Origin of the sequence: Candidatus Symbiobacter mobilis CR, from assembly GCF_000477435.1 — a bacterium.
Classification (GTDB): domain Bacteria; phylum Pseudomonadota; class Gammaproteobacteria; order Burkholderiales; family Burkholderiaceae_C; genus Rhodoferax; species Rhodoferax mobilis.
This window is the reverse complement of the sequence record NC_022576.1, coordinates 2,590,759-2,648,429: the sequence shown is the minus strand read 5'-3', so window position 1 is coordinate 2,648,429 and position 57,671 is coordinate 2,590,759. Positions and strand designations below refer to the sequence as shown.

General features: G+C 59.5%; 45 protein-coding genes and 3 pseudogenes (2 of these 48 only partly in view). 35 read left to right on the top strand and 13 right to left on the bottom strand.

Annotated features, from left to right (window positions below; genetic code table 11):
- The 11 genes from CENROD_RS12700 to CENROD_RS10730 form a co-directional block, all read left to right on the top strand.
- Positions 1 to 1,888, top strand: the 3' portion of a protein-coding gene (locus CENROD_RS12700; RefSeq protein WP_022776191.1) for a putative bifunctional diguanylate cyclase/phosphodiesterase. The gene continues 989 nt to the left of window position 1, outside the view; only the last 1,888 of its 2,877 coding nucleotides appear in the window; its start codon lies beyond the left edge, outside the window; the stop codon is at positions 1,886 to 1,888.
- A gap of 141 nt (positions 1,889 to 2,029) precedes the next feature.
- Positions 2,030 to 3,514 (top strand): bacteriohemerythrin, encoded by a 1,485-nt coding sequence (locus CENROD_RS10775; RefSeq protein WP_202961154.1) that lies wholly within the window; start codon positions 2,030 to 2,032, stop codon positions 3,512 to 3,514.
- Between the two features lie 120 nt (positions 3,515 to 3,634).
- Entirely contained in the window at positions 3,635 to 4,303 is a 669-nt protein-coding gene (locus CENROD_RS10770) for a site-2 protease family protein (RefSeq protein ID WP_022776183.1), read from the top strand.
- Between the two features lie 27 nt (positions 4,304 to 4,330).
- Positions 4,331 to 5,680, top strand: a complete 1,350-nt coding sequence (locus CENROD_RS10765; RefSeq protein ID WP_022776181.1) for a tryptophan--tRNA ligase — start codon at positions 4,331 to 4,333, stop codon at positions 5,678 to 5,680.
- Positions 5,681 to 5,721: 41 nt separating this feature from the next.
- Positions 5,722 to 7,956 carry a CHASE2 domain-containing protein gene (locus CENROD_RS10760; protein ID WP_022776178.1) on the top strand — a complete coding sequence of 745 codons (2,235 nt, stop codon included), beginning with the start codon at positions 5,722 to 5,724 and terminating at the stop codon, positions 7,954 to 7,956.
- Between the two features lie 18 nt (positions 7,957 to 7,974).
- On the top strand, positions 7,975 to 9,627 hold the full coding sequence (locus CENROD_RS10755; RefSeq protein WP_022776174.1) for an HD family phosphohydrolase: 1,653 nt from the start codon (positions 7,975 to 7,977) through the stop codon (positions 9,625 to 9,627).
- A gap of 26 nt (positions 9,628 to 9,653) precedes the next feature.
- Positions 9,654 to 10,298: a hypothetical protein gene (locus tag CENROD_RS10750; protein ID WP_022776170.1), complete on the top strand. Its 645-nt coding sequence runs from the start codon at positions 9,654 to 9,656 to the stop codon at positions 10,296 to 10,298.
- Positions 10,299 to 10,301: 3 nt separating this feature from the next.
- Positions 10,302 to 11,390 carry a class I SAM-dependent methyltransferase gene (locus CENROD_RS13985; protein ID WP_022776166.1) on the top strand — a complete coding sequence of 363 codons (1,089 nt, stop codon included), beginning with the start codon at positions 10,302 to 10,304 and terminating at the stop codon, positions 11,388 to 11,390.
- A gap of 43 nt (positions 11,391 to 11,433) precedes the next feature.
- Complete coding sequence (locus CENROD_RS10740; RefSeq protein ID WP_022776162.1) at positions 11,434 to 13,422, top strand: glycosyltransferase; 1,989 nt, start codon at positions 11,434 to 11,436, stop codon at positions 13,420 to 13,422.
- Positions 13,423 to 13,583: 161 nt separating this feature from the next.
- A complete protein-coding gene (locus tag CENROD_RS10735) occupies positions 13,584 to 16,256 on the top strand; it encodes a glycosyltransferase (RefSeq protein WP_151194624.1) in 2,673 nt (890 codons plus the stop codon).
- A gap of 177 nt (positions 16,257 to 16,433) precedes the next feature.
- The gene (locus tag CENROD_RS10730; protein ID WP_022776158.1) at positions 16,434 to 17,120 is read left to right on the top strand and encodes a glycosyltransferase family 32 protein; all 687 of its coding nucleotides are present in this window, start codon (positions 16,434 to 16,436) and stop codon (positions 17,118 to 17,120) included.
- A gap of 144 nt (positions 17,121 to 17,264) precedes the next feature.
- Here CENROD_RS10730 and CENROD_RS10725 read toward each other — a convergent pair whose 3' ends face one another.
- Together CENROD_RS10725 and CENROD_RS13980 are read right to left on the bottom strand one after the other, a co-directional pair.
- On the bottom strand, positions 17,265 to 20,123 hold the full coding sequence (locus CENROD_RS10725) for an AAA family ATPase (RefSeq protein WP_022776154.1): 2,859 nt from the start codon (positions 20,121 to 20,123) through the stop codon (positions 17,265 to 17,267).
- Between the two features lie 58 nt (positions 20,124 to 20,181).
- On the bottom strand, positions 20,182 to 21,717 hold the full coding sequence (locus tag CENROD_RS13980; RefSeq protein ID WP_041194679.1) for a methyl-accepting chemotaxis protein: 1,536 nt from the start codon (positions 21,715 to 21,717) through the stop codon (positions 20,182 to 20,184).
- A 232-nt stretch (positions 21,718 to 21,949) separates the two neighbouring features.
- Here CENROD_RS13980 and CENROD_RS10715 point away from each other — a divergent pair, with 232 nt between their 5' ends.
- The 12 genes from CENROD_RS10715 (at position 21,950) to CENROD_RS10660 (ending at position 35,184) form a co-directional block, all read left to right on the top strand.
- On the top strand, positions 21,950 to 23,053 hold the full coding sequence (locus CENROD_RS10715) for a 3-deoxy-7-phosphoheptulonate synthase (protein WP_022776146.1): 1,104 nt from the start codon (positions 21,950 to 21,952) through the stop codon (positions 23,051 to 23,053).
- A complete protein-coding gene (locus CENROD_RS10710; RefSeq protein WP_022776142.1) occupies positions 23,050 to 23,757 on the top strand; it encodes a response regulator in 708 nt (235 codons plus the stop codon). Before CENROD_RS10715 ends, CENROD_RS10710 begins: the two co-directional genes overlap by 4 nt.
- A 15-nt stretch (positions 23,758 to 23,772) precedes the next feature.
- Positions 23,773 to 25,152: a sensor histidine kinase gene (locus CENROD_RS10705; RefSeq protein ID WP_022776139.1), complete on the top strand. Its 1,380-nt coding sequence runs from the start codon at positions 23,773 to 23,775 to the stop codon at positions 25,150 to 25,152.
- On the top strand, positions 25,139 to 25,921 hold the full coding sequence (gene lipB, locus CENROD_RS10700; RefSeq protein ID WP_022776136.1) for a lipoyl(octanoyl) transferase LipB: 783 nt from the start codon (positions 25,139 to 25,141) through the stop codon (positions 25,919 to 25,921). The genes CENROD_RS10705 and lipB overlap by 14 nt, the downstream gene beginning before the upstream one ends.
- Complete coding sequence (gene lipA / locus CENROD_RS10695; protein ID WP_022776134.1) at positions 25,918 to 26,832, top strand: lipoyl synthase; 915 nt, start codon at positions 25,918 to 25,920, stop codon at positions 26,830 to 26,832. The genes lipB and lipA overlap by 4 nt, the downstream gene beginning before the upstream one ends.
- A gap of 17 nt (positions 26,833 to 26,849) precedes the next feature.
- Positions 26,850 to 30,356: a DEAD/DEAH box helicase gene (locus tag CENROD_RS10690; RefSeq protein WP_022776130.1), complete on the top strand. Its 3,507-nt coding sequence runs from the start codon at positions 26,850 to 26,852 to the stop codon at positions 30,354 to 30,356.
- A 98-nt stretch (positions 30,357 to 30,454) separates the two neighbouring features.
- Positions 30,455 to 30,955, top strand: a complete 501-nt coding sequence (locus CENROD_RS10685; protein WP_022776125.1) for a TRAP transporter small permease — start codon at positions 30,455 to 30,457, stop codon at positions 30,953 to 30,955.
- The gene (locus CENROD_RS10680; RefSeq protein WP_151194622.1) at positions 30,943 to 32,271 is read left to right on the top strand and encodes a TRAP transporter large permease subunit; all 1,329 of its coding nucleotides are present in this window, start codon (positions 30,943 to 30,945) and stop codon (positions 32,269 to 32,271) included. Before CENROD_RS10685 ends, CENROD_RS10680 begins: the two co-directional genes overlap by 13 nt.
- A 17-nt stretch (positions 32,272 to 32,288) precedes the next feature.
- Positions 32,289 to 33,215: a phosphoribosylaminoimidazolesuccinocarboxamide synthase gene (locus CENROD_RS10675; RefSeq protein ID WP_022776118.1), complete on the top strand. Its 927-nt coding sequence runs from the start codon at positions 32,289 to 32,291 to the stop codon at positions 33,213 to 33,215.
- 2 nt (positions 33,216 to 33,217) lie between these two features.
- Positions 33,218 to 34,318 (top strand): Holliday junction branch migration DNA helicase RuvB, encoded by a 1,101-nt coding sequence (gene ruvB / locus CENROD_RS10670; protein ID WP_420795908.1) that lies wholly within the window; start codon positions 33,218 to 33,220, stop codon positions 34,316 to 34,318.
- A 122-nt stretch (positions 34,319 to 34,440) separates the two neighbouring features.
- On the top strand, positions 34,441 to 34,776 hold the full coding sequence (locus tag CENROD_RS10665; RefSeq protein ID WP_022776111.1) for a type II toxin-antitoxin system Phd/YefM family antitoxin: 336 nt from the start codon (positions 34,441 to 34,443) through the stop codon (positions 34,774 to 34,776).
- A gap of 15 nt (positions 34,777 to 34,791) precedes the next feature.
- Positions 34,792 to 35,184 (top strand): type II toxin-antitoxin system RelE/ParE family toxin, encoded by a 393-nt coding sequence (locus tag CENROD_RS10660; RefSeq protein WP_022776109.1) that lies wholly within the window; start codon positions 34,792 to 34,794, stop codon positions 35,182 to 35,184.
- Between the two features lie 7 nt (positions 35,185 to 35,191).
- On the opposite strand, the gene CENROD_RS10655 is transcribed toward CENROD_RS10660, so the two are convergent.
- The 4 genes from CENROD_RS10655 to CENROD_RS10640 form a co-directional block, all read right to left on the bottom strand.
- Positions 35,192 to 35,809, bottom strand: coding sequence for a cob(I)yrinic acid a,c-diamide adenosyltransferase (locus tag CENROD_RS10655; protein ID WP_022776105.1), 618 nt, complete (start codon positions 35,807 to 35,809; stop codon positions 35,192 to 35,194).
- Positions 35,810 to 35,824: 15 nt separating this feature from the next.
- Positions 35,825 to 37,414, bottom strand: coding sequence for an ATP-binding response regulator (locus CENROD_RS10650; RefSeq protein ID WP_022776101.1), 1,590 nt, complete (start codon positions 37,412 to 37,414; stop codon positions 35,825 to 35,827).
- A gap of 65 nt (positions 37,415 to 37,479) precedes the next feature.
- Complete coding sequence (gene dnaG / locus CENROD_RS10645) at positions 37,480 to 39,354, bottom strand: DNA primase (protein ID WP_022776096.1); 1,875 nt, start codon at positions 39,352 to 39,354, stop codon at positions 37,480 to 37,482.
- A gap of 45 nt (positions 39,355 to 39,399) precedes the next feature.
- Entirely contained in the window at positions 39,400 to 40,446 is a 1,047-nt protein-coding gene (locus tag CENROD_RS10640; RefSeq protein ID WP_022776092.1) for an SPFH domain-containing protein, read from the bottom strand.
- A 66-nt stretch (positions 40,447 to 40,512) separates the two neighbouring features.
- On the opposite strand from CENROD_RS10640, the gene CENROD_RS10635 reads away from it, so the two are divergent.
- Both CENROD_RS10635 and metH read left to right on the top strand, forming a co-directional pair.
- The gene (locus CENROD_RS10635) at positions 40,513 to 42,810 is read left to right on the top strand and encodes a heavy metal translocating P-type ATPase (protein ID WP_051360373.1); all 2,298 of its coding nucleotides are present in this window, start codon (positions 40,513 to 40,515) and stop codon (positions 42,808 to 42,810) included.
- Positions 42,811 to 42,815: 5 nt separating this feature from the next.
- Entirely contained in the window at positions 42,816 to 45,572 is a 2,757-nt protein-coding gene (gene metH / locus CENROD_RS10630) for a methionine synthase (protein WP_022776083.1), read from the top strand.
- 139 nt (positions 45,573 to 45,711) lie between these two features.
- Here metH and CENROD_RS14605 read toward each other — a convergent pair whose 3' ends face one another.
- Positions 45,712 to 45,870: a phage integrase N-terminal SAM-like domain-containing protein gene (locus CENROD_RS14605; protein ID WP_420795907.1), complete on the bottom strand. Its 159-nt coding sequence runs from the start codon at positions 45,868 to 45,870 to the stop codon at positions 45,712 to 45,714.
- Positions 45,871 to 46,010: 140 nt separating this feature from the next.
- Between CENROD_RS14605 and CENROD_RS13730 the strand changes: the two genes are divergently transcribed.
- The 4 genes from CENROD_RS13730 (at position 46,011) to CENROD_RS13975 (ending at position 48,314) form a co-directional block, all read left to right on the top strand.
- Positions 46,011 to 46,595: a BRCT domain-containing protein gene (locus CENROD_RS13730; RefSeq protein WP_022776079.1), complete on the top strand. Its 585-nt coding sequence runs from the start codon at positions 46,011 to 46,013 to the stop codon at positions 46,593 to 46,595.
- 62 nt (positions 46,596 to 46,657) lie between these two features.
- Entirely contained in the window at positions 46,658 to 47,215 is a 558-nt protein-coding gene (locus tag CENROD_RS10625; protein WP_022776076.1) for a hypothetical protein, read from the top strand.
- Positions 47,216 to 47,271: 56 nt separating this feature from the next.
- Positions 47,272 to 48,105, top strand: coding sequence for an IS5 family transposase (locus CENROD_RS13290; RefSeq protein ID WP_081699959.1), 834 nt, complete (start codon positions 47,272 to 47,274; stop codon positions 48,103 to 48,105).
- 14 nt (positions 48,106 to 48,119) lie between these two features.
- Positions 48,120 to 48,314 (top strand): hypothetical protein, encoded by a 195-nt coding sequence (locus CENROD_RS13975; RefSeq protein WP_022776073.1) that lies wholly within the window; start codon positions 48,120 to 48,122, stop codon positions 48,312 to 48,314.
- Between the two features lie 84 nt (positions 48,315 to 48,398).
- Here the strand turns inward: CENROD_RS13975 and CENROD_RS10615 are convergent, their stop codons facing one another.
- The 4 genes and pseudogenes from CENROD_RS10615 to tnpA (CENROD_RS13285) all read right to left on the bottom strand — a co-directional run.
- Positions 48,399 to 48,683 carry a hypothetical protein gene (locus tag CENROD_RS10615; RefSeq protein WP_187292301.1) on the bottom strand — a complete coding sequence of 95 codons (285 nt, stop codon included), beginning with the start codon at positions 48,681 to 48,683 and terminating at the stop codon, positions 48,399 to 48,401.
- 490 nt (positions 48,684 to 49,173) lie between these two features.
- Positions 49,174 to 49,464 (bottom strand): annotated as a pseudogene (gene tnpA / locus CENROD_RS10610) (IS200/IS605 family transposase); the annotation flags it as partial.
- A 184-nt stretch (positions 49,465 to 49,648) separates the two neighbouring features.
- Complete coding sequence (locus tag CENROD_RS10605) at positions 49,649 to 51,154, bottom strand: ISNCY-like element ISSymo1 family transposase (RefSeq protein ID WP_022771644.1); 1,506 nt, start codon at positions 51,152 to 51,154, stop codon at positions 49,649 to 49,651.
- 192 nt (positions 51,155 to 51,346) lie between these two features.
- Positions 51,347 to 51,517: pseudogene (gene tnpA / locus CENROD_RS13285) on the bottom strand (IS200/IS605 family transposase); the annotation flags it as partial.
- 384 nt (positions 51,518 to 51,901) lie between these two features.
- On the opposite strand from tnpA (CENROD_RS13285), the gene CENROD_RS13725 reads away from it, so the two are divergent.
- From CENROD_RS13725 to CENROD_RS10590, 4 genes are all read left to right on the top strand, one after another.
- Positions 51,902 to 52,177, top strand: coding sequence for a hypothetical protein (locus tag CENROD_RS13725; protein ID WP_151194621.1), 276 nt, complete (start codon positions 51,902 to 51,904; stop codon positions 52,175 to 52,177).
- Between the two features lie 202 nt (positions 52,178 to 52,379).
- The gene (locus CENROD_RS12685; protein ID WP_022776048.1) at positions 52,380 to 53,258 is read left to right on the top strand and encodes a thermonuclease family protein; all 879 of its coding nucleotides are present in this window, start codon (positions 52,380 to 52,382) and stop codon (positions 53,256 to 53,258) included.
- A 381-nt stretch (positions 53,259 to 53,639) separates the two neighbouring features.
- The gene (locus CENROD_RS10595) at positions 53,640 to 53,900 is read left to right on the top strand and encodes a type II toxin-antitoxin system HicA family toxin (RefSeq protein WP_022776042.1); all 261 of its coding nucleotides are present in this window, start codon (positions 53,640 to 53,642) and stop codon (positions 53,898 to 53,900) included.
- A 2-nt stretch (positions 53,901 to 53,902) separates the two neighbouring features.
- A complete protein-coding gene (locus CENROD_RS10590; protein WP_022776038.1) occupies positions 53,903 to 54,349 on the top strand; it encodes a type II toxin-antitoxin system HicB family antitoxin in 447 nt (148 codons plus the stop codon).
- 640 nt (positions 54,350 to 54,989) lie between these two features.
- On the opposite strand, the pseudogene CENROD_RS10580 reads toward CENROD_RS10590, so the two are convergent.
- A pseudogene (locus CENROD_RS10580) lies at positions 54,990 to 55,299 on the bottom strand (IS110 family transposase); the annotation flags it as partial.
- A gap of 300 nt (positions 55,300 to 55,599) precedes the next feature.
- Between CENROD_RS10580 and CENROD_RS13280 the strand changes: the two are divergent.
- Positions 55,600 to 55,818 carry a type II toxin-antitoxin system HicB family antitoxin gene (locus CENROD_RS13280; protein WP_022776022.1) on the top strand — a complete coding sequence of 73 codons (219 nt, stop codon included), beginning with the start codon at positions 55,600 to 55,602 and terminating at the stop codon, positions 55,816 to 55,818.
- Positions 55,819 to 56,455: 637 nt separating this feature from the next.
- Here CENROD_RS13280 and CENROD_RS10575 read toward each other — a convergent pair.
- On the bottom strand, positions 56,456 to 57,481 hold the full coding sequence (locus CENROD_RS10575) for an IS110 family RNA-guided transposase (protein ID WP_022776018.1): 1,026 nt from the start codon (positions 57,479 to 57,481) through the stop codon (positions 56,456 to 56,458).
- Between the two features lie 175 nt (positions 57,482 to 57,656).
- On the opposite strand from CENROD_RS10575, the gene CENROD_RS10570 reads away from it, so the two are divergent.
- Positions 57,657 to 57,671, top strand: partial view of a BrnT family toxin gene (locus tag CENROD_RS10570; protein ID WP_041193553.1) — the 5' portion only. It continues 255 nt past the right edge of the window; 15 of the gene's 270 nt are visible here — the first part of the coding sequence; it begins with the start codon at positions 57,657 to 57,659; its stop codon lies off the right edge, out of view.

Below are 57,671 nucleotides of genomic sequence, written 5' to 3'. Positions count from 1 at the left end.
GAGCCAAAACCCCCGTTTCCGCCTGGAAAAGCGCTATTGCAGGCCCGACGGCAGTACGCTGTGGGTCAGCCAGGCTGCGCAACTCGTTCGCACCCCGCAGGGGGAACCGGATCACCTCTTCGTCGTCGTACAAGACATCCAGGAACGCAAAAGCGCAGAGCAGGCATTGCTGCTCGCGGCGAGCGTTTTTACCGCCGCACGCGAAGCCATCATGATCACCGAGCTTGACGGAACGATCGTCGACGTCAACGAATCCTTCACCCGCATCACCGGCTACGAGCGTGCGCAGGCCCTCGGCCAAAACCCACGCATGCTCAAAAGCGGCCGCCAGAACGATGCCTATTACCGCAACCTCTGGACGAGCTTGCAACGCTACGGCCACTGGCATAGCGAAATCTGGAACCGCCACAAAAACGGCGAATTGTTCGCTTCGATGCAGACGATCAGCCTGGTGCGCGACGAGCACGGGCAACCTCGGCACTACGTTGCGCTGTTTTCCGACATCACTGCGGTCAAACGACACCAACAACAGTTGGAGCACATGGCGCAGTTCGACGCGCTGACCGGCCTGCCCAACCGCGCATTGCTGGCTGACCGTTTGCAGCAATCCATGCTGGCCGTACAGCGTCGTGACCTGTACCTTGCGACGGTCTATCTCGACCTTGATGGTTTCAAGGCGATCAACGAACGCATCGGCCACGACGCTGCGGATGGGGTATTGGCTGCGCTGGCAGCGCGGATGCGCACGGTCCTGCGCGAAGGCGATACCCTGGCCCGCGTCGGGGGCGATGAATTCGTCGCCGTGCTTGCCGACTTGCCCGACGTGGCCTCTTGCGCCCCCATGCTCGACCGCCTGCTGGCTGCGGCCATGGAGCCTGTCCCTTCCCACGGCGAAACCATACAAACGTCTGCCAGCCTGGGCGTCACGTTCTACCCCCAAACAGACAGCATCGACGCAGAACAACTGCTGCGTCAGGCCGACCAAGCGATGTACCAGGCCAAAGTCGCCGGCAAGAACCGCTACCACCTCTTCGATGCCGAGCATGACCGCAATGTCCGTGGCAAGCACGAGAGCATTGAGCGCATACGCCACGCGCTGCTGCAAAACGAACTGGTGCTGTACTACCAACCCAAGGTCGATATGCGCACAGGCCAAGTGATCGGCGCAGAGGCCCTGCTGCGCTGGCAACACCCCCGGCGCGGGGTGCTGTTGCCCGGCGCTTTTCTGCCAGACGTGGAAAACGACCCCTTTGCCGTGGAGCTGGGCGAATGGGTCCTCCGCACTGCGGTGCGCCAAGTGCAGGAATGGCTGGCCCAAAGCGTGGATTTGTGCGTCAGCGTGAACGTGGGAGCGCGCCAGTTGCAGCAGAGCCATTTCGTCGACCGATTGCGCAACATCCTCGCCCGGTTCCCCGATCTGCCCCAGGGACGCCTGGAACTCGAAATCCTCGAAAGCAACGCGCTCGAAGACCTCGAAGGCATCTCGCAAGTCATCATGGATTGCGAGGCCCTGGGCGTTTCCTTCGCGCTGGACGACTTTGGCACCGGGTATTCCTCCCTGACCTATCTGCGCAGGCTGCCCGTCAAAACCATCAAGATCGACCAGAGTTTCGTGCGCGATATGCTTGAAGACGCTGACGACCTCGCCATCCTCACCGGGGTGATCGGTTTGGCGCAAGCATTTCATCGGGAAGTGATCGCCGAAGGGGTCGAAACCGTCGATCACGGCACCGCCTTGCTGCAGTTGGGGTGTCCCCTGGGGCAAGGCTACGGCATCGCCCGTCCTATGCCCGCTGCGGCCATTCCTATCTGGGTGCGGGAGTGGCGCCCCGACCCTGCCTGGAACCCCGAAGAACAATGGCGAATCCAAACCGACTATCGGATCTGACTTGCGCTCCTCTGCCTTGCACGCTCTTCCCAACCCTACGTTCCCCACACTCTCCGTCCCCAGCCCTGCGGCCCGCTGCTTCCATAGGCTCGCCCCTTTGCAGCAAGCTGCCCCATGACCGTACCGCCCCACAAGCGCACCATGACCACCCTTGACACCCTGACCGCACATACGGAAATCTTCCCGTGGAGCGACAACTTCGCCACAGGCATCGACATCGTCGACGAACAGCACCACAAGCTTGTCGACCTGCTCAACCGTTTAGCCAGCCACATGTCATGCGGCGCCGCCGAAGTGGAAATTTACGCAGTATTCGATGAGCTGGCCGACTACACCGTGTACCACTTCCAGACGGAAGAAGGGATATGGAACGAGTTTCTGCCCGGCGATCCGCTCACCTTGGCACACGAGCGTACGCACCATGACTTCGTCGCAGAAGTGCTGCGTGTGCGCAGCATCGCCAACGTGCTCAGCGACGAAGAATCGGTGGAGCAGATCGTCTCCTTTCTCACCAATTGGCTGGCGTTCCACATCTTGGAAGACGACACCCACCTCGCCCGCATCGTCATCGGGCTGCAAAAGGGGCTGACGCTGAACCAGGCCACGGAAGCCGCCTCATTACTGATGAAGGGCGCCGCGCACATGCTGATCCAGTCCGTGCTCAAGCTCTACGACAACCTGTCGGCGCGCACTATGGCGCTGCGTCGGGAGATCAACCAACGCCGCCGCGCCGAGGAAAAGCTGCGTCTCTCGAACAACATCATCGAAAGCTCTGCGGACGCCATCTTCGTGACGACCCCCGAAGGACTGATCACCGACGTCAACCCGGCCTTTTGCCAGGACGTGCAACGCACCCGTGAAGAACTGCTGGGGCAGCCCATCGCCGAAATCAAGCCGGGACTGCTGGCATCCGACAAGGGCATGACAGTATGGAACCAAGCCTTGCAAACCGGGCATTGGGCCGGGGAACTGGCCAACCGCAGGTCTGACGGCGAGCTGGAATCCGTATGGCTGACCCTGTCGATCGTTCGCGACGATGGGCTGGGAACACAGCACTTCGTCGGGGTCGTCTCCTCGATTTCCCAGCTTGTCCAGCGGTACCACGCGCTGGAAGCCGCAGCCAACCACGATGCCCTCACCGGCCTGCCCAACCGGCGGCTGCTCGAAGACCGCCTTAGCCAAGCGGTGGAACGCTGCAAACGCAACGGAACACTACTGGCGGTGTGCCTGATCGACCTCGACGGCTTCAAGCCCATCAACGACACCCTGGGGCACGATGTGGGAGATCAGGTGCTGTGTGTCGTCGGCCAACGCATGTCCCAGGCGCTACGTGGCGCCGATACCGTGGCCCGGCTGGGAGGGGACGAGTTCGTCCTGCTCATCGGCGACCTCGGCGCCGCGCACGATGCAGCGCGGATGTTGGGGCGACTCTTGTGCGATGTCTCGCACCCCATCGACCTTGATGCCCAAACCGTCCAAGTCGGCGCGAGCATTGGCGTGGCGCTGTACCCCACCCACACTACCAGCATGGAGGAACTGCTCAAGTTTGCCGACACCGCCATGTACGCAGCCAAGGCGCAAGGCAAGGGCTGTTTGCAGTTTTATCCGCCTGCCGCTGCAGGATAGTTGGCCCCGTTCCTGCAAGTAGCCCCGGCAAATAGCCCCGCCATCGCGATTTCCGTCGCTCCTACAACCCTCGAATGGCGGCGCTGTGCGTCCGCCAAACCTCACGACTACACTTCCGTGATGGATTTCGCGCCGTTGATCCAAACCGTCGCGATGTACGCGATCCCCGTGCTGTTCTCCATCACCTTGCACGAGGCCGCGCACGCTTATGCCGCTGCGCGGCTGGGGGATGACACCGCCAAAGCTGCGGGCCGTATGACGATCAATCCCCTGCAGCACATCGACCCCATCGGCACCGTGGTACTCCCCTTGATGCTGTATGTCGTGACTGGGGGGGAGTTCCTTTTTGGGTACGCCAAACCAGTTCCCGTGCGCTTCGACCGCCTGCGCCACCCCGAACAAGATATGGTGTGGGTCGCCTTGGCGGGCCCCATGGCCAATTTGCTCCAGGCGCTGTGCTGGAGTTGCCTGTTCTTCCTGCTGCGAGGATGGGGAGTCGAGGAATCGTTCTGGACAGGGATGGCCCGTGGGGGCGTGTTGGTCAATGTGGCGATGTTCGCCTTCAATCTGTTCCCCCTGCCGCCGCTCGATGGCGGGCGCGTGCTCGCTGGGGTACTGCCCCGGCCCTGGGCACAAGGCTTGGCCCGCATCGAACCTTGGGGATTCGTCATCGTCCTGGCGCTGGTGCTGACCGAATTCATGAGCCGGTACTGGATGCTGCCCCTGATGCGGTGGACGATGCACGCCCTCACTTCCTCGACTTCCTGGCTATTCGTTCTGGTGCATTGATGCACCAACGGCGCCAGCCTGTTCCCCATGCAACGAGACCGTTTTTTGACCGGAATCACGACCTCCGGCACCCCCCACCTGGGCAACTACGTCGGGTCCATCCGCCCCGCAGTGGCCGCCAGCCGCCGCGACGGCGCGGAAAGTTTCTACTTTCTGGCCGACTACCACGCGCTGATCAAAACCTTCGACCCCGAACGGGTGGCGCGTTCCACGCTGGACATCGCCGCAAGCTGGCTGGCCTGCGGGTTGGACCCCGAGCGGGTGGTGTTCTACCGCCAGTCCGACATTCCCGAAATTCCCGAACTGGCTTGGCTGCTGGGCTGTGTGACGGGCAAAGGGCTGCTCAACCGTGCGCACGCCTACAAGGCCGCCATGGATCGCAACACTGCTGCGGGGGACGATGCTGACGCGAATGTGAGCGTTGGCCTATTCCTATACCCGGTGCTGATGGGCGCAGACATCCTACTGTTCCGCGCTACCCACATTCCCGTGGGGCGCGACCAGGTGCAGCACATCGAAATGGCGCGCGACATGGCGCAGAGCTTCAATGCGCGGTACGGCAACCATTTCGTCGCCCCTGCAGCGCTTGTCGAAGAACACGTTGCGGTGCTGCCGGGCCTTGATGGCCGCAAGATGAGCAAGAGCTACGACAACATCATCCCGCTCTTTGCCCCCCGGGAAACCTTGCGCAAGCTGATTTACGGCATCCAGACCGACTCCCGCACGCCGGGCGAACCCAAAGACGCCGAATCCAGCGCGCTCTACCCCCTGTTCCGCGCCTTTGCAACGCCGCAGCAAAGCGCGGCGTTTTGCGCTGCGCTAGCCGAAGGCATGGCGTGGGGGGATGCCAAGGCTGCGCTGTTCGACTGCATCGACGCCGACATCGCGCCACTGCGCACGGAATACGACGCGCTGGTCCGCCACCCCGACCGCATCGAAACCATCTTGCGCCATGGCGCAGAGCGTGCGCGGGCCATTGCCGTCCCCTTCCTGCGCGAATTGCGTAGCGCCGTCGGTTTGCGCCCCCTGGGAGCCACCGTAGGCCATGGCAACACCAAGGCAACCGTATCCCCCCCAGCCACCCCAACCACCAAAGCAGCCAAAACAGCCCGCCCCATCCTCAAGCAATACCGTGAACGCGATGGGCGATTCCACTGCAAGCTGCTGAATGCAGAGGGCGCGACGGTGCTCCACAGCACGGGCTTCGACACCCCCCAACTTTTGCGTGATGCTTTATCAGCTTTGCGCCAGGGGGCGGATACCCTGCCGGATGGGCTATGCCTGGCAGGGGGAGCCAGCCTTGATGTCGTAGTCCAAACGCTGGCAGCGATGGAGACTGCGGGAACGTCCCCACAACCAGTGCAACCCCATTCCTAGCGGGGAAGTCACGGTACAGCGCTAGCGCAAAGGAGCCTTCGATGGAAAAGTCCGGTTTTTTGTCGCAGCATGGCACGCGCAGCGCGCTAAGCCTGGTTCTCATCGTCAGCGTGGTGATGGCCGTGCTGGGGTGGTTGCCCACAGACATCCTTGTTCGGCTCGAAAACTACGCCTATGACGTGCGGCTGCGTGCAATGATGCCCGGCGGTATCGACCCGCGCATCGTCATCGTCGATATCGACGAAGCCAGCCTGCAAAAGGAAGGGCATTGGCCCTGGCAGCGCACCAAGATCGCGCGGATGATCGATGTGCTGTTCGACCACTACCAGATCGACGTCCTCGGCTTCGACGTGCTTTTTGCCGAGCGCGACGAAAGTTCCGGCTGGAAACACCTCGAACACCTGCGCAATACCGCCTTGCGCGAACACCAAGAATTCGGCACCGAGCTGGAACGCATCCGGCCCACGCTGATGTTCGACGACATCTTTGCCAAAAGCCTGCGCAACCGCCGTGTTGTGCTGGGGTACTACTTTCGCCACGATGGGGAACCCAACAGCACGGTGGGGGAACTTCCCCCCCCGGCACTCAAACAAGGCAGCTTCGTCCCCGGCAACGTCGGCGCCGTCCGCGCCACCGGCTATTCGGCCAACCTGCCCGAGCTACAACGCGCTGCGGCATCCGGGGGGTATTTCAACGCCTCCCCCCTTGTCGACCCCGACGGGGTATTCCGCAGGATTGCCCTGCTCCAGATGTACGACGGCAAGCTCTACGAAACGCTGAGCCTGGCGATGTTGCGACTGGTCATGAACGAACCCAAGATCGAACTTGTCTACGAAGGAAATACCCCCAGCGCCGTAGCACTGGAGTATTTGCGCGTAGGCAAGCGCAAGATTCCCGTCGATGCCGACCTTGCCGCGCTGGTTCCCTATCGCGGCAAACAAGGCAGCTTCGTGTACGTTACTGCCAGCGACGTGCTCCATGCCAAAGTGCCCGAAGCCGTGCTGCGTGGGGCTATCGTCCTTGTGGGCACCTCCGCGCCGGGGCTGCTCGACCTGCGCACCACCCCTGTGCAAGAGTCTTACGCTGGGGTCGAACTGCACGCCAACATGATCGCGGGGATGCTGGATGGCGCCATCAAACACCGGCCCCCGCTCATCCTGGGAGTCGAAATCGTCCTGCTCACAGTAGTAGGGGTGACACTGGCCTTCACGTTACCGATGCTCAACCCCCTCATGGCAACGCTAGTGACTACGCTATCGATGCTGGCCATCATGCTCGTGAACTTGTATGCCTGGAAAGCCCACGATGTGATCTTGCCCGTGGCTACTGGCATCGTGCTGGTCGGATCGCTCTTCGTCTTCAACATGACGTATGGGTACTTTGTCGACTCACGCGGGAAGCGACTACTGGCCAAGCTGTTTGGCCAGTATGTGCCGCCGGAGCTGGTCAACGAAATGGCGCTGGACCCCACGACCTACAGCCTGGAAGGCGCCAGCAAACGGCTGACCGTGCTGTTTTCCGACGTGCGCGGGTTCACGACGATTTCCGAAGGGCTTGACCCCAAGCAGCTCACGCTGCTGATGAACGAGTACCTCACCCCGATGACACACGTGATCCACCACCACCGGGGGACGATCGACAAATACATGGGTGACGCGATCATGGCCTTTTGGGGAGCGCCGGTTCCCGACGAGCACCACGCACGCCACGCACTGCTTGCAGCGATCGAGATGATCCGCACCCTGGACACCCTGCAGGACCACTTTCGCGAGCAAGGATGGCCGCCGATCAAGATTGGCGTCGGCCTCAACACCGGCGACATGGTTGTGGGGAACATGGGATCGGAGTTCCGTCTGGCATACACCGTGATGGGCGACGCCGTCAACCTTGGTTCCCGGCTGGAAGGATTGACCAAGCAATACGGCGTACAAATCATCGTCAGCGAATTCACCAAGGAAGAAGTGGGCGATTTCGCGTTTCGCGAACTGGACAGCGTGCGCGTCAAGGGCAAGGATCAACCCGTTCGGATTTACGAACCCATCGGCCCCACAGACCAGCTCACCCCGGAAGAGCAGCACGAGCTGAAGCTATCCCGGCAGGCCTTGCAGTTTTATCGTTCCCAAGACTGGGCGCGGGCCACCCTGGCTTTTCTGGATCTGCAACGGCGCTACCCCGACCGCAAGCTGTACGCGCTGTACCTTGATCGCTGCGCGCACTACGAGAAGTCGCCCCCCCCGGCGGACTGGGATGGCGCCTTCACCTTCGACCACAAGTGAACCCGGAGTACCCGTGCCATGGACACCACCGACCCCTGCCACGCCTGCACAGATTCCAACACCGTCGAGGGGCTGCTGGCGCGGCTCGACCAGCTCAACGAGATCGGCGCGTCCCTGTCTAGCGAGCGCAATATCACCCTGTTGCTCGAACGCATCCTGATCGCCGCCAAAACCATCACCCGCGCCGATGGCGGCACCGTCTACCGGATGCTGGAAGACGGAAAGACCTTGCGCTTCGAAATTCTGCGCACTGATTCGCTCCACATTGCGATGGGAGGCAGCGCAAAGGACCCCATCCATTTTCCCGACCTGCCGTTGTGCAATACCGATGGCACACCCAACGATTCGCTCGTCGCGGCCTATGCGGCGATGCACAAAGTCACGATCAATATCGAAGATGCGTACACCGATCCGCACTTCGATTTTTCCGGCACGCGCCGCTTCGACCAGACGACGGGCTACCGCTCCAAGTCGTTTTTGACCGTGCCGATGTGCAGCCACGAGGGTGACGTGATCGGCGTGCTGCAACTCATCAACGCGCAGTGCCCAGATCACACCTGCGTGGTCCCGTTTTCCCAGGCGGATCAGCAATTGGTCGAATCCCTGGCTTCGCAGGCATCCATTGCACTCAATAACCGGCAACTGATGAAACAGCTCGAAGACCTTTTCGAGTCGTTCATCGGGCTGATCAACCTGGCCATCGACGAAAAATCCCCCTATACGGGCGGGCATTGCCAGCGGGTTCCCCAGATCACGATGATGCTGGCAGAAGCCGCCACGCGAACGCAGGAAGGCCCATTGGCCGATTTCCGCCTCAGCGAACTCGACCGCTACGAGCTCAAGATCGCCGCGCTGCTGCACGACTGCGGAAAGATCACCACCCCCGTGCATGTCGTCGACAAGGCGACGAAATTGCAAACGCTGTTCGACCGCATCGCGCTGCTGGACACTCGCTTCGAAGTGCTGCTGCGCGACGCGGAAATCGACGCCCTGCGCAAACAGCTCGCCTTGCGCCCCTGCCGCGAAGCCGAGCCGGAAATCCATATCCTGACCCAAATGCGAGAGCGCCAGGCGCAAATCCGCGCTGACCGGGACTTTTTGCGCAAGTCCAACCGGGGTGGCGAGGCCATGAGCGACGAGAACATCGCCCGCGTGCGTGACATCGCCACCGGCTACCTCTGGCGCAATGCAGACGGGCTACAGACCGACTTCCTCAACGCAGACGAAAGTGAAAATCTGTGCATTCGCAAAGGCACGCTCACTGCGGCGGAACGCGACACGATCAATTACCACATCGTGGCCACGATCAAGATGCTCGAAAAACTGCCCTGGCCCAAGCACCTGCGGCACGTTCCCGAATTTGCCGGCGGCCACCACGAGCGCATGGACGGCAAGGGCTACCCCAACGGACTGACCCGCGAACAAATGACGGTGCAGGCGCGCATCATGGGCATTGCCGACATCTTCGAAGCGCTGACCGCCTGCGACAGGCCGTACAAGCCCGGCATGAAGCTCTCGCAGGCCATGCGGATCATGAAAGAGCTAAAGGATCAGGGCCATATCGACCCGGACTTGTTCGACATCTTTTGCAAGGACAAGGTGTATCTGACTTACGCCATGGAGCACCTCGATCCTTTGCAAATCGATGAAGTGCCTGCCTGTTGCCGCTGACCTGCGCGCTGCATCGGTGTATTGCTATGGCCATGATCCGCACTTTGCTTACCCATGTTTCCCGCTGGTGGGGCACCCCCCGCAGTGCAGCGGGCACTACCGGGCCTACCGCCGAAACCACTACTGCGCCTACTGCCGCTGCCCCCGCTGCCGCCGCCAGCAAGGCCGCAGCACATCAGGGCGGCCCTACCGCTGAAGCCCCGCAAGCCTTGGCCGTGTACGACGAAGCCTTGCTGGAGTGTTCCCGCACGCAATGGCAATTTGGCGACTGGCGCTCTCTCTCGCAGCTTGACCGCGACGCCATGGAACACCACCCCGAGCGCGCCCGCCTGGCGCTGCTCTGCGCCGCAGGCCACGCCCAATGCGGCCACACCGACGCCATGCGGGACTGGGTGCGCCAAGCGCAGGAATGGGGCTGCCCGCGCAAGCTCGTAGCGCAAGTGCTGATCTCCGGCGTGCAAAACAGCCTGGGCCGCGCCGCCGCCGTGGCAAACCAGCCCGAGCGGGCCAGACTGCACTTTGAACGATCCGTCCGCACGGGAATGCCGCATAGCGACACCGCGTTGCTGGCGCGGGCGCGGTGTTGGCAGCAGGGGGGGGAGGTGGGGGCGCCATTCGGAGTGCTGGAAAGGCAGGAGCCCGAAAAGGCAGTGCGTGCAATGCGGGGGTGAGGCATGTCAGGTACCCGGAGTACTGTCGGCATCGAAAGCGAAGGCCAGCCCCGGCATGACCAGACCCTCACCCTGAAACAGGCGGCCACCTGCTGGTACCACGGCGAGTGGAAAGCCCTTTCCCACATTGATGCAGGATTACTGGCGGCACACCCAGATCGGATCAGGCTGGCACTGCTACAGGCTGGGGGAAATGCCCAGTGCGGAAACTTGCAGGCTGCCAAGTCGTCGCTGCGACTAGCCCGGCAATGGGGTGCAACGACACTGCAACTCGCGCAAATGCTGGCTGCCGGGGTGCATCGGCAACTCGATTCCGCTTCGACGCTATGTGGTGCCCCCAGCAAGGCGCAGTACCACTGCGATACATCACAAAAGCTCATCCTTGCGCTCACCGGGGTGCCGGCCACTACTATCACTGCCCCAGCATGTCCCAGCCCCGCTATGGAAGCCGCCACGGAACAGGCCCAGGCACTGGCTGCACAGCGCTTTTGCAGTGCCGAGTACTGGGAACAGCGATACCGCTCCGGTGGCCATTCCGGCGCAGGGTCACAAGGCAAGCTGGCCGCGTTCAAGGCGGCAGTCGTCAATGCATTCGTAGCGCGCAACCAGATTCTTTCGGTCATCGAACTGGGATGCGGGGATGGCATGCAATTGCAACTGCTTCACATTCCACGCTACATCGGAGTAGACGTCAGCCCTGCTGCCATCGCACGCTGTCAGGCTTTGTTTGCCGAAGATTCCACAAAGACCTTTTTGGTGCTGGAAGATTTCCTCTGCGCCCCACGTACCGCAACGCTGGCACTATCCATGGACGTGCTCTTTCATCTTGTCGAAGACCAAGTGTTCGACACGTATATGTACAGACTTTTTGCCAGCGCAGAACAGTACGTCATCATCTATGCATCGGACGCACCGGTTTTGCAAGGCAAGGCAGTGCATGTACGTGGCAGACGCTTCACCACCTGGATCGACGACCATCGCCCGGATTGGGAACTCTACGCTTTTCGGCAAAACAACTATCCCTATCGAATCCTGCACAGCCAGTCCCGCTCTTCTTTTTCCGATTTTTACTTCTACCGACAACGATCTTGACAAATACCGAGTGCATTCACCCTGTACAGCACGCATCACATTCATGCAATCCCAAAACAACCATCCTCCCGCTCAGCCCGGAACGCAAGCGCAAGTCCGCCATGCCTATGCTTTATTCAAACAGGGCAGATACCCCGAAGCGATGGAAGCCTATGAACGCATTCTGGCTTCCCATCCGGAAATGGAACGCCGCTTGCGCGTCAATATTCATATCGCCAAAAAAAGAATCCAAAACGGCATTCGAACCAGGCAAACTCTTGCACGCGACGACAAAGAGCTTTCCAACGCCGTATTCGTGGGCATGGCTGCTATTCCTGATCGTGTAGCCGCATTGGAAGCATCGATCTGTAGCCTGCTTCCACAAGCGGAAAGGATTGGGGTGTACCTCAACGGATGGGAACAGATTCCCAGCTTCTTGCAACACGAAAAAATCATCGTCGCTGGAATGGGCGAACCCGATATCGGAGATGTTGGCAAGTTCCATTGGGTAGACGACCATGATGGGTACTATTTCACCTGCGATGACGACCTGATTTATCCGCCCGACTACATCGCCCGCACGCTGGCCAAACTGCGCCATTACCACGGCAACGCAGCAGTAGGGTGGCATGGTTCCGTACTGATGGAACCCTTTGCGCGGTACTACGACACGAACTCGCGCAAAGTCTTCCTCTTTGGTTCGCACCGTCCACACGATACGGCCGTGCATATCTTGGGAACCGGATGCTGCGCTTTTCACACCCAGGTAATGCAAGTACGCAAGGCCGATTTCACTGCGCCCAATATGGCGGACATCTTCTTTGCCCTGAACGGCCAGAAACAAAAAATTCCTTTCTACGTCATCGAGCACGAGAAAGGCGCGATTCGCGAAGCACCGGGCACCAAGGAAAGCTCTATCTATGCCGATTCGCACCAAAACAAGAGCACTAGAAAGAATACCCACGAATTGCAAAACCAGCTCGTACGCAGCAATGCGCCGTGGCTATTGCACGAATTCCAACCTTTGTCGATTTTGATCATTGGAAGATTCAACAGCTTTCAGAAAGGCGGCATTTACAAATCTTGCCACCTTATCCAAGAACACCTCAGTAACTTGGGGCACCACGTCAGCGTGCTGGATACGCAGCATGCCTTGGTATTACCCGAATCAGCGCATTTCGACCTATGCTGGATCTACCCTGGCGACCCGGAGCGACCGGACTTTGCAACGGTCGTAGAAAAGATCCGTTCCCTGCAAAAACGGGGAATCCCCGTTTTGGTCAATCTTTCTTACCTGTATCAGGAAAAAAGAACGACATGGATACGCGACAGGATACTGGAATGCAATGCCGGGCAGTCCACGCCAGTACTCTGCGCTGTATTCACAGAAAGCGCAGCGCACGATCCACTGCTGGCCGACGTACGCGACTACGTCTGTGTCGTCCCCAAAACCATCGAACCCCCTGCATGTACCAAGGTACGTGGATTTGGAGAACGGGAGGGGGTTTGCCTTGGCGACGCAACCAAATTGAGCAACCCCAAAATCATCGGCGGCCCTGTCCATGCATGGATCGACGCGATCTTCCGCAAGATGCCTTATGTCAATTTGTATGCTTTCAAGCAATACCAGGGGGACAACCCGCATTCCCGCGTTCAGTACGTCCCACACATGAAGGAAGAGTTTGGGGACTGGCTGGGGCAGCGCAGGCTATTTTTGTGTCTGAATATACACACGACGTTTGAAATGGTTTCATGTGAAGCGCAGTACTGCGGAACCCCGGTGCTATACCGGCATATGCCCCATTCTTTGAGTGAATACATTTCCACGACGGGAATGGCTGTACGCAATCCGGAAGAAATGGCAGAAATGGTGACCTGGTTGTACAACGACCCTGCGGCATGGGAACGATGCAGTCGATCCTCGCTGCGGAACGCGGAATCCAAACATGTCGATGTTTTGGATGCGTCGTTGGAAGGGTATTTGCGGCTTGCGGTACAGCGGGCGAGAAGGCTGACGAAACCTGCCACAAGCACCTCCGACCAACGGTGCTGAATTGAGGTTTACTCCCTTTTTAGCACTTGCACAAAACCGCCACGGCGTTATGGTACTGCCTTGCCATACCATCGTGTACTGTCTACGTCGGTACGCCTAACCGGGACAATTTTGCGTAAGTCCTACTATCTTCTTTGCTATCCCACCCCTATTGCATTGCTGTGCGTTCTATCACTCCCATTCCTCCCCTCTCTGCAGCAAATCGGGCTTTTTCCCAGGGCGATTTCTCCGCAGCCCGTGCGCTCTACGCCCAGGCTATGTCCGTCTATCCCGACATTGCGCACCTCGTGCAAGGGAACCTAGACCTCTTGGCCCGCAGATCCGCCCAAGCTTGCCACCTCCCGGTTGTGCCTGCGCAGCCTGCTACCCACCTGCCTTGTACTGCGCTCGTCATTGCCTGGGATGTAGGCCACAACGCCCTCGGCCGCGCATACATGCTAGCGGAAGTCTTGGCTCGCGTCGTTCGGCACGTGGTATTGGTGGGCTTCCAATTTCCACGGTATGGAGACGCCATCTGGGAGCCATTGCGCCATTCCTGCATTCCCATCGTCACGCTCCCCGGCCAAAACCTGCCACAGTTTCATGACCAGGTACGGCGTATCGTGCAGCGTTACCAGCCAGATATCGTTGTTGCCTGCAAGCCCCGATTGCCGTCGTTGGAGCTGGGGCTGCTGATGCGGGAGCAATGGGGTTGCCCGCTGATCGTCGATGTCGACGATCATGAGTTGAGTTTTGCACCTGGCCGCACCCCGTTATCACTGGAAGCACTGCTGGCAACGCCTGCCGGTGCTGCACCCTCAACGCCTGCCCCGTATGGCGAGTTGTGGACGCGCCTTGCCCACAGTCTTTGTTTCAAAGCAGACGCCATACTTGTCTCCAACCCAGCACTGCAAGCGGAGTTTGGAGGCACTGTATTGCCCCATGTCCGCGACGAACGCAACTTCAACCCCTCCCTATACGACGGCGCAGCCCTCCGTAAAGCCCACAACGTTCCCCTCGACGCCAAGGTCGTGCTATTTTTCGGCACAGCGCGTGCGCACAAGGGGCTAGACGTACTCGCACGTGCGGTAAGCGAAATCGACAACCCCTGTTTTCGATTGCTCATCGTCGGTGGATCGGTGGATCACAAATCCCAAGAAGCCTTACAGGCCCTGGCTCCCGGCAGGATACTCTGGCTCCCCAGCCAACCTTTTTCCAAGATTCCAGACATCCTCTCGATGGCTGACATCGTCTGCCTTCCCCAGGATGAAAACCATCCTACTTCCGCATACCAGCTTCCTGCCAAGGCCATCGACGCGATCGCGATGGGGATTCCGCTCGTGGTCAGCGCCACGCCCCCGCTGCAACAACTGATCCGCGATGGCGTAGCGCACCCCATCCCCCAGAGCGGATTGGCGCAGCTCCTGACAAAACTGGCTACCGGGCGCGAAACGACCTCACACCGACAGCGGGAGTGCTTTCTCCACCAGTACAGCTACGCGGCAGCAGCGAGCACCCTGCGTGGGGTGGTCACCGAATGTCTGGCCCAGCCCCTACGCATGCAACCGGCAATAGGCCCGACGCTGATTCGGGCCAGCCTGCACGCGCTGGGTGCTGATGCCGCCCATACCCCCAAGCCCTTCGCATCGCAGGGGACCGACATCGTCGTGTTCTGGAAGCAGAACGACACTTGCCTGTATGGCCGTCGGCACGATATGGTGATCCGGTATCTCGCCTCGCGCCCGGATGTGCGGCGGGTATTGGTATTTGACGCACCGATGTCGGAACATGATCTCCATCGGATGCAGCAACACCAGGATACCGTCCACCAAGCACGACATATCTACATTTATACCTACCAAAAGTTGCTGGGAGTATTCGATACGGAAAAGATTTCCTACAACGTCTTCGTTTACCCCCCTGGAACCTACAGCATCGATCCTGCATCTCAAGATAAACCTTATCTCAATACGGGATTCATTCCATACCTTCGGCAAGTATTCGAGCGAGAAGGGGTTGATCCTTCCCAGTCTGTATTCCTGGTATATCCGAAGCTATATCCCATCGTAGAAATTCTGGACGTTTTCCGGCCAAAAAGATTGCTTGTCGATGTCGTCGACGACCATCGCGCATGGCCCCATGTTTCTGCCCAGGAAATCACCAGACTCACGGAGCATTACCGCGACTTAGTTGGGCGTGCGGATATGGTCTGGACGAACTGCGAACCGGTTCGCATGTCGATGTCTCAGTACGGGAAAAACGTGCATCTTGTTCCGAATGGATGCGACGAATCGCCACCAACGAAACCACCCTCGCATTGCACGGCATTCCAGGCATTTCTTGCCCGCCCCGGCAAAACTATTGGGTATGTAGGGAATCTGGAAAGCAAAATCGACATCGCCTTGCTGGACACCCTGTGTACCACCTTCGAAGATTGCAAGGTCGTATTGATCGGTTCCACCCACGCCAACCGGGACATCGTCCGGTTACAGCGCCACCCCAATGTCCTGATGCCCGGGGTCATCCCCTACCAGGATGTGGGCGCCTGGGTACGACAGTTCGATGTGGGAATCATCCCCCACCTCCGCTCGCCCCTCACCCGCTCCATGCATCCCCTCAAGGCGTATGTCTACCTTGCCCATGGGGTGCCGGTGGTATCGACCGATGTGGAAAACATCGACACCCACTGCCCTTCGATCACCGTGGCGCGGGATCGGGACGATTTCGTCGAAGCCGTTCGCATTACCTTGTTACGTGGTACTCGTCAACGCAATGTCGATCGGATGTACGTGCAACAGCATGGTTGGTCGGCCAGGCTGGGGCAGCACGTGGATCAGTTACTCGCTAATCCATAGCGAAACCATAGAACCAATTTCAGTAGGCAGGCGAGCCGAAGCAGTGTGCGTGGCGCCGGAGCGCAGGAACCGGAATGTACTTACGGTACATGAGGATTCCGAGCACCGCCGCCGCGTGCAATGCGATGGCGCAGCCCCTACTGGAATAGGTTCTTAGGCATCATCGAAGTTTTCCCCATGCCTATTCCGAACATTCTTCATTTCGTATGGTTTTCCCCGACAGGAACCACCACAGGCACCCTGCCCGGGGAGGTGCAAGACCTCATTGAGCTTTGGCGTGCATACCACCCTGACTTTGAGGCGATCGTCTGGAACGATTCCATGCTGCGCACTGCCTTTCTCGGCGACGATGTCTTATCCGCCATTGATGCATGCCGCTTCGAGGCAATGAAATCGGACCTTGCCAGGCTGGCCATCCTGCACCACATCGGTGGGTTCTACTGCGACGTCAAAAACCGGCCGATGCAGCCTTTTCTGGATTCGCTTCGCTGCGAAGAAGCAGCCATCATCGCGGAGCATCCACCTACCATCGATAACGCAGCGGGCAAACTCTGCAATGCTTTTCTCGCCGCCGCGCCGGGCCATCCCTGTGTAGAGCAGGCACTGACCGCAGCCCTGCGCAATGTGCAGCAACGCAAGACAGATGGAGGTGTCACCAATATCACCGGCGCCCAAATCTTCCGGCGCCTCCTCACCCAAAAGCCAACACTGCCAGTACGGATCATTCCCAGCCAACAAGCATGGTTCCACCGAACAGGAGATAACGGCTGGATGCAACGTATCTCTGCCGACTACAACGGCAAAGACAAATCTTTGCACTGGTCTATCCGACAAAAGAGTGAACCGTGGTACCACACAGAGTAACGGCCCAATTCGCTAGACCCTCGTCCTTTTCCGCTGGGCTACGGTATGCGTACATCACATCGATTCCGCCGTCGGAAACCATCGCAACTTCCGTCGCTCCTACAAAAAACCGACAAGGTACGAAGATGTCGATGCCCCCCCTCCTCACGACAACAACCGCCCCTTCGTCCCCTCCGACACCCATTCCGCACCGAGCACCTCCATCACCGCCTTCCACACCGGTTCCTGCGTGGTGCCGTCATGCCAGCGGAGTTGCATCTCGGGGTTGGGGAGGTAGTGCCCCACCTGGGTGCGTACCCAGAGCTTGCGTGCGGGGATATAGGTGCTGTCCCGCTCTGCGCGGGCGAGTACTGCGTTGATGTACGTCCCCTTGCGGCGGCGGGCTTGCCATATATGCAGCGGCAGGGTGTCGAACACCTTGGCAAAGAGGGCAGCGAAGAAACCCTGTGCGTACTTGTAGTAGGGATAGTCCCGCCTGCCCATCGCATCGCTGCACAGGGTTTTGAACCCGGCCAACATCAGGCTTAGCACCCAGTATTCGGCTTGGGCGTGGTGCAGGGGGTGGTAGCGCTCGTCGGTCTGCACGTCCAGCACCGGGGGCGCAATGCGGTCGAACAGCAGGCCTAGGGATTGCTTGGCGTACTGCAAATCGTCCATCGCTTGGCACAGCGCTTCCATCCAGGGGGTGTGGCCGAATTCGTTGCGCAACGCAGGGTTCGCGCCGCGCTCCAGCAGCGCATCAACCAAGGGCAGATTGCCCGCCAACACGGCCATCGCCAGCGGCGTGGCACCCACCACCGTCTTGTGGTCCACGCCGTACTGGTCGCACTGGCGCAAGATGTCTTTGAAGTTGTGGGCGGTATAGGGCTGCAAGTGCCGCTTGCGCAGCGTCTGCACCTGCGGGGCAGACGTATTACGACCAAATGCTTCCCACGCCTGCCATATCGGCTGCGCAGGGGCAAAGTGCGCTTCTTTGTACAAGCGGCGAATCCACATGTGTTGACCATGCCACAGCGCGTAGTCGTACACCATTTGCCGAACCTTGTTGGAAGGGTCCGCCGGGTTCAACACCTTGGGCAATAGCTCCTGCACCAGCGTTTGCGTCCAGGGCTTCCACGGCACTTCTTGCGATCGCAGAAAGGTGTCTTGAATCGCCTGCGCCTGTTCCACCTTGCCCTGCAACGCGAGCTTGCGCGCCTCCTGCGCCCATTCTTCGCGGGTGGAAGCACGGGCCACCGGGGCGCTGAGGGGCGCAGTGCCCGCCTGCAACCCCAGTAAAGCGAACAAGGGGTGGCGCAAATCCGATTCGACCAGCACCAGGCTTTGCACCGCGCGCGTGATGGCCACGTATAGCGCGTTGACGTAGAACTTGTAGATTTCCAGTGACTTGTCCGCCTTGTCCCGCGCACGGTTGTAGGCCAGCGTCTGCACATCCAAATCTTCCGGGCGCACCCCCTCACATACCTCGGTATATGCGGCGCGCTGGCCGGAAATCAGCTCGAACAGAATCACGTGGGGGTATTCCAGCCCTTTGGCTTCGTGTACGGCAAACACCAGCGGGGTGGAAAAGTATTCCCTGGCGCGGGGCTTGTCTTCATCCCGCAGCACCACCACTGCGTACTGCGCCGAAGTGCGGGTGCGCGTGTTCAGCTCTTTGACCCCGGCGGATCGCACGTCGAGCAACTGCGCGGAACCTTCCTCCATCGACGCGCACTCAACGAGGAAATTGCTTTCCTTGTCGATCGACCCGAAGCGCGCCTGCTTGATCTTGAGCAGCGCGTTGGCTAGCTCCGTCACCGTTCGCGTATTGCGAAAGTTCGCCTGCAAAACGGATAGCTCCTGGCGCTGGCTGTCCATGCCGACCACGCCGTGCCAGAACAGGCTGCGCACCGCCGCCCAGGAAAAGAAATTCGGGTGGACGATCTGGTTCGAGTCCCCACACAGCAAAAACTGCCCCGGCGTTTTGAGCGTAGCCAACACCAGTGCGAGTTGGACGTTGGTCAGATCCTGCACCTCGTCGATGACGACGAAATCGTATGTCGGCGTCGCCAGCGCCCGCCATTCCTGCGCCACCAGGTTGAGGTCGAACAGCCCTGTATCGCGCAGCCACTGACGATAACGCTCGAACAAGGCATGCGCCGCCGTGCGCGCCTGCTCTGCGAACAGCGATTGCCGTGCCCCCAGCGCAAGGTAGGTGGGCAAATCCAGCGGCCCTGCCGCGCTGGCGCCGATCACCCCGCGAAATTCCTCGTACAGCGCATGGGCGTCCACCTCCCCCAGGCTGGAACGCGCCGCAGCGCGGTGCCGCTCGAACCACCCTGCAAAAGCGGGGTACGTCACTTCCCGCCCCTTGGGCACGCGCAGTGTTTCGACGAACTCGCGGTAGCTCAGAAAGGATGCCTCTTGGTGCGGGTTCTCGAAGCCATGCGCCTCATAAATCGCCCGAGCGGACTGCGCCAGGTACGCGGAGTGGGTGACGTACAGCACCCCGCCCGTGGCCTCGCGCATCTTGGCCAGCGTCACCGCCGTCTTGCCCGACCCCGCAGACCCCACGACGACAACGGGCGGAACGAGCCGCCGCACAGCTTCCTGCGCGTCGTCGAAGACGATGGGGCGGTCCAGCAGCTCGAACTCGCTGCGCGTGGGATGCAGCCAGCGCAGGGCGGCCGCTTCTAGCACTGCGTGATCTTCCTGCTCCGGGGCGCCCACCGGTTCCGCCTCGATCTTCGATTCATCGACAGGGATACCCCGCAAGAACCGCGATTTTTCGTAGGCATGGTTCTCAATGACTTCGAGCACCAGGCACACCGTCTGCCCCCCGCAGCGTGCGAACTGCAATAGCAGGCGGTCGCTACGGCCAAGCTTGGCGCGCCAGAACTTGCCTGGCGCGAGTTTTTTGACGTCTGCGGATCGAAAGTCGTCGGCCTCCAGGTACGCCCGCACCTTGGCAAACGCCGCCTTCACCTTCCGCAAATCCAGGTCTTTGTAGGTCAATACACGCATGGGAGGAGTGGTATGTAAAGTGGACCCTAGCTAGCCTGAAGGCCAGATTCATCACAGCTCATGTCTTGAAAAAAGTCATGGTTTGCTGCAACAGTTCGGCCTGACTGCTCATTTCCTCAGCGGTGGCCGCCAATTCTTCCGCACAACTGGCGTTTTGCTGGGTGATGGTGTTGAGTTGGTTGACCGCTTGATTGATCTGACTCACCCCACTGCTTTGTTCGGTGCTGGCGGCGGTGATTTCTTGCACCAGATCGCTGGTTTTGCGAATGTTGGGCACGATCTCATCAAGCAGCTTGCCGGCTGTCTCGGCCAGCGCCACACTGCTACCGGCCACTTCGCCTATTTCTTGCGCGGCACATTGGCTGCGCTCCGCCAATTTGCGCACTGCTGCGGCCACCACCGCAAAACCTTTGCCGTGTTCGCCGGCGCGGGCGGCCTCGATGGCAGCGTTGAGCGCCAACAGATTGGTCTGCGCGGCAATATCGTCAATGATGCTGATCTTCTGCGCAATTTGCTTCATGGCAGCCACTGTGGACGTGACCGCATCACCGCCTTGCACCGCATCCGCCGCAGCTTTGCTGGCCATGCCATCGGTCACTTTGGCGTTGTCGGTGTTGTGGGCGATGCTCGCTGTCATTTGCTCGACGCTGGCGCTGGTCTGCTCCACGCCTGCCGCCTGCTCGCTGGCGGCCTGACTCAGGGACTGCGCTGTGGCGCTGACTTCTTCGGACGCACTGGCCAACGCGTGAGCGCCTGCGTTGACGTCCGAAACCACCTGCTTCAAGCTCTCGGTCATCTTCTTCATGGCAAACAACAGGCTGGAGGTGTCGCGCGGGCGCAGGTCGATCCGAACCGTCAGGTCGCCCTGGGCGATGCGCGCCACCGCACTCCGCGCCACGGTAGGCTCGCCGCCCAAATCGGCCATCAGGCTGCGCACAAGCATCCAAGCCAAGCCGATGGAGAGCACCAACGCGGCCAACATGGCCCCCGTGATGGCGTTGGTGGATGTTTGGTGCAGGCTCACCGCCTCAGCGTTGCGGGCTGTGGACTCTTGCTCAAAGTGTTCGGCCAGCGCGGCGACTGCTTTGTCGAATTGCCGTTGCAGTGGGTTGATTTTGGTCAGCAACACCATGTTGGCAGTCCGGTAATCGCCCCGCACAAGCGCCTCCAAACCGGGTTGGATGCCGTCTTTCGCCAGCGTGGCGCGGGTCGTTTTGACTTCGGCAACCAGGGCCAGCTCTTCGGCATCCGTGATCTTGCGAGCTGCGAACTGCGACCACACCGACTCGATGGCGGTCAAGTGGTCTTGCACGGATTGGGTGTGCATGTTTGCCGGGTGGTCATGCATGGACAAAAACGGGTTGTCGGGCGCATGCTGAAAACCCAGCAGCATCTGCGCCCGAATCTCGCCGTAGTGGGCACGCACCGCATCAAGCTGCCCTTTGGGAACGATGTTGTCGCTGTACGTGACCAGGCTTTGCTCCACCAACCGCCCCACGCCTTTCATGCCCAACAAGGCAATCACCCCCATCAGGCACATCATCAAAGCGACCAAAAACCCCAGGCGCAACCGCACCGACAACTGCTTGAACATTCCAGACGCTCCAGACTGGTTCATAAACAAAGAACAGGGACTTGCGCAACATTGTCCCTGCTGGGCAAACCCATGCACCCCACTACACTTTTCCCATCCGCAGGCCATCTCTATAGCATCGGCTTGATGCTTCTTGATGCTTATTCCCACTCCGGTAACTGTCCACACTACCGGGACCACTGCGGTTTTTTGTTTATCCCTCTTTCCTGTTCCTCTGCTTCCATACCCGCCCATGCCTTCCCACCCCAACGACCGCACCGGCCAGACCGACAACGAACGCATCAAGGAGATTGCTGTTCTGCCCCCGCCGGAGCACCTGATCCGATTCTTCCCCATCCGGGGGACGGCCACCGAGCGGATGATTTCCGCCACGCGCCACCACATCCGCAACATCATGGCGCAGCAGGATGACCGGCTGCTCCTCGTCATCGGCCCGTGTTCGATCCACGACCCCGCCGCAGCGTTGGAGTACGCCCGCAAGCTGCTGGAAGAGCGCAAGCGCCATGCGCAGACGCTGGAAATCGTCATGCGCGTCTACTTTGAAAAACCCCGCACCACTGTGGGATGGAAGGGGTTGATCAACGACCCCTACCTCGACGAATCCTTCCGCATCGACGAGGGCCTGCGCATCGCCCGACAGTTGCTGATCGACATCAGCCGCCTCGGCGTTCCCGCAGCGAGCGAATTTCTTGACGTCATTTCCCCACAGTACCTCGGCGATCTCATCGCCTGGGGCGCCATCGGCGCACGAACAACCGAAAGCCAGGTGCATCGCGAACTAGCCTCGGGCCTATCGGCGCCGATCGGGTTCAAGAACGGCACCGACGGCAACGTGCGCATCGCGACGGACGCCATCCACGCCGCAGCCGGGGCGCACCACTTTCTGTCCGTCCACAAAAATGGGCAAGTCGCCATCGTGCAAACCAAGGGCAACAAGGACTGCCACGCGATCCTGCGCGGCGGCAAGGAACCGAATTACGACGCCGCCAGCGTCGCGCAAGCCTGCGCGGATCTGGAACACGCTGGGCTTTCCCCCCGGGTGATGGTCGATTGCAGCCACGCCAACAGCGCCAAGCAGCCTGCACGGCAGGTGGACGTAGCCCAAAACCTGGCTGCGCAAATCGCCGCCGGTTCACGCAACATCTTTGGCGTGATGGTCGAAAGCCACCTCCTCGCCGGCGCCCAAAAGTTCACCCCAGGCCGCGACAAGGTCGAAGCGCTCGAATATGGCAAGAGCATCACGGACGGCTGCCTGGGGTGGGAAGATTCCACCCGTGTGATCGAGCTGCTCTCCGACGCCGTCCGCGCACGCCGAAACCGTTCCGCAGCGGAATGACCCCCGCGCCATCCGCACGCATCTTGGTCGTCGACGACGACCCCGGCCTGCGCGAGCTGTTGGCTTCTTACCTGGGCGCGAACGGCTTTGCCGTCATCGGCGTGGGGGACGGGGTGGCGATGCGCGCGGTGCTGGCCGAAGGGGGGATCGACGCGATCGTTCTCGACCTGATGCTGCCCGGGGAAGACGGCCTCTCCCTGGTGCGCGCCGTGCGTGCGACGTCGGCGATGCCCATCCTGATGCTTTCCGCACGCGGTGAGGAACTCGACCGCATCGTCGGGCTCGAAGTCGGCGCGGACGACTACCTCCCCAAACCCTGTGCGCCCAGGGAGCTGCTTGCCCGCCTGCGCGCTCTGCTTCGGCGCAGCCAAGGCCCGCAGCCTACTTCGGAACGCAAGCGTTTCGGCCCCTTCGAGCTGGACATGGCCAGCCACCGGCTCTGGCGCGATGGCGCCGAGATCCCGCTGACCACCGCCGAATACCAGTTGCTGGAAATCTTCATCACCCGCCCCAACCGGGTACTCACGCGCGATGTGCTCGTTGACCAGCTCCGGGGCTTCGACCGCGACCCGATGGACCGCAGCATCGACAACCGCGTCACCCGCCTACGCCGCCGTATCGAAGACGACCCCGCCAACCCGGCATACATCCGCACGGTGCGTGGTGAAGGCTATCTCTTTCATCCGCAGGGCAACGAGGGGTGACCCCCCGCAACCACAGTGACCCGCCCCCCAGTCAGCCTGCTACGGCAGCACCTATGGTCGCTGTCCGTGGCTTTTCTGATCGTCGAAGGGGTGACGGTTGCCCTGTTCGTGCTGTGGGTGCTGCGCCCGCTCGAACACAGTGCCGCCGATGACTTGGCCGCGCTGATGGTGCTGTCGGCGCAGACCTGGGCGGAACTGCCGCCCCCGACGCGCCCGGCCTTTGAAGAAGAGCTGCTGCGCAGCCACGCGCTGGCGCTGCGCACCGACGCCCCCGACCGCCTTGCGCCCTCCGCGCCCCTTGCCGCGTCGGCGTTCTTCGTCGCGCTGGAGCAAGCGCTGTCCAAGCGTTGCGGGCAGCCCGTCCAACTCGTTGCCGAACATCTCGAATCCGGAACGTGGTACTGGGTGCGGATTCCCGTCGGAGAAGCAGGCTTGGCCGTCGGTGTTTCGCACCACCGAATCACGACGCGCCCCTGGACGGCCCTCGCCCTGGCCATGCTTTGCGCCCTGGCCTCTGCGGTAGCCACGGCAGTGTGGCTATCGGCATGGCTGACGCGCCCGCTGGCACGGCTCGAAGCCGCCACTGCGGACATTGGCCAAGGCAAGGCCCCCGTCCTCCTGCCCGAAGACGGCCCGCGCGAAATGGTCGCGGTCATCCGCCGCTTCCACGCCATGTCTACCCAGGTGCAGGAGCTGCTTGCGGCGCGCACCACCTTGTTTGCCGGCGTCTCGCACGATCTGCGCACTCCGCTAGCACGGATGCGGCTTGCGCTCGAAATGCTCCGCGAACAGCCAGCCCCCGCGCTGATCGACCGCATCGACCGCGACATTGAGCATATCGATGCCTTGCTGCAGAACGTCCTGGCCCTCGCACGCGGGCTGACGAACGAGCCTGCCGTGCGCGTCGATGTGGCAGAGTTTTTGGCCGACCTGGCACGCGATGCGGGTTTTGCGGCCCCTGGCCCATCGCAGCCTGGCAGGAACGATGGGTGTCACATCCGGGTGCAGGCTCCCTCTGCGCTGCACGCCTGCATCGCCCGCACTGCGCTGTCGCGCGCGCTCGGCAACCTGGTACACAACGCACTGCGCTATGCACCTGGCTCCCCCATCGATCTCGAAGCCCGTTTGCAAGAAGGCCATCTGCGCATGGGCGTCGCAGACCGTGGCCCAGGCATCGACCCCGCGTTGCTCGACACCGTTTTCGCGCCTTTTTTCCGCATCGAGGCCTCTCGCAGCGCCGCGACAGGCGGTTCCGGGCTGGGGCTGGCAATCGTTCGCGAGCTGGCGCGTATCCATGGCTGGACAGTCTGGCTGGAAGCGCGGCCCCAGGGTGGGTTGCAGGCGTGGATCGACCTTGGCCCCTTGCAGCAGGATTGCGCCGATGCACAGTCCTGATCCCGCCTCTTCGTCCCATTCCTTCGCCATCGTCGATTGGGGCAGGGTGGACTATCTCCGCACCTACCGCGCGATGCAGGACTACACGGCCCAACGCACGCAGCCCGCGCCGGAAGACGCACGCGACCAGCTTTGGCTCTGCGAACACCCTCCCGTCTACACCCAAGGGGTGGCGGGGCGCAGCCAGCACCTGCTCTGCCCGGGGGACATCCCCGTGGTGCAGACGGATCGGGGAGGGCAGGTCACGTACCACGGCCCTGGGCAGGTCGTTGCATACCCGCTGGTCGATGTGCGGCGCATCGGCTGCCCTGTCCGCGAATACGTCACCCGGCTGGAAGAAGCGCTGCTACGCACGCTGAGCGACTTTGGCGTTGCCGGGTTGCGCGTGGCGGGCGCGCCGGGGATCTATGTGGAATGGCCAAGCCCTCACCCCTGCCCCTCCCCCGCCGAGGAAGGGGAAAGCGCCCCCTCCACGCGCCCCGTATGGACTGGCCTAGCCAAAATCGGCGCGCTGGGGGTGAAGGTATCCCGGCACTGTGCGTACCACGGCATAGCGCTCAATGTGGCGATGGATTTGGAGCCGTTTTCGCGCATCAACCCCTGCGGATATGCAGGGCTGGCAACGGTCGATCTTTCTACAATGCATGTTTTTGCGGCTTGGCGGGACGTCGCCGAAGCACTATCGCACCACTTGGTTTGCGTTCTGCAACCAGGTTTTCTCCCCCCCTCTTCCTCCCCCCGCGCGGCGCGCATCTCCGGGTCTTCATGAGCACCGAGTCTTCTGCACCGCCCCAGCGGACTGTGCTGCCCAAGCCTGCGTGGATTCGCGTCCAGGCCGGCGGCGCGCGCACCCAGTACCTCGAAGTCAAAAACCTGCTGCGCACGAATCGGCTCCAGACCGTCTGCGAACAGGCAAGCTGCCCCAACATGGGGGAATGCTTTGGGCTGGGCACTGCGGCGTTCCTGATCCTCGGCAAGGTATGCACCCGCCGCTGCCCTTTTTGCGACGTGGGCCACGGCAGGCCCCAGCCCCCGGACCCCGAAGAACCCCAACAGTTGGCAGATGCCGTGGTGCGCCTGCGGCTGGGGTATGTCGTCGTCACCAGCGTCAACCGCGACGACCTGCCCGATGCCGGCGCGGGCCACTTTGTCACATGCATCAAGGCGCTGCGCCAAACCTGCCCGGCAACGCGCGTCGAAATCCTGACCCCGGACTTTCGCGGCAAGGAAAGCGATGCGCTGGCCATCCTGGGTATGGCATTGCCCGATGTGATGAACCACAACCTCGAAACCGTCCCCCGCCTGTACCGCGAAGTGCGCCCCGGCGCCCGCTACGAACACAGCCTGCGCCTGTTGCAAGACTTTGGGCGCCGCTACCCCGATGTGCCGACCAAGAGCGGCCTGATGCTGGGGCTGGGGGAAACGGACGAGGAAGTGATGCAAACGATGCAGGATTTGCGGGCGCATGGCGTGCGCATGCTCACCATCGGCCAATACCTTGCCCCATCCAAAGACCATTTGCCCGTCCAGCGCTACGTCCACCCGGACACCTTCCGTGCGCTCGAAGCCCGTGCCTACGAACTGGGCTTCGACCATGCCGCCGTCGGGCCGATGGTGCGTTCGAGCTACCACGCCGACGCGCAAGCCCGGCAAGTGCTGCCCGGCTGTGACCATAGCTAGCCTCTCCTACCGCATCCATGCTGCCCCATCCGACTACGACAACGCCTTGGCTCAACTTGCGCTCGCTGGAAAAGTCGTGCAGGCTGGGCGTATTCCATCTGGCCAACGATTTCTACCTCAAGCAATACGTCACAGACGTGAGCGTGGAGCAACTCGGGGAAGACTGGCTGATCAAGGGGGAACTGCGGGGACCCGAAAAGCACCAACTCTTCCATCCCACTGTCAACTTGATTCGTGGCGGAGAAGGCACGGTCATCCACTGGATAGGAACCTGCGGCTGCCGTAAACACTATTGCGCCCATGCCGCAGCACTACTCCTCAAAGTGGCTTATCGGGGTACGGCTTGGGTGATGCAGCAATTGGGTACAGCCTCCGTGTCTGCCACCGTATCCCCCGCTGAAGCCGCTGCCAAAGCCCATGCCGCCAAGCTCGAAGCCGAACGCGAGCGCACGCGCCTGCAACTCACCCAATGGCTGCACACACAGGAACTGTTCACACCGGTTTCGACCCCACGCTCTACGTCGGCATCAGCCCCCGCAGCCTCGCGTTCTGCGAACCAATTGCTGTACCTGCTGGGGTGGGAACTGGCCAAAAACGACATTCCCAAGCTGTACCTCGACGTCGTTCAATGCCGCCGCAAAGTGTCCAGCGATGGGTGGACCAAGGTCAAGCGCGTAGGGGTGCATCTGGTCTCCGGCGTCGGCACCGACCTGCTGTGTACCGAGGAAGACCGCGACATCATGCGTATGTTGCAAACCCTGCCATCCAAAAAAGCCCCCACGGCCTATACCCATTACTACTACAGCGGCTACAGCCCCTACGACACCCACACCTCCGCAATCATCGAAGGCCGGTGGGGAATGCAAGCCCTGCAAATGGCCTTGCAGACAGGGCGTATCTACACGCAGGACACCCAAGGCCAGCCGGTTCTCCCCGTCACCTGGGGAGAACCCCAACCCGTGCGCTGGGCATGGCGCAACGACCCCAGCGACTCTTTCGAGGGAGGCTTGTGGACGCTGTACCCCGAGCACGACCATCCCGGAGAGTTGTTCGTCCCCACCCAACCCCCGCTGTACTGCCAGCCCACGCTGGGGGTATGCGGCCCGCTTGATCTGCAAGGCATGGAAGTCTCGCGCTTTGCCGCCTTGCTGCAAGCGCCGCCCATCCCCACGGAAACGCTCCAGGCGCCGCCTCTGGAGCTGATGCGCCTGCTCGGAACCCTGCCGCTGCCCCCTGCCATCCCCCGACCGCCTACCGTGGCTGGCGTGCAGCCGCGTGCGCTGCTGCACCTGCAACGGGTTCCTGCTATGGACACCCCCTACAAAGGGCTGGCGCAGGCTACCTTGACTTTCGACTACGCCGGGCACCGGGGATGGTGGACGGGCCAAGGCTCCAGCGTCATGGTCGAAGGCCCCGAAGGCAGCGTGCTGTTGTACCGGGAAACCCAGGCGGAAGTGGAGAGCATCGACAAGCTCCTGGCCTTGGGTTTCACCGCCTTGTCCAGTGCTTCCCACAATGTCTTCGTCGTGGCACCCCCTGCCTCGCAGTCCGTGTGGCCCGGATGGGCGGATAGCGACTACGCAGCGCTGCGCGAAGCAGGCTTCGATATCGAAGTCGGCGAAGAACTGCGCGACTGGGTACGCCACGCCGATACGCTGCACGTGGCCTTGGCCCCCGAAGGCGACGACGAGCGCACATCCTCGTGGTTCGACTTGTCGCTGGGTGTCGAAGTGGACGGCGTTCGCCACAACATCCTGCCGTGGGTTCCTCACCTGCTGGCCGAGGCCGCCAAAAACCCCCGCGACCCGGAATCGGGATTGCCCACCCTGCCACCGTATCTGTATCTGACCACCACGGAACAGATGCAATTCCTGCGCATCCCCACACAAGACATCCGCCCATGGATCGGCGCGCTCCTTGACCTCTTCGGCGAGCATGGGCACGATTTCTCGCACGAGAGCCTGCGCCTTTCGCGCTATGCCGCGCTGCGCACCACTGCGGCGTTGGGCGTCGGCGCCGTGTGGGAAGGCGCCAACCATCTGCAAGACATGGTGCAACAGCTCCGGGGATGCTCGACCCTACCGTCGATGGATATGCCCGCCAACGTCGTCGCGGAATTGCGCCCCTACCAGCGCCTTGGCGTGGACTGGCTGCAATTTCTGCGCGAACACGGGCTGGCTGGCATCCTGGCCGACGACATGGGCCTGGGCAAAACCCTGCAAGCGCTCGTCCACATCCAAATCGAAAAAAACGCCGGTCGGCTGGAACACCCCGCGCTCATCATCGCCCCCGTCAGCCTGATGGGCAACTGGAGGCGCGAATGCGAGCGGTTCTGCCCGGAATTGCGCCCCATCGTGATGCATGGCAAGGATCGGCACGAATTGGCGGAATGCATGACCGACCACGACGTCGTCATCGCACCCTACTCGCTGCTGCACCGCGACCGTGACCGCTGGCTCCAAGCCCGCTGGCATCTGGTGATCCTCGACGAAGCGCAGAACATCAAAAACGCCAACACGCACGCCGCGCAGGTGGCCAGTGAACTCCCCGCCACGCACCGCGTCTGCCTTTCGGGCACCCCGATGGAAAACCATCTCGGTGAGATATGGAGCCTGTTCCACTTTCTGATGCCGGGTTTTCTGGGCAGCCACAAGCGCTTCACCGAGCTGTTTCGCAACCCCATCGAAAAACAGGGCGATACCGCCACGATGCGCCAGTTGCGCGCACGGGTCACGCCCTTCATCCTGCGGCGCACCAAAGATATCGTCGCCAGCGAACTGCCGCCGAAGGTCGAAACGATCAGCCGCATCGAACTCTCGGGCAAGCAGGCGGACCTGTACGAGACGATTCGCCTCGGCATGGAAAAAATCGTCCGCGAGGCCCTGCAAAACAAGGGGCTGGCGCAGTCGCAAATCACGATTCTTGACGCGCTGCTCAAGCTCCGGCAGGTGTGCTGCCACCCGCAACTGCTCCAGCTTGAAGCCGCGCGCAAAATTCACCAGTCCGCCAAGCTCGAATACTTGATGGACACGCTGCCGGAAATGCTGGCCGAAGGACGGCGCGTGCTGCTGTTTTCGCAGTTCACCAGCATGCTCTCGCTGATCGAGGTCGAGCTGGCGCAACGCAATCTGCGCTGGGCCAAGCTGACCGGGCAGACGCGCAAGCGCGACGAGGTGATTGCCCAGTTCACCGACGGAGAAGTGCCCCTGTTCCTCATTAGCCTCAAGGCCGGTGGCGTGGGGCTGAATCTGCCGCAGGCGGACACGGTAATCCACTACGACCCCTGGTGGAACCCCGCTGTCGAAAACCAGGCGACGGACCGTGCGCACCGCATCGGCCAAACCCAAAGCGTGTGGGTGCTCAAGCTCGTCGCGCAAGGGACGATTGAGGAACGCATCCTGGCCTTGCAAGAGCGCAAAGCCGCGCTGGCGCAGGGGATGTACAGCGATGCCCAAGAGCGCAAGCAGCCGTTGTTTACCGAAGGCGATTTGGCAGAGCTGCTGCGGCCCTTGTCGGCAGCGTAGTCCCGTTCCCTATTGCGACTTCCGTCGCTCCTACACCCTCGACATCAGCACTGCGCATCCCCTCGACGCATTGCTTTCCCGCCAGGCATGATTGCCGTATGCACACCGACCTTTCCCCCTCCTTCGACGCCATCCCCCAGGCTGCGCGAGCGTTGGCGCTGCTCGGCGCGCTGGGGTTTCTGGCGCTGGCGGTGCTGAGCGTCGTCAGCGTCGTCGGCAGAAAACTGGCCGCAGCCCCCATCCCGGGCGATATCGAACTGGTGCAAATGGGCGCGGCGGTGGCTGCTTCTTGGTTCTTTCCCTACTGCACGTTGCGTGGCGCGGATCTGAAGATCGACATCGTGCCCCGGCGTTGGCGCGCCGGGTGCATGCACTGGCTCGACACCGTGGCATCACTGGGCATCGCAGCCTTTGGCGCCCTCGTGGGCTGGCGCGTCGCGGTCGGTGCCTGGGGGCTATACGAGGCTGGGGAAACCAGCATGGTGCTGGGTTGTCCGCTATGGATTCCACAGATGCTGCTGGTTCCCGGGTTCGTACTGATGGGAGTGTGTGGGCTGCATCGCGCCGCTGGGCACTGGCAACAGGTATGCAAGCGATAAGCCCCTTGGCCCTGGGCGCCACGCTGTTTCTTGCGCTACTCGTGCTGCTGGTGGCCCGCGTTCCCATTGGCATCGCCATGTTCGCCGTCGGCGCGGCGGGTACCTGTGTGCTATCGGGGTGGGAAGTGTGGTTGCAGCACCTCAAGCACCTTCCCTATGCACGCCTATCCAACTACGACTTGGCTGCCATCCCGCTGTTCCTATTGATGGGGCAGTTCGCCACGCAAGGGGGACTCAGCACCGCGCTATTCCGGTTCATGCACGCGCTCGTCGGCCGCTTGCGCGGCGGGATGGCCATGGCGTCGATTGGCGCTTGCGCGGGGTTTGGCGCGATCTGCGGTTCCTCGGTCGCCACTGCTGCGACGATGGGGCACGCCATCCTGCCGGAATTGCGCAAGCTGGGGTACTCCCCTTCTCTCGCCACCGGGTGCCTGGCCGCAGGGGGAACGCTGGGCATTCTGATTCCCCCGTCGATTCCCCTGCTGCTGTACGCCATCCTGACCGAGGAATCGGTGGGCAAGCTCTTCGTCGCAGCCCTGTTGCCCGGGGCATTGGCTGTGCTGGGATATGTGCTCGTCATCCACCTCCTCGTTCGACTGCGGCCCGGTTGCGCACCGAGTGTCGAGATGACGGAGCAGGTGCCCTGGCGCAGCGCCCTGCCCGGCGTCGTGCCGGTATTGCTGGTGTTCGCCGTCGTGATCGTCGGCATCTACGGCGGGTGGGCCAACCCTACCGAGGCCGCAGCGATCGGCGCCCTCGCCTGCGCAGCCTTGGCGCTGCGGGCGGGCCGAATGCGATGGAAGGAACTGGTGCATTCCCTGCTCGGCATGGCGCAAGCCACGGCAATGATTTTTCTGGTGCTGTTGGGGGCGGACATGCTCAATACGGCGCTGGCCTTGTCCCAATTGCCTGCCGTCCTTGCCGACCTGGTGCGCGAAGCCTCCCCAAATCCGATGACGGTGGTCGTAGGAATTCTGCTGGTCTACCTGTTGCTAGGCTGCCTGATGGACAGCATCGCAATGGTCGTGCTGACCGTCCCGATCTTTGCCCCCATCGTGCTGGGGCTGGATATTCCCGGCATCGACCGCGCAGACCTGGGCCTGTGGTTCGGCATCCTGACGCTGACAGTCGTCGAAATCGGGCTGATCCATCCCCCGATGGGGCTGAACATTTACCTGATCCAGCGCATCGCCGGGGATGTTTCCCAGGGCCAGGTGTTCCGGGGCGTGCTACCGTTCCTGGGTTCTGATTTCGTCCGCATCGCCCTGCTGCTGGCGTTCCCACCGATTTCCCTTTTTCTCGTCCACGCCTCCTGAAGGCACTAAGGTACCCCATGACTCCTCCCCCTCCTACCCTGCATAGCTCCACCATACGATCCTTACCCCTGCTCGGCCGGGGCAAGGTGCGTGATAACTACGCAGTAGGCGACGACCGCATCCTGATGATCGCCACCGACCGCGTCAGCGCTTTCGATGTGGTGATGGATCAGCCCATCCCCGGCAAAGGCGTGCTGCTGACGCAAATGTCCCGGTTCTGGTTTGACCTGCTCGGCCCCAAGGGACGCAACCTCTGCGCCCACCACCTGCTCGACGACGACCCCGCATCGGTCGTCGACCCCGATGAAGCCTGGCAAGTGGAAGGACGCGCGATGCTCGTTCGCAAGCTGCGGCCCATCCCGGTCGAGGCCGTCGTTCGCGGCTTCCTGGCCGGCAGCGGCGCACGGGAATACCTGACGCGGCGCAGCGTGTGCGGCATCCCCCTGCCCGAAGGGCTGGCCCACGCCAGCCGCCTGCCCGAACCCCTCTATACCCCCACCACCAAGGCTGCGCTCGGCGCGCATGACGAGAACATCACCTACGAACGCACCGTCGAGATGCTGGGAGAGGAACGGGCACTACAGATCCGCAACCTCAGCATCGCGCTGTACCGCGCCGCCAGCGACATCGCCCTGGGTGCAGGGATCCTGCTGGCCGACACCAAGTTCGAATTCGGCCTCGACGCAGACGACCACCTCGTGCTGATGGATGAGGTGCTCACCCCGGATTCCTCGCGCTACTGGCCGGTCAAAGGCTACGTTCCCGGCGAGACGCCGCCGAGCTTCGACAAGCAATACCTGCGCGACTGGTTGGAAAGCGCGCAGGTCGATGGCAAACCGTGGAACAAAACCCCGCCCCCGCCGCGCCTGCCCGCAGAAGTCATCGCCAACACCGCAGCCAAGTACCGCGAAGCGCTCGAAAGGCTGACGAGCATCCGCACGTGAGCATCCAGGTCGATGCCCTGGGGGCGGCCCCCGCGCAGCGCATCGTGCAAGGCGCTGCCACGTCGCGCAACGAAGAGCAGGCCGAGCGCGCCTTGCGCCCCACCCTGTTGCGCGACTATGTCGGGCAGGCCAAGGTGCGCGCGCAACTGGAAATCTTCATCGGAGCAGCCAAAAACCGGAAAGAGGCGCTCGATCACGTCCTGCTCTTCGGCCCCCCCGGTCTGGGCAAAACGACACTGAGCCACATCCTTGCCCGCGAGCTGGGCGTGGGGCTGCGGCAAACCAGCGGCCCCGTCCTCGAAAAACCCCGCGACCTCGCTGCGATGCTGACGAACCTGGAACGCAACGACGTCCTGTTCATCGACGAAATCCACCGCCTCAGCCCGGTGGTCGAGGAAATCCTCTACCCGGCGATGGAGGACTACAAGATCGACATCATGATCGGCGAAGGCCCTGGCGCGCGGTCGATCCAGCTCGATGTGCAGCCTTTCACCCTCGTCGGCGCGACCACGCGGGCCGGGATGCTGACCAACCCCTTGCGCGACCGCTTTGGGATCGTCGCCCGGCTGGAGTTTTATACCCCCGAGGAACTGGTGCAAATCGTTCGCCGCAGCGCTTCCCTGCTGGGGATTCCCACCGACGCGGAAGGCAGCCACGAAATCGCCCGCCGCTCGCGCGGCACCCCGCGCATCGCCAACCGCCTGCTACGCAGGGTGCGCGACTACGCCCAAGTCAAAGGCGCAGGCCACATCACGCAGGACATCGCGCAAGCAGGGCTGGCGATGCTCGACGTAGACCCCCAGGGGCTGGATCTGATGGATCGCAAGCTGCTCGAAGCAGTCATCCACCGCTTCGACGGCGGGCCTGTGGGCCTCGACAACATCGCCGCCAGCATCGGCGAAGAGCGCGAAACGATCGAGGACGTAATCGAACCGTACCTGATCCAGCAAGGCTACCTGCAACGCACAGCCCGCGGGCGCGTTGCCACCGCGTCGGCATACCTGCATCTGGGTTTACAGGCCCCTATGGCTGCTGCGCCACCCGATGCCCTTCGCGCCCCCCCAAGCTCCCCCCTCAACACAACGCTTCCGCTCCCGTTGTAGGAGCGGCGGGAGTTGCGATGAGCAATTGCTAAGAACCTATTTCAGTAGGCAGGCGAGCCGAAGCAGCGTTTCAGAGCGCATATGATGTGCAGAATTTTGTACAACACTTGAAGGAGCCAAGCATGGCCATTTCTGCCGGTGACGTGATCCCGCTGTCGCAAGCCAGGGCGAACCTGTCCGAACTGGCCGACCAGGTGAAGGCTGGAGCCGAGAAGATCATCACCAAGAACGGTGAGAGCTATGTGGCCATGATCGACGCCCAACGGCTGGACTACTACCACCAGCTAGAACGCGAACGCATCCACCTGCTGCTGATTGATGATGCGAGCAACGGCCTCGCAGATGTCGCAGCGGGCAAGGTCAAGGATGCGCACAGCACGCTGAACGCCATCAAACGCCGCCGCGTGCAATGCGATGGCGCAGCTCCTACTGGAATAGGTTCTAAGGCTGCAGGATAAGAACGGCATCGCATCGTGACAGCCAAGCACACCGTCAAACTCACGGGCAACTTCGAACGGAACCTTGAGGAGCTTGAGGCCTTCTTCGTTGAAGCCGAGGCTCCGCATGCCTTCGACGCGCTGCTGGACGAGCTGACGGGTACCGTCATCCCCAATCTAGAAAGCTTCCCCGGCATGGGGCGCTTGTTCCTAGAACGGCCTACGCGCTCAGTCGAGGTTGCCAACGGGATGGCTCGCCTGACCAAACAACTTGGCTCGCTCGCTAAGGACGGCGAACTGCGCGAATACGTGATGACGCACTACCTGCTTTTGTACGCGCGAATCAAGGGCACGGACTACTTGCTTTCCATCCGCCACCAACGGCAGCTTTCATTCGATTTTCAGACGCTGTGGCCTGCATCGCCTTGAGCGACCATCAGTCCGTCATGCCCGCGAAGGCGGAAGTCTCTCCAGCGGTTCCGCGCCATACCGCTTCGCAGCCTGTCTCATGCAGATTGCAGACCCGCGCCAGCACGAACAGCAAGTCGCTTAGGCGATTCAGGTAGCGTTGAAGTCGTTGCAGCCCTGGCAACGAGGAAAGTGATGGCGGCGATGGCGATTCCCGTTCGACTACGGTGACGAGGGCAACGAGTACACGTTCTGCACGTCGCGCCACCGTTCTGCACACATGGGCCTGCGCTGCGGCGCGGGTGCCTGCGGGGAGCAGAAATTCGCGCAGCGCAGGCAGCTCGGCGTTGTAGTGCGCGATGGCCTCGTCGAGTACACCCACTGCTTGCTCGGTCAGCACCGTGTACCCCGGGGTAGCCAGCTCGGCGCCTACATCGAACAACTGGTGCTGGATTCCGACCAGCAACGGCTGCACCCCCGGTGGCAGTGGCTCGCACAGCAGCAGCCCGATATGGGCGTTTAGCTCGTCGACCTCACCCAGCGCATGAACGCGCGCATCGTTTTTGGAGACGCGGGAGCCATCCCCGAGGCCGGTGGTTCCGTCGTCGCCGGTGCGGGTGACGATGCGCGTGAGCCGGTGTCCCATGGTGGTGTCCGTGGCCTACGCCCCGGCCAGTGGCGGGGCATCTTGACTATGGCGGGGCAGCGTGACGGTGACGGTCGTGCTGTGCAACTCGTCGCTCGTGACCATCGTGATCGATCCGTTCTGCGCCTTGGCAAGCATTTGCGCGGAGTACGTACCCAGGCCGCTGCCGCCAACCTTGCCACTGGTGGCGAACTTTTCAAAAAACCGTGCGCGCAGCGTGGCCGGAACCACGCCACTGTTGGTGATGAGTACCCGCAACGGGGATTCGTCCTTGAGGTGGACAGTGACCCGCGTATCGGGGGGCGCTGCCTCGCAGGCGTTTTTGAGCAGGTTTTGGAATAGCGAGTGGCAAAGCATCGGATCACCCAGCGCCTGCGGTAGCTCGGTGCCGACGGGGGTATCGGTATCGACCTCAATCGTGAGGCGTTTGTCGGAAAAGGTTGGGCGGAACAGGTCGACGATCCGGTGCAGCACTTCCCCGATCTCTACTGGAACGGCGCGAAGCCGGTATTGCCCCATTTCGATCTTGTACAGATCACCGGCCAGATTGACCATATTCATCGCCTGCTGCGCGGTTTGCTCGACCAGGCGCAACTGCGCGACGTGTTGGGGCGCGAGGGAGTCATCTTCCGCCAGCGCCTGCACCATGCCGACGATGCCTGCGAGCGAACCTTTGAGATCGTGGCGGGAGATGTTTTCCGCGTCCTCCCGCGTGCGGGCGGCTTCGAGCATGGAGTCGTAGTCGGCTTGCAGCTTGCGGCGCATGTCGACGAACTGGATGAAATTGCGCACCCGCGCACGCAGCGCCTTGGGGTCGGACGTTTTGGAGACGAAGTCCACCGCGCCCAATTCCATGCCCTTGAGCCGCGCTTCGTCGTCGGTCAGCCCGGTGACGAAGATGACGGGGAGTTGCGCCGTGGCAGGCCGTTCCCGCAGGCGGCGCACGACCTCGAAGCCGTCCATCCCCGGCATCAGCACGTCCATCAGGATGAGATCCGGGGGAGAGTCGGTATCGCACAGCGCGAGGGCGGCTTCGCCATCGGCAGCGCTAAGCACCTGGTACTCGTCCTTGAACATTTTTTCGAGCAGGCGCAAGCTGACGGGGTAGTCATCGACAACGAGGATGCGCGACGGTTCGAGGGTGGGACCCATTTCAAAACCGTCTGCGTCGTCGGAAGGAGGGGGCAGGTTCGCATTCCCAGCGGGCCTGGGTGCAGACGCGGAGCGGGGCCGGAAAATGAATTCCAGCCGGGCCTTGAGGCTCCCTGCGTTGTAGGGCTTGACCAGCAGGCTCGTGACCCCAGCATTGATCACCATCTCAATGCGACGTCGTTCCGCCTCGGCGGTGATCATCAAAAAAGGCAGCTTGGCGAGCTTGGCGTCGGCGCGGATCGCCTTGAGCAAATCCAGCCCGGACATGACTGGCATGTTCCAGTCCGACAGCACGACGTCATACTTGCCCAGCCGCAACATCTCCAGCGCTTCGGCGCCATTGCGGGCCATCTTGATCTTGTCGCAGCCCATCCCGCGCAATTGGTTGACGGTGACGGCACGCATCAATTCCAGGTCGTCGACGACCAAGTAACTGAGTTGATGCAAATTCATGGGGGCAGTGAATCAAGGGAAAGGCTGCACAAATTATCGATGTGGAGCCACAGCCTCAAGCAGCCTTAATCTTCCGTCGCAGCGCCAGCCTGCGCTTGCAGCCACTTGCGGCGATTTTGCAATTCCCGGTACCGATGCAACGCTTCGGGGTTGTCCCGCGACTCTTCGATGGCCCGCGTTTCCAGCACCATAAGCTGGTCGATATGCATGCGGTACAGCAGGGTACGTAGCTCGTTGCGTGTTTCGTCGATATCCGCAGGCTCTTGCGCGGATGCGTCGGCCATGCGCTGTACGGCCCATTGCTCTGCCGGGTGCCCCGCCAACCCTGCGCGCAAGGCCACCCAGGTTTGCGCGCCGTGCTCGTGAAACTGTCCTTCCAGCCAGCGCAACAGTGCGCCGTGGGGGTCGGGCAAGGCGCATAACAACGCCAGGTCTTCGGCGGTGAGTCCCTCCATCGCGCCAAGGTCGTCGAGCAGGATGCGCACGGCGCGGTCGGCACGGCTAGGGGGGCGCAACCTGCCACCCTGTGAGGCAAAAACGCGCCGCCGTGGTAAAGGCCGCAAAGATTGCGGCGAACGGCGCATGGCAGGTGTACTAGCAGGAGCAGCCCGGGAATGCCAGGCATCGGCGGATTGCTGTTCCTGCCAGATGTCCATCAGCTCCTGCCTGCCCACCTGCACCAGCGAGGCGATTTCCCCCAGCACCTGGTGCCGCAACCCCCCAGCCGGAAGCAGCTCCCACAAGGGGCGCACGCGGTGCGCAGTGCGCGAACGCCCTTCGGAAACGTGCAGATCGCAGCCCTCCTGCGCAACGTCGAGCAGAAAACGGCTTAGCGGCAAGGCCTCCTGCACAGCGTGCCCAAACGCCTGGGCGCCGTGTGCGCGGATGAAGCTATCGGGGTCGTGCTCCGGTGGCAAGAACAGGAATTTGATGCTGCGCACGTCCGTGGCCAACGGCAACACGGCATCAAGCGCCTTGCGTGCGGCGTTGCGGCCTGCGGCATCCCCGTCGAAGCTGAACACCACTGCGTCGGTGAAGCGAAACAGCTTGCCCACGTGTTCCGGCGTACACGCCGTGCCCAGCGTGGCCACCGCGTTGGCAAAACCCATCTGCGCCAGCGCGACGACATCCATATAGCCTTCGGTGACGAGGGCGTACCCGGCTTCGCGAATGCCGCCCCGGCCCTCGAACAATCCATACAGCTCACGCCCTTTGCTGAAAACGGGGGTTTCCGGGGAGTTGAGGTATTTGGGCTTGTCCGCGCCCAGCACGCGGCCGCCGAAGCCGATGCATTCGCCCTTGACATTGCGGATGGGGAACATGATCCGATCGCGAAACCGGTCGTAGCGCCGCGACTGCGCGCCCTCTTCCGCATGGTCGATCACGAGGCCGGATTCGGCGAGCAAGGGATCGTCATAGTGCGGGAACACGCTGGCGAGAAACTGCCACCCCCCCGAGGCATAGCCTATCCCGTAGCGCTTGGCGATAGCGCCATCCAGGCCACGTTGGCGCAGATACGCCACAGCGGTTTGCGATGTCTTGAGCGCCTGCTGGTACGCCGCGCACGCCTGTTCGAGCACCTGCGTCAACGTCAACCGCCGACGGACGCGCTCGCGGGCTGCCAAGGTGTCTGTAGTACCAGCGTTGTCCTGCGGGACGGTCATCCCATGCTGCATCGCGAGTTCCTGCACCGCATCGCGAAACGGCATGCCTTGGTGCTCCATCAAAAAGGTGATGGCGTCCCCGCTCTTGCCACAGCCGAAGCAGTGAAAAAACTGCTTGGCCGGGCTGACCGAAAAGGAGGGGGACTTTTCGCTATGAAACGGACACAGCCCCATCCAATTCGCACCGCCCTTCTTCAGGCGGACATGCCGCCCGACCACTTCGACGATGTCGACGCGGGCCAACAGCTCTTGCACGAACGAGGGAGGGACGGTCATGGCAGGCGGCGCGGGTTCATTCCACCTGCGGACAGGATTGCCACCTCACCCCAACTTCTGCAGCAACTCCGCCTTTTTGGCGTCGAACTCCGCAGCGGTGAGGATGCCTTTGTCGCGCAACTGGCCGAGCCGTTCGAGCATGTCCATCACTGCATCGGCGGTCGGCTCGGGGGCGGCTCGGGGGGCGGCGGATGCAGAAGCGACAGCGCCTTGCAGCCCTGCGGACAACGTCTGCGCCAGCATCTGCCCCATCGCCATGCCTGCGCCCAGGCCCATGGCATCGCCAGCCAGGCCACCCCCTGCGCCACCCCCGGCACCCTGCGCAAATTGCGGAATGGCTTGCCCGGTCTGGTATTGCAAGAACTTGGCCATGTCGTCGCCGACCATGCCCATGCCGATCTTCTGGTCGAGCACTTTTTGCAATTCGTCGGGGAGCGTGACGCTTTGCACCGTGACCGTATCGAGCGCCAACCCGAGCCGCTCGAAAGGGCCTTGCAGAGTTTTGGCGAGCAGTTGCGCAAAGTAGTCCAGGTTGGCCGCCAAATCCAGAAAAGGCACCTGCCCTGCGGCGACGGCGTTGCTGAGGTTCTGCACGACCAGCGCGCGCAACTGCCCTTCGAGGTCGGTCACTTCGTAGCGTTCGCGGGTGCCGGAGACTTCGGTGTGGAACTGTTTGGGGTCAACGATGCGGAAGCTGTAGTTGCCGAAAGCGCGGACCCGCACCGCACCGAAATCCTTGTCGCGCAGGGAGACGGATTGCGGCGTTCCCCATTTTTGGTCTAGCTGCAACCGCGTGCTGAAGAAGTACACATCGCTCTTGAACGGCGACTCGAAGAGCTTGTCCCAATGGTTCAGGTACGTCAGCACGGGCAGCGTTTGCGTCGTGAGCCGGTGTGTTCCCGGCCCGAAGACATCCGCCACCTGCCCTTCGTTGACGAACATCGCCATTTGCGAAGCGCGAACGACCAGCCGTGCGCCCGTCTGGATTTCCATGTCTTCCATCGGAAAGCGCCACGCAAGCAGGCCATCGCCTTCCTCGGTGGATTCGATGATGTCGATGAACTGCTTCTTGATGAAGTCCATGAGTCCCATAGCAAGCTCCAGATGGTGGGGAAAGTTCATGATATACCCCGATCCTTCCCCCAGATTGGGCCTTTCATGATGCTCTCCGCACCCCCTTCCGCGACCGCCGAGACGTTCGCCACCACGTTCGATCTGGGTATCCAGGGCATGCGCTGCGCATCGTGCGTGCGCCGCGTCGAACAAAGCCTGCTCGCGGTGGAAGGGGTGCAAGGCGCTGTCGTCAACCTCGCCGCACAAACTGCGCGGGTGACTGCGCTGGCGGATACCGGCTTGCAAGAACGCATCGCGGATGCGCTACGACGGGAAGGCTTCAAACCCTCCTTTGCGCTGCAGAACGAGAGGAAAGCCCACATCCGAGGGAACGATGGAGTGGGGATTTCTTCGTTGTCCACCATCTGGGCGGAGTGGGGCCAGGTGGCGCTGGCCTTGTCCTTTGCCCTGCCTTTGATGCTGCCGATGTGGGCATCGTGGCTGGGCTGGCACCTCGTGCTACCGGCCAAGTGGCAGTTTTTGTTGGCCACCCATGTGCAGGGCCTGCTGGGCGCGCAGTTCTACCTGGGCGCATGGCGCGCTTTGCGGCGGGGAACGGCGAACATGGACACCCTCGTCGCCCTCGGAACCACTGCAGCATGGGCGCTATCGACATGGCTGTGGTGGGCGGAAGGAGCCAGCGCGCATCTGTACTTTGAAAGTTCCGCGATGGTCATCACGCTGGTGCTGCTCGGCAAAGCGCTCGAAGCGCGTGCCCGACGCCAGACGACGTCGGCAATCCGCGCATTGCAAGGGCTGCGCCCCGACATCGCGCACCGCGTGGGCCAGGATGGGGAAGCGGACGTTCCGGTGGAAGACGTGCGCCCGGGGGACACGCTGGCCGTGCGGCCCGGCGAGCGCTTCGCCGTCGATGGCGTGCTCGTCGAAGGCCATACGCAAGTCGACGAAGCCATGCTGACCGGCGAACCGATGCCGGTGGATCGTGGGCCGGGGGATGCCGTCGTCGCCGGTACGGTCAACGGCGCGGCACGGGTATTGGTGCAGGTGCAGGCAGTGGGGGCGGACACAGTGCTAGCCGCAGTCGTGCGCAGGGTCGAAGACGCGCAGGCATCGAAGGCGCCGGTCGAACAGTTGGTCGATCGGATCAGCGCCGTATTCGTTCCCATCGTTTTGCTGCTTGGGATAGGAACCTTCGTCGTCGGGTGGGGAATGGGACTGCCCTTCGATACCGCGCTGCTGCGCGCCGTGGCCGTGCTCGTCGTGGCCTGCCCTTGTGCGTTGGGGCTGGCTACCCCGGCAGCGATCGTCGTCGGCACCGGGGTGGCTGCGCGCTACGGCATCCTGGTACGCGACGTGCAGGCGCTGGAGCAGGCACGGCGTTGCGACACGGTCGTTTTCGACAAGACCGGAACCCTGACCATGGGCCAGGCGCGGCTGGAACGTATCGACTGCGCGCCGGAGTACGACGAATCCTCGTGTCTGCGCTGGGCAGCAGCCTTGCAGAGCGGTAGCGAGCACCCGCTGGCACGCGCCGTGCTGGACGCAGCACGGCAAAGAAAGATCGACATCCCGCCGGTGCATGGTCTGCACGCGGTACCCGGCAAGGGGATATCCGGGGCAGTCGAAGAACATCCCTACACCTTGGGTAGCTTGGCATGGGCGCAAGAGCAGGGTGGGTCGGTTCCCGCGCTGGCGGTAGAAGCCGCTTTGCAGCAAGGGCACACCGTGTCCGTGCTGTGGCGGAATGCACCCCAGGGCACGCAGACGCTGGCGGTGCTGGCTTTTGCCGACGCAGTGCGGCCCAGCGCGGCCCCTGCCGTGCTGGCGTTGCGGTCGATGGGGATGCAGGTGCGGATGGTTTCCGGCGACCATCCCCAAGCCGTACACCGCGTGGCAAGCCAAGTGGGGATCGACCCCAACGCCACGCAAAGCGGAGCCTTGCCACAAGACAAGATCGCTGCGGTGGAAACGCTGCGCCAGCATGGGCACGGTGTGATCATGGTGGGCGACGGAATCAACGATGCCCCCGCGCTGGCCGCTGCGGATGTGGGCATGGCGATTGCGCACGGGCATCTAGGTGCCGACGTGGCCATCCATGCCAGCGCCATCACCCTGCTGCGCGACGACCTGGCGCTGGTTCCCGCAGCCATCGATATTGCCCGGCGCACCACCACGACGATCCGCCAAAACCTGTGGTGGGCTTTCGTCTACAACGTCGTGACGATCCCGCTGGCGATGTTCGGCTACCTCAGCCCCGTTCTGGCGGGAGGAGCCATGGCGCTGAGTTCGGTCAGCGTCATCGCCAATGCCTTGCGATTGCGGCGGTGGCGTCCTCCGGGCCTCGTGCCGCCAGCCCACTCTTCCCCATTCCACCACCGGTGAACCCCATGCACGCTATCCCTCCCTTACGCCTGGCCGGACTCGAACCCCTGGTACTCGGCGCCCCCGGCGCTGCCCGTGCGGGGTTCATCCCCGTGGGGGAGCGCACCAACGTCACAGGTTCCCGCGCCTTCGCCAAGATGATCTTGGCCGGGGACTTTGAACGCGCCGTCAGCGTTGCGCGCCAGCAAGTCGAGGCCGGTGCGCAGATCATCGACATCAACATGGATGAAGCCATGCTCGACGGCGAGGCTGCGATGGTGCGCTTTCTGCACCTCATCGCTGGCGAGCCGGATATCGCCCGCGTGCCGTTCATGCTCGATTCGAGCCGGTGGGAAGTGATCGAAGCCGGGTTGCGTTGCGTGCAGGGCAAAGCCATCGTCAACTCGATCAGCCTCAAAGACGGGGCAGACACCTTTCGCCAACGCGCCAGGCTGCTTTGCCGCTACGGTGCCGCAGCGGTCGTCATGGCCTTCGACGAACAGGGGCAGGCGGATACCTACGCACGCAAGATCGCGATTTGCGAGCGTGCGTACCGCATCCTTGTCAATGAGGTGGGGTTCCCCGCCGAAGACATCGTTTTCGACCCCAACATCTTTGCGATTGCGACCGGGATCGAAGAGCACAACCACTACGCCGTCGATTTCATCGAAGCCACGCGGTGGATCAAAACCCACCTGCCGGGGGCCAAGGTCAGTGGTGGCGTCAGCAACGTGAGCTTCAGCTTCCGGGGCAATGACCCGGTTCGCGAAGCGATCCACACCGTGTTTCTGTACCACGCGATTGCTGCCGGGATGGATATGGGCATCGTCAATGCAGGGATGGTCGGCGTCTACGACGATCTCGACCCCCTGCTGCGCGAACGGGTCGAGGACGTGGTGCTCGATAGGCGGCCCGACGCGGCAGATCGCCTGCTGGAGATTGCAGAGCAGGCCCGGGGCGCAGCACGGGACGAAACCCAACGGCTGGCGTGGCGGGGCACCCCCGAAGCCCCCGTTCCCGTAGCGCAGCGCCTGGGCCACGCGATGGTGCATGGCATCGACGAGTACATCGTCGCGGACACCGAAGAGGCGTACCGCGAAGTCGTCGCCCAAGGCGGGCGGGCGCTGGCCGTGATCGAAGGCCCGCTGATGGCGGGAATGGCCATCGTCGGCGACCTGTTCGGCCAAGGCAAGATGTTCCTGCCACAGGTCGTCAAAAGCGCTCGGGTGATGAAGCGGGCCGTTGCGCACCTCGTTGGGTACATCGAGGCCGAACGCCGCGAGGACGAAGCCGCAGGGCGCACCGTCACCGCACGGGGCAAGATGATCATCGCCACGGTCAAGGGCGATGTGCATGACATCGGCAAAAACATCGTCGCCGTCGTGCTTCAGTGCAACAACTACGAAGTCATCGACCTCGGCGTGATGGTGCCCGGACACAAGATTCTGGAGCGCGCCAAGGCCGAAGGGGCCGACATCGTCGGGTTGTCCGGCCTGATCACCCCCAGCCTGGAAGAAATGCAATCCGTCGCTGCGGAGATGCAGGCGGATGCGTACTTTCGCGACCGGCAGATTCCGCTGCTTATCGGCGGCGCAACGACCAGCCGCGTGCATACCGCCGTCAAGATCGCGCCCCGTTACGAAGGGCCGGTCGTCTACGTGCCCGATGCCTCGCGCAGCGTCGGCGTGGTGCAGGGGCTGCTTTCCGGCGACACAGCGGCGTACCGCGCCGCGCTGCGTGCCGACTACGACAAGGTGCGCACGCTGCATGCGCAGAAAAAACCCCCCACGCTGTGGCCGTTGGAACGCGCACGTGCCAACCGATGGATGCCGACCGGGAACGATGGACAACCGGGGTGGAAGGGCTACCGCAGCGTGGTGCCCAAGTTCCTCGGCAAGCGTGCGTTCCACCATATCGACCTGGGCACCTTGGTCGGGTACATCGACTGGAAGCCGTTTTTTCAGGTGTGGGATTTGGCGGGATCATTCCCTTCGATCCTCGACGATCCGACGGTGGGCGAACAGGCACGCAAGGTCTACGCCGACGCGCAGGCCATGCTGCGGCGCATCGTCGAAGGGCGATGGATCACGGCCAACGCCGTTATCGGCTTCTACCCCGCGAATGCAGTCGGCGATGACATCGTGCTGTACACCGACTCATCGCGCAACCACGTGGCACTGACGTGGTACGGACTGCGCCAGCAAATCGCCAGGGAAGAGATCGACGGTGCTTTGCCGCCGAACCGCTGCCTATCGGACTTTGTGCTGCCTGCGGATGCTGGGGATGTCGACTACGTGGGCGTGTTTTCGGTGACAACCGGCATTGGCGTAGAGGAACGCGCCGCGCAGTTCGTCGCAAACCACGACGACTACAGCGCCATCCTGCTCAAAACGCTGGCAGACCGCTTGGCCGAAGCCCTGGCGGAGCAGATGCACCACCGGGTGCGCACCGATCTCTGGGGCTACGCGCCGGGCGAAGCGCTCTCGATAGACGACCTCATCGCCGAAAAGTACCAGGGAATCCGCCCCGCCCCCGGCTACCCCGCCTGCCCGGACCACACCGTCAAGCAAGACGTTTTCGCGCTGCTCGACTGCGCGCAGGCCGGTATGCACCTGACAGAAAACCACGCCATCTGGCCCCCCGCGAGCGTCAGCGGTTTTTATCTATCCCACCCCGAAAGCCGGTACTTCGCCGTCGGAAAAATCGGTGAGGATCAGATTCAGGATCAGGCTGCACGCCGTGGGGTGGACATCGCGGCATTGCGCAAGATATTGGTCAGTTAGTGGCCAGTTAGGCGGGAACCCGAGTGTTGATTAGCGCATGCGTACTTTTCATGCGGGCCAGCATCTGGGGCACTTCTTCTGGTGTTAGCGCCGTTGGCAAAGGCTGTGGCCGCTTGGGTCGAGGCCGAAACGCTACCTTTCATGGCCAATGCCAAGGATGTACAAATGCCTCGCCATCATGCGGCCCCAGTTCATGCGTATGGTGCTTGCCATGAAACATGGGTAAGCGTTTTGTTCGGTCGATGTATGCTTGCTCGGTGCGCAAGCTGTAATGCCGCAAACGAAGCGCCTCTCGGATCTAGTCAAGAAAGCGAGGAGATTGGGCAGTGGGAGCATTCATGACTTCAGAGAAATGCTTGGTACACGGCAGTTTGGCAGGATAGACTGCATTGTGGTGCAGTTGAATTTACGTTAGGCTACGTTCAAGGATACAAATTTATGAGTAAATTTAAAATTACTTGTGATGAAAATGGACAGTTTTATGTTAATGATAAGCCTGTTGATAGGCGAGGCTATGGCTGGAGGCAGGAAGCTAATGGGAGTTGGTACTATTCAAAAGAAGGAAACGTAATTGACCGACTAGCTCAAGCTATTGAAAATTTGGAATTAAATCAAGATAGGATTGATAGTTGCTACTCTTTCTTAGAAAAACAGAGTTTATGGGAAGAAATAAAGAGAAAAAGAGGTGTGGGAAATTACTATAGAGACCCAGCAGCAGCTTGTTGGAATGCAATTGAAAGATTCTCAGATGAACAATCTGTCAATAAAGATGGGTCTTGGTATGGAAATACTATTTGCTTTACAGGTCAGATGTACGACCAGAGCGGGAACAAACTTGAAAGGAAAGAGGCAAGAAGAATAGCAAATAATGTAGGATTTGTATGGCTTGATAATGTAACAAATGGATGTGTTTTTTTAGTAACAGGCGAGTATAAAGAACTAACAAATAAAACTAAAAAAGCTCTGGAATATGGAACAAGTATTATTTCACCACAAGAATTTTGGAAAATGATGAATGTTTAATAAAAACTTTAACCTTATCTTATTACTAATCCGTAAACTGGTTTTCAATAAGAGAAATAATAATGAATAATGACAACGAAACCTCAAACATGTTGCAAGATACTGACGTATACAGAAGAAAATCACTTGAAATCCTTAGCCTTGCAATATCACTTAGAGACAATGGCGAACGTATAAACGATTTATTAGCAGATTTCAAAGAAGGTTTTGCAAAAGGATGGGGAGTAGCGGTCCGTACATGTTTTCTGGATGCCCTTGATATCAAGAAGACAGATAAGATTACAGACGGCAAAAAAAGCCGTATCTGGACGCAAGGCAGCACTTTTTCTTTTTCGCAAGGCGATATACTTTATGATACTCCCCAAGCCTACGAACGATGGGAAACAGCTTTGCAAAGTATCAGCATAGCATACCAAGTTTTAGCCGGCGTACCTTCACGCCCCCGGAAAGAGATTGAGCTTTTTAGAAGGAACTCCTCTTTCAATGGATCGCTTAAAGATCGCTCTACAGCAAATTTAAAGCGGCGAGAGTTAGTTTTCAAGGCTATTTCGACTGATTGGGTTGACTTAGAAATAATAAACAGTAATGTGCTTGAAGCTACTAAGAGCCTATTTCAGTAGGCTAATGATATATAATATTAATCATCACAGTCGCAATAACCCAGATGAGGAAAATTATGGGCCTGATATTTCATGATGATGGGCGGAGATTGCATGATGCACTCTGGGGAATAATAAAATCATCGCTCCCTGAACCCAAAAAACATCCCCTTGGTTGCCATAATCCGCGTGTATCTGATCGCAGCGCAATGAACGCAATTCTTTTCGTATTGCGAACTGGCTGCCAGTGGAACGCCTTAAACATGACCGGAATTTGCTCGTGCAGTTCTGCCTATCGACGCTTTCGCGAATGGACGAAAGCAGGTATATTTTCAGCCCTTTGGATACAACAATTGGTCGAATACGACAAATCCCAAGGCATTGATTGGGCATGGACATCCATGGATGGAGCGTTAACCAAAGCGCCCCTAGCAGGTCAGCAAACAACTGGGGCCAACCCAACAGATCGAGGCAAGCAAGGTGTCAAGCGCAGTGTGCTTACTGATGGTGCAGGCATACCGCTTGCCGTCGCCATCGACGGTGCGAATCGGCACGACATGAAGTTGGTCAGGAGTACGCTGGAAGACATCAAAGCAAAACGACCAGACCCGACGGATACAAAACCACAAGGCATCTGCTTGGACAAAGGATACGATTTTGATGAAGTAAGAGAGATCGTCAAAGAATTTGGCTTTACGGCTCACATTCGTTCCAGAGGCGAAGAAGCTAAATCTATAAAGCAAGAAGCTGGTTTCAAGGCACGGCGCTGGGTAGTAGAACGTACACATAGCTGGATGAATCGCTTTCGCCGAATTCTGGTTCGTTGGGAAAAACTTCCTGAAACGTATATCGCCATGTTGCACCTCACTTGCGCCCTAATCACTTTAAGGGCATATTGCCTACTGAAATAGGCTCTAATTCAGGCGTGTCTACTGACACATTGCAGAAATTGTGTGACTTAGGAGCTTTGGAAAAGAAAGTCGAGATTATTGAACCTCGTTTTCCAGGTTACATACGTTACAAAATAATGGTACCTGAAGCTGATAAATTGAAGCTCCGTGTTCAAAAAGAAATAACTACGAGCCAAGATGATTTTATTTCCTTGCTTATTACAGGGTGAGACCAACCGGCCTAATCGAGTAGGCAACGGCTTCTAGCCGTCGCCCCCCACACCACCCACCGTGCAGGTCCGCAATAGGCGGTTTCACAAGTCGGCTCGCTCGACGATGTCTTTCGCTTCATAACCATGTATCCCTGTGCCTTGCACCACAGGTCTTTCACACTCAGCAAACCCTGCTCCTGTAACCACACGCTGGATATGGCCTGATTGATAACCGGGGTTCTGAACATCTGCCAATAGCTCTTGCTGCTGATACCGTGCTGAATCGCCGACTTCAGGCTTATGCCCAAAGCCAGCAAGTTCTTGATCTTCGTACGCAGCCAGCGCCACTGTTTCCAGTAGCACATTCGGATACGCTTTCTGATCCACTCGTCTAGTTCGGGGATAGACCGGTATTACCTTGCTGCAAGTCACGCTGTGTTCCGGGATGACGATTCCACCAGTTTCTTCGGCACGCAGCGGGCAGCTCGCCTCGGCACTCTGGGCCTTCTATGCGGTTTCTGTTCGTCGTCTCGCACATTTGCACTCGGGCTTCCTCCAGACTACTTCTCGCAAAGCAGCCCTTGCCGTCGGCTAGTGGTTACTATTGCTCACGTTGAGTCCAATTCGGTTCTCCCACAGGGGACTTCCACCCCATAAGTTCGCGCCCATGCTGGGCGCACACCCTGCACTCCAGTGGATCGCACCTACGGCGCATCCCTGAGTTTGGATGTTAGGCAGCGCCGTGTCGCACTTTAGGTTTCATCTATAGCTGATTTCCATTCAAAACCAATTCCACAACTCAACAACCACCAGCTAAAGCTGGTGGGTTGATATTACGGACTGAAAGTCCGGATACGCGTCGGCTGAACGACGCGTTTTAGCCCGGCTCCATCTTGAAATCATCGTTCTGCCTCGGTTCAAAATGGTGTTCTAAGTAGCTCTTAATCATTTCTTCTGTCATCTGCCCTACAGTTGCACAAAAGTATCCTCTCGCCCAAAAGTGACGTCCCCAGTATCTCTTTTTTATGTGTGGAAACTCTTCCAACAGCTTGCTTGCTGTCCGCCCTTTCAGCCTCCGGACAATCTCACTTGGTGCCATTACCGGCGGGCAACTTACCAAGATATGCACGTGATCCTTACTTAGTGGCTGACAGAAAAGTCGGATTTTTGATGCGTGTACCCGGTACTTTCAGGAAGTGATCCGGAACCTAGACCGGATTACAAATTTTTTTGCGGTCGAATTTTGACAAAAACCATGTATCCTGCTCCAAAAATTGAATTATTGGTGAATGAAGGAAAAGCTATCCTCTGCAACCACTCATGCATCCCTTGAAAAAGACCGTCGAGCGGCATCAAGCCGCTCGACGAATGGATGGTGGTGTCGTTCGCTCGGCATCAATCGATTGCTGACGAACCACCATGCCAATACGGTAAAAATTTCGTGCCAAGACTGACAATGAAACATAGCGTTTGAATCCTTTTATTCCCTCATCGGGGCACATATCCAAACCAAAGTGTTCCAATCCATTGATCGCCGACTCTACAGCAGAATGTGCTTTCCGTAGTTTCACAAATGTCTCGCTCGATTCTCGTTCTTGTTCCGCTTGAGAACAGCGCCCTTTCTTTGGTAAAGCAGCACAGTCTAATAATTTTGCCAATTTTTTCTGATTCTCTTGACTGTGGAATCCTTTGTCAAAACTCACGGCATTCAAAGTCGAGAATCGTTCTTTGGCAGCTTCAACCATTGGTACAGCAACTTCGTTATCTTCTTGCTTCTCCATAACGTGATGATGCAGAATGAAACGATGTTGATCTTCCAGAATACAAACCTTTACCCCCAATTCCACAGGCACACCAGCCTTGCCTTTGCTTATCCACTCCGTATGCGGTTCAAACAGCGAGAATATCTTTTCCGAATGCGGAATGCGTTCCCCGTTGATCACCCTACGGCGAATCTGATCTGATAACTTTTCTGCATGCCCTATGAAGACCTGCAGCTTCGATAGCAACCCTTGCTCCTGTGCGCTGATCTGCGATGCAGCCAAGACGACTTCCTGCCTTGTTTGGGTGGCGCGCTCGAACAGCTCTTTGGCTTGCTTGAGATATTCCTCGCATGCTTCGTGGATGGCAGCTTCCTTTGCTGCACGTTTGGCTTCATTTTTTGAATGAGAGCGCCGAAGCCGCTGGATATGGCGATACTGCTTTTTGAATTGGCGATAAGAGTGTTCATGCTGACGCCAGCCAGACAATTTATGTTTCTCCGCTAACTTTGCACTCCATGCAATGATCTTTTTTATAGCATCAAAAAGAAGATTCAAATCGGTTGGAAAATGTACATCTGTTTCAACGACAAAGGAATCACAACGACCGTGTAGAACGTCGTCCGGGCTTTTTTTTACTAGCGTATGGCCGGTTTTGACCACAACTTGATTGATTCGATCAAGAATCTCTGGGGTAAATAACCTCAAATTATCTTTCAGGGTTTGCACGTTGTATTTTGTCTCATCATACCAGTCAGTATGCCCGAGCATTTGTCGCAATGTCCGATGTTGATTCACCAGCTCTTCCAATCGGTCGTAATCGATATTCAGACCCAATCGAACCACACCGATGACAAGAATTTGCCACTGCGACATACCTGGGCGACCCATATGTGCTTTTACTTTTTCACCAGAAGGGAGTACCGGGAGAATTTCTGAGAGGATAGAGAAAACTTCTTTGCGTACGTCTGGTATTGTGTAGATGTACTGAAGTCCTAGCAGCAATTTTGGGATATCATCGCGAGAACGCAGATCAAGTTGAATGTTGGCGATAGGATCTTCGCCTAATTTCATCTGAGGATTTATGACAGAGCGCATGTAGTTCCCAATTATTTTAATGAAGATTGAAGTAGGATGAAAATATTATATCAAAATTAAAAATTTTGTGTGTAATGCGACATCTTATGCATAATCTCATGAAAATCGCAGGAAAGCGGCTCAATCTTCACCCACCCAAACGTAGCGTACCCTGTTGATTTTGCATGGTTTTCTATTTTTCTGTCAGATACTACTTACCACACCCTTCACAATCCTGATTTCAAATGCCTCACATGTTTCTCGCACTAGCTCTCTGACCCGCTCCCCAATTTCTCCCGTCAGAACCTTGTAACGGTATTTCGTAACCCATACAAAGTGATACTCTATCTGGAATACTGTATGACTTCCGTATCTATAATCCATGCCGTCCCCTTTTTTGAGGCTTATTCGCGTAGCTAAAGCTGACCGGCTAAAGCCGGTGGTTTTAACCTTGTGATTGATAATAAAAAATGTTAAAGAAAATTTTTTCCTAAAGACAAAAAGATCACAACAAGATTTTCAGTTTGGATGATTTTCTGTTACTTGTAATATTATTTATTGGTGCATGGAAATTTAGCGAATACAAAAATAAACAAAGAATCCTTCAAAAAATGCACAAGAAACTGCGCAAGCATAACAACGTGAAAATCAGGCTGACCGAGAGCGAAAATCTTTAGAACAAAGGAAAGAAGAGGAGCAGGCACAGCACGATACACTAACGGCTTCATTGAAATCCGTGGATGATATTGTTGCACGCTGGAATGACCATTGAAAATTGCATCGACCACGGGAAGAATTGCATTATCCGGCCCTGTTGCAAATTTACAATCTATCAAACGAGAAACTGAAAAATTAACGGTTCCGCCTTGTCCAGATCAAGGAAAAATTCAACTAATTGAAAGCATGAACAGCACGGAAAAAGGATTTTTAACATTCATGCGTAACGAATTGAATATGGGACAGATTTTCTCTGAATCATATTTTGAAAATGCATCCAAATCTATGGAAAAATTCAAAGAAGGACAAGCATCATGTCCAGCGTAAAATTCCATGACCCTCCTTGTGCTGCAATCCTCTTTGTTACTATTCACTGTCTAACTCTGCGCCCCTGAGTTAGGGAACCTCTGCATAAGTCATTTTTTTATGTTTCTGCCACAGAATAATCAATAGGTTACGACAAATAGGCCGCCGAAATTGGGATTTATGCAGACCTTCCTTACACATTAGTTTTATTAATCAGAATCGCATGAAACCCATTCTTACCTTTGTAGCCTCGCTGACCATACTAGCCTTGGCCGCCTGTGGCGGCGGTGACGACCCAGAGCCATCAACTTCCGCCCCTTCAACGTGGGTAGCTGCGACCGAGGCCACTCCAGTCCCCGTGGCACAACCCCCGCTTCAACTGGAACTGGATGCCCCCTCAAACAACCTGGATTTGGCCCCCAACGCCAGCTTCGCCACCAGCAACACGGTCACGTTTTGCGGTTACACCGTACCATCGACATCTATGGTCGGGGTGGTTACTTCGGTGCATGATGGCGACACCATCAAGCTTGGATCTACCACCGTCCGGCTGGATGCAATTGATGCCCCTGAGTTGGCCCAAACCTACGGCACCCAGTCAAGGGACAACCTGAAATCGCTGGTCGAAGGCAAGTCCGTCACGGTGTACTACAGCAAGGTGGACAAGTACGGTCGCACGGTGGGTTCGGTGTTCACCAGTGGCTGCGTTTTTGCCAACCTCCAGCAGGTGCGCTCGGGTTCAGCATGGCATTACAAGCAATACCAGTGCGAGCAACCCGCCGATTTGCGGATAGAGTTTGCTGCTGCGCAGTCTGCCGCTGAATCCGCAGATTTGGATTTGTGGGCTTTTGTGGCCACGCCGCCTTGGGTGTATCGCAACGGCACCGACCCGACTCCACCCACCTGCACCAGCGACGATCCAGTGTGGTCCGCCCCCGCAACCACCACACTAACAACGCCTGTGGTGACGCCTTCAACAAGTACTGGTACCAGCACCAAGCCCTACACACCAGTGACAGGATGCAAAACGGTGTGGATCAACAGCTACACCCGCAAGGATGGCACCAAGGTCAAAGGGCACTACCGGACGACGTGCTACTGAGCTGACGCGACAGGGTGCAGGATGGAAATCATCGGTTAGGCAGTTCAAATTGTGATGCCTTTCGTGCCTATACCCCTTGTCAAATCTATGTTATCAGCTATCATTTTGCATTAGCTGCGCCTTTGTTGCACTTGCTGTTGAAATATTGTTTTGACTTTTGTGCGCTGGCTACCGTTCGTGGGTTGTGCGTCGTGTGCGCCTGTTCAGCACCGATGCCTAATCGGGTAGGCATCGGTTTCTAGCCGTCACCCCACCCACCGTGCGGGTCCGCAATGGGCGATTCAACAAGTCGGCTCGCTCGACGACATCTTCCCCCTAAACAGAGGTCAACAGGCGTAACTACTTTACGGTTACACTGATGCCCACACGGATGTATGCTGCATGTCTAAGCACCAGAAGGCACTCGATAGGCTGTGCGCCATCCCGCCACCCGCTGACCTCAAGTGGAACGATCTCAAGGCACTACTCGAGCACCTCGGCTACAAGATGCTCAAGAACAGCGGATCGCGCCGCAAGTTCTTTCACGCCGAGAAGGAGGCGCTCGTGATCTGTCACGAACCCCACCCTTCGCCAGTAGTTGACAAGGGCTGTGTCGTGGGAGTAGTCGAGCATCTGCGGGCCTATGGATTCATCAAGAAATAGCAATGGACACACTCAAGTACAAGGACTACGAAGGAACGGCCGAGATCGATATGTCGCGCCATGTGTGTCATGGTCGAATCTTGTTCATCGATGATCTCGTCACCTATCAGGCCTCAGATCCAAATGGTCTGCAGGCCGAGTTTGAGGCGGCCGTCGACGACTACATCGCGACTTGCGCTGAAGTTGGAAAGGAACCTCAGCGTCCATTTAGGGGCCTGTTCAACGTTCGCGTTCCTCCCGCTCTTCATCGCGCTGCCGCCATGAGAGCAGTCTGCGATGAGGTCGCTCTAAACGATGTTGTGGTCCAAGCACTTGATGCCTTCCTCAATGTTCGCACCGAGATAAACCACACTGTGACGGTCACTTTTGAGACCCCACCTCGAATGATCAAGACAGTTCAAGCTGTGGCATCGGACAACGTTCAATGGAGCACATCAAATGTCCACTGAATCGCTAGCGCAACCCCAAGCCCCAGTTCCCGTCGCTACGCCACTCTCAATGAAGGAAGTAGCTGAACTCCTGGTCAAAAAGTATGGCTTGCACGAAGGCCTGTACGACCTACTGCTTGAGTATCAGTTCGCATTCGGGAACTTCGGTCCCACGCCTGCGCAGATCACTCCTGGAGCAATGATCGGCCTCGCAAAGCTCGGACTGACGCGTGTAGATAAGCTTGGGCCTCTTACGGTAAATGCCGCACAAGTAAATCCCGCCGCCAAGGTTCGCGGGCGTACATCTCGTCGCTCCACCAGCGACGCCTAACTCGAACTACAAGGGCTTCACCCTCTTTGCAAGCAATAACCTCCCTGAGTCAGTCGCGTAGCGATTGACTCAGGTCTTGGTTGTCGGTTTTTCAACTCAGATAACCCGTATCGCGGTGTGGTCTGTTCGTTGATGCTCTTTGGAAAATGTTGCGGATGGCGGTACTACAAACGGTCACTGTTACTGCTTTGATTGCAGCAGACCCTGATGAAAGACGCGCACCGGGTACCCCATTCGTTAGTCGGGATTGGGAGGATTTCTCCTCTCTTGTCCCCTTGAGTTCATCGAGCATTTCCCGGCGCAGATCCCAACCTTTGCACATCAACGAGTAGCCTCACAGATGGCCGCTGCGTCCGCAGCATCATTCTTGCCGCGCTTGCCTGAGAGGACGGTAGGGGGCGACGAATTTGGGAGCCACCCAACGCACGCTGTGGCCAAACGTGGCAAACTGACGCGCCCAATGGTGAGCGCCGGAGCAGGCTTCCATGCCGATGAAGCATGGCGGTAGTGAGGCGATGAGTTCAGGCAGCTTCGTGCGAGGCACGTGGGGGCGTATCAGCACGGCATTTCCGGAAGAATCCACACCATGCACGGCGAAGACATTCTTTGCCAGCTCGATGCCAACGGTTACGATAGCCATGAGATTTCCCCTGCCAGAAAACCAGTGAGTTGATGAGAGATGCGACTTCTCAGCGTGGCATTTTGATTCCGTATCTCGTGACTGTGCGGATCATCCAGGATGGGAAAGTCCATTTCATTCGTTAGGCGTTTTCGTGGGCAGGGCGTAAAATTTTCCGCATGAAAGTTTTGGAGTTGATACGGGTTATTGAAAAGGACAGATTAAATCTGGAACCGTTACTATTGCTGGAAAACTCAGCGTAGACGTGCCACCCGGAACCTTGAACAGGGTACTCAAGCAAGCTGGCTTAAAGGAGTAATCATGCGATATTTGGTAGTGGTTGAAAAAGGCGAGACAAGTTATGGTTCTTTCGTTCCGGACCTTCCGGGCTGTGTCGCCGTTGGTGAAACTGAAGATGAAGTTGTCAGCCTTATTCAAGAGGCTATTCCATTTCACTTGGAAGACTTGCGATTCGAAGGTCAACCAATTCCGATGCCCAAATCCAATAGCAAATTTATTGAAGTTGCTTTGACCACCTGATCGGGTAGGCAACGGCTTCTAACCGTCGCCCCCCACACCACCCACCGTGCGGGTACGCAGTGGGCGGTGCTACAAGTCGGCTCGCACCTTTGCACTCTGGCTTCCTCCAGACTACTCCTCGCGAAGCAGCCCTTGCCGTCGGCTGGTGGTGACTATTGCTCACGATGAGTCCCATCCGGTTCTCGCTCAAGGGGTTTTCACCCTATTCGTTCGCGCACATGCTGGGCGCACACCCGGCGCTCAACACAAACGCTGCGCGATAAAGCCGTGCAGCGCCGGTTAGCTCTACTACAAGGGCTTCCCCGTTTTCCGCAAGCGACGTTCTGAAGTTTTATCGTTTCATTCCTGATCCTGTTTTTCTGCGATTCATCAATTCCCTGCCGTGTCGGTGCGAGAAGGTGAAGGACTGCGGTACTACAACCGGTCATGTTGGGCTTTTGCCCGGACCCTGATAAAAGACGCGCGCGGGGACCTCATTCGTTAGCCGAGAGTGACTTCCTCTCCTGGAGCTAATCAGGCTCTCCCCGCGCGGGTCCAACCCGCTTCACATCAACGCTGGCAGTGCTTCGCTGGTCTTGGGCTGCCAGCGATCAGCCGGTGATTCCTTTTTCATTTGCCCTACAGACGATTTTGCTGTTCAGGCAGTCTCTTCGATGCGTCGGAAATCGTCGCCGTAGTGCAATACCGCCCAGGCCAGCCGCAGATTCTTGGCGGCGATGGCGACCGCCGCTTTCCAGTAGCCCCGTCGTTCGACCAGATTCCTGGCCCAGCGACTGAAGCGGTCTTGCTTGTCGCCGAGTCCGGCGAGAACAGATCGGGCGCCCATGACGAGCAGACTGCGCAGGTAGGCGTCGCCCGCCTTGGTGATCCTGCCCAAGCGTGCCTTGCCGCCACTGCTGTATTGGCCGGGGACGAGTCCGGCCCAGGCGGCGAGTTGCCGACCGTTCTTGAAGTCGTGGCCGCCGCCCAGGCTGGCAACCAGGGCGCTGGCCGTGGTCGGGCCGATCCCGGGGAGTTGCATGAGTTGTCGGCTTCTGGCGTCCAGGCGGGCAGCTTGGGCAATTGCTTTGTCGTATTCCTCAATGCGTTCATTCAGGCGGTCGGCGTGAGCAAGCAGGTCGCCGACACAACGATTGGCCCAACCGGGGAGTGCTTCGAGATGGGCGCCGATTTCCCGGCGCAGGCGTTCGACTTTCTGCGGCAAAACAATGCCGAATTCACTGATCAGGCCGCGCAAGCGGTTGTAGAGCGCGGTGCGTTCTTCGACAAAACCTTGCCGGGTGCGGTGCAGGCAGAGAATGGCTTGTTGATCGACGTCCTTGATCGGGACGAAGCGCATGTTGGGCCGGATGACGGCTTCGCAGATAGCTGCGGCATCGGCGGCGTCATTCTTGCCGCGTTTGCCGCTCATCCGGTAGGGCGCCACGAACTTCGGCGCCATCAACTTCACGGTGTGGCCGAAGCGGCTGAATTCTCTTGCCCAGTAATGCGCACCGGAGCAGGCTTCCATGCCGATCAGGCAGGGCGGCAGGTGGGCGATCATTTCGAGCAGTTGGCTGCGAGCCACCTTGGGCTTGATGAAAACCGCCTTGCCGCTCTGGTCAACACCATGCAAAGCGAATACATTCTTGGCGAGATCGATGCCTACGGTGACAATATTCATGGACTTCCCCTTTCGAACGAATGATTCAGTGTGAAACCTCAATCATGGCAGCAACCGCTGCCAGCGGCTTCCGCCGCTACCTCGGGACGGGGAAGTCCCTTTCATTCGTTAGCCCTCGCCAAGACCGTTGGTGCCGCTCGATTGACATGCAAATTTACAGTAGCTACAATAAAGCATGCATATCGAGTTT

What these genes read in the sequence shown, in the direction of transcription:
- CENROD_RS10640 (WP_022776092.1), bottom strand. Translation starts at nt 40,446, where the DNA reads ATGGGACTCATGGACTTCATCAAGAAGCAGTTCATCGACATCATCGAA.
- CENROD_RS10685 (WP_022776125.1), top strand. Translation starts at nt 30,455, where the DNA reads ATGCACACCGACCTTTCCCCCTCCTTCGACGCCATCCCCCAGGCTGCG.
- CENROD_RS10680 (WP_151194622.1), top strand. Translation starts at nt 30,943, where the DNA reads ATGCAAGCGATAAGCCCCTTGGCCCTGGGCGCCACGCTGTTTCTTGCG.
- CENROD_RS10750 (WP_022776170.1), top strand. Translation starts at nt 9,654, where the DNA reads ATGGCCATGATCCGCACTTTGCTTACCCATGTTTCCCGCTGGTGGGGC.
- CENROD_RS10635 (WP_051360373.1), top strand. Translation starts at nt 40,513, where the DNA reads ATGATGCTCTCCGCACCCCCTTCCGCGACCGCCGAGACGTTCGCCACC.
- CENROD_RS10770 (WP_022776183.1), top strand. Translation starts at nt 3,635, where the DNA reads ATGGATTTCGCGCCGTTGATCCAAACCGTCGCGATGTACGCGATCCCC.
- CENROD_RS10725 (WP_022776154.1), bottom strand. Translation starts at nt 20,123, where the DNA reads ATGCGTGTATTGACCTACAAAGACCTGGATTTGCGGAAGGTGAAGGCG.
- CENROD_RS10605 (WP_022771644.1), bottom strand. Translation starts at nt 51,154, where the DNA reads ATGCGCTCTGTCATAAATCCTCAGATGAAATTAGGCGAAGATCCTATC.
- CENROD_RS10595 (WP_022776042.1), top strand. Translation starts at nt 53,640, where the DNA reads ATGTCTAAGCACCAGAAGGCACTCGATAGGCTGTGCGCCATCCCGCCA.
- CENROD_RS10590 (WP_022776038.1), top strand. Translation starts at nt 53,903, where the DNA reads ATGGACACACTCAAGTACAAGGACTACGAAGGAACGGCCGAGATCGAT.
- CENROD_RS10575 (WP_022776018.1), bottom strand. Translation starts at nt 57,481, where the DNA reads ATGAATATTGTCACCGTAGGCATCGATCTCGCCAAGAATGTATTCGCT.
- CENROD_RS10740 (WP_022776162.1), top strand. Translation starts at nt 11,434, where the DNA reads ATGCAATCCCAAAACAACCATCCTCCCGCTCAGCCCGGAACGCAAGCG.
- CENROD_RS10760 (WP_022776178.1), top strand. Translation starts at nt 5,722, where the DNA reads ATGGAAAAGTCCGGTTTTTTGTCGCAGCATGGCACGCGCAGCGCGCTA.
- lipB (WP_022776136.1), top strand. Translation starts at nt 25,139, where the DNA reads ATGCACAGTCCTGATCCCGCCTCTTCGTCCCATTCCTTCGCCATCGTC.
- metH (WP_022776083.1), top strand. Translation starts at nt 42,816, where the DNA reads ATGCACGCTATCCCTCCCTTACGCCTGGCCGGACTCGAACCCCTGGTA.
- CENROD_RS10665 (WP_022776111.1), top strand. Translation starts at nt 34,441, where the DNA reads ATGGCCATTTCTGCCGGTGACGTGATCCCGCTGTCGCAAGCCAGGGCG.
- CENROD_RS13280 (WP_022776022.1), top strand. Translation starts at nt 55,600, where the DNA reads ATGCGATATTTGGTAGTGGTTGAAAAAGGCGAGACAAGTTATGGTTCT.
- CENROD_RS10775 (WP_202961154.1), top strand. Translation starts at nt 2,030, where the DNA reads ATGACCACCCTTGACACCCTGACCGCACATACGGAAATCTTCCCGTGG.
- CENROD_RS10625 (WP_022776076.1), top strand. Translation starts at nt 46,658, where the DNA reads ATGAATAATGACAACGAAACCTCAAACATGTTGCAAGATACTGACGTA.
- CENROD_RS10755 (WP_022776174.1), top strand. Translation starts at nt 7,975, where the DNA reads ATGGACACCACCGACCCCTGCCACGCCTGCACAGATTCCAACACCGTC.
- CENROD_RS13730 (WP_022776079.1), top strand. Translation starts at nt 46,011, where the DNA reads ATGAGTAAATTTAAAATTACTTGTGATGAAAATGGACAGTTTTATGTT.
- CENROD_RS10710 (WP_022776142.1), top strand. Translation starts at nt 23,050, where the DNA reads ATGACCCCCGCGCCATCCGCACGCATCTTGGTCGTCGACGACGACCCC.
- CENROD_RS10655 (WP_022776105.1), bottom strand. Translation starts at nt 35,809, where the DNA reads ATGGGACACCGGCTCACGCGCATCGTCACCCGCACCGGCGACGACGGA.
- CENROD_RS13985 (WP_022776166.1), top strand. Translation starts at nt 10,302, where the DNA reads ATGTCAGGTACCCGGAGTACTGTCGGCATCGAAAGCGAAGGCCAGCCC.
- CENROD_RS13290 (WP_081699959.1), top strand. Translation starts at nt 47,272, where the DNA reads ATGGGCCTGATATTTCATGATGATGGGCGGAGATTGCATGATGCACTC.
- CENROD_RS10730 (WP_022776158.1), top strand. Translation starts at nt 16,434, where the DNA reads ATGCCTATTCCGAACATTCTTCATTTCGTATGGTTTTCCCCGACAGGA.
- CENROD_RS13980 (WP_041194679.1), bottom strand. Translation starts at nt 21,717, where the DNA reads ATGTTCAAGCAGTTGTCGGTGCGGTTGCGCCTGGGGTTTTTGGTCGCT.
- CENROD_RS10675 (WP_022776118.1), top strand. Translation starts at nt 32,289, where the DNA reads ATGACTCCTCCCCCTCCTACCCTGCATAGCTCCACCATACGATCCTTA.
- lipA (WP_022776134.1), top strand. Translation starts at nt 25,918, where the DNA reads ATGAGCACCGAGTCTTCTGCACCGCCCCAGCGGACTGTGCTGCCCAAG.
- CENROD_RS10715 (WP_022776146.1), top strand. Translation starts at nt 21,950, where the DNA reads ATGCCTTCCCACCCCAACGACCGCACCGGCCAGACCGACAACGAACGC.
- CENROD_RS10765 (WP_022776181.1), top strand. Translation starts at nt 4,331, where the DNA reads ATGCAACGAGACCGTTTTTTGACCGGAATCACGACCTCCGGCACCCCC.
- CENROD_RS10690 (WP_022776130.1), top strand. Translation starts at nt 26,850, where the DNA reads ATGCTGCCCCATCCGACTACGACAACGCCTTGGCTCAACTTGCGCTCG.
- CENROD_RS10650 (WP_022776101.1), bottom strand. Translation starts at nt 37,414, where the DNA reads ATGAATTTGCATCAACTCAGTTACTTGGTCGTCGACGACCTGGAATTG.
- dnaG (WP_022776096.1), bottom strand. Translation starts at nt 39,354, where the DNA reads ATGACCGTCCCTCCCTCGTTCGTGCAAGAGCTGTTGGCCCGCGTCGAC.
- CENROD_RS12685 (WP_022776048.1), top strand. Translation starts at nt 52,380, where the DNA reads ATGAAACCCATTCTTACCTTTGTAGCCTCGCTGACCATACTAGCCTTG.